Annotated in this window: 55 protein-coding genes and 1 pseudogene (2 of these 56 only partly in view); 19 read left to right on the plus strand and 37 right to left on the minus strand. The window is 47.6% G+C overall.

All coding sequences use genetic code 11. From position 1 onward, the window contains the following. Both EDM21_RS14010 and EDM21_RS14015 read right to left on the minus strand, forming a co-directional pair. Positions 1-785 carry the 5' portion of an MFS transporter gene (locus tag EDM21_RS14010; protein WP_157336330.1) on the minus strand. It extends 454 nt beyond the left edge of the window, so the window shows 785 of its 1239 coding nt (coding positions 1-785); the start codon lies at positions 783-785; its stop codon lies beyond the left edge, outside the window. A 29-nt stretch (positions 786-814) separates the two neighbouring features. Then, positions 815-1270 (minus strand): CBS domain-containing protein, encoded by a 456-nt coding sequence (locus EDM21_RS14015; RefSeq protein ID WP_157336331.1) that lies wholly within the window; start codon positions 1268-1270, stop codon positions 815-817. A gap of 138 nt (positions 1271-1408) precedes the next feature. Between EDM21_RS14015 and EDM21_RS14020 the strand changes: the two genes are divergently transcribed. Then, complete coding sequence (locus EDM21_RS14020; RefSeq protein WP_338043987.1) at positions 1409-1876, plus strand: MarR family winged helix-turn-helix transcriptional regulator; 468 nt, start codon at positions 1409-1411, stop codon at positions 1874-1876. A 156-nt stretch (positions 1877-2032) separates the two neighbouring features. Here the strand turns inward: EDM21_RS14020 and EDM21_RS14025 are convergent, their stop codons facing one another. The 10 genes from EDM21_RS14025 to EDM21_RS14070 all read right to left on the minus strand — a co-directional run bounded on the left by EDM21_RS14025 (position 2033) and on the right by EDM21_RS14070 (position 11017). Beyond that, positions 2033-2389 (minus strand): nucleotide excision repair endonuclease, encoded by a 357-nt coding sequence (locus EDM21_RS14025; protein WP_068776596.1) that lies wholly within the window; start codon positions 2387-2389, stop codon positions 2033-2035. Positions 2390-2483: 94 nt separating this feature from the next. Beyond that, positions 2484-3161 carry an N-acetylmannosamine-6-phosphate 2-epimerase gene (locus EDM21_RS14030; RefSeq protein ID WP_157336332.1) on the minus strand — a complete coding sequence of 226 codons (678 nt, stop codon included), beginning with the start codon at positions 3159-3161 and terminating at the stop codon, positions 2484-2486. Then, entirely contained in the window at positions 3161-4096 is a 936-nt protein-coding gene (locus tag EDM21_RS14035) for a dihydrodipicolinate synthase family protein (RefSeq protein WP_166542007.1), read from the minus strand. Before EDM21_RS14035 ends, EDM21_RS14030 begins: the two co-directional genes overlap by 1 nt. Next, positions 4083-4988 (minus strand): ROK family protein, encoded by a 906-nt coding sequence (locus EDM21_RS14040; RefSeq protein WP_157336333.1) that lies wholly within the window; start codon positions 4986-4988, stop codon positions 4083-4085. The genes EDM21_RS14035 and EDM21_RS14040 overlap by 14 nt, the downstream gene beginning before the upstream one ends. Positions 4989-5134: 146 nt before the next feature. Beyond that, positions 5135-5575 carry a NanQ anomerase/TabA/YiaL family protein gene (locus EDM21_RS14045; protein ID WP_157336334.1) on the minus strand — a complete coding sequence of 147 codons (441 nt, stop codon included), beginning with the start codon at positions 5573-5575 and terminating at the stop codon, positions 5135-5137. Then, positions 5572-6696 (minus strand): Gfo/Idh/MocA family protein, encoded by a 1125-nt coding sequence (locus EDM21_RS14050; RefSeq protein WP_157336335.1) that lies wholly within the window; start codon positions 6694-6696, stop codon positions 5572-5574. Before EDM21_RS14050 ends, EDM21_RS14045 begins: the two co-directional genes overlap by 4 nt. A 28-nt stretch (positions 6697-6724) precedes the next feature. Then, the gene (locus EDM21_RS14055) at positions 6725-7561 is read right to left on the minus strand and encodes a carbohydrate ABC transporter permease (protein WP_157336336.1); all 837 of its coding nucleotides are present in this window, start codon (positions 7559-7561) and stop codon (positions 6725-6727) included. Beyond that, positions 7561-8460, minus strand: coding sequence for an ABC transporter permease subunit (locus EDM21_RS14060; RefSeq protein WP_201280795.1), 900 nt, complete (start codon positions 8458-8460; stop codon positions 7561-7563). Before EDM21_RS14060 ends, EDM21_RS14055 begins: the two co-directional genes overlap by 1 nt. A gap of 96 nt (positions 8461-8556) precedes the next feature. Continuing rightward, the gene (locus EDM21_RS14065; RefSeq protein WP_157336337.1) at positions 8557-9888 is read right to left on the minus strand and encodes an ABC transporter substrate-binding protein; all 1332 of its coding nucleotides are present in this window, start codon (positions 9886-9888) and stop codon (positions 8557-8559) included. A gap of 292 nt (positions 9889-10180) precedes the next feature. Beyond that, positions 10181-11017 carry an AraC family transcriptional regulator gene (locus EDM21_RS14070; protein WP_157336339.1) on the minus strand — a complete coding sequence of 279 codons (837 nt, stop codon included), beginning with the start codon at positions 11015-11017 and terminating at the stop codon, positions 10181-10183. A gap of 327 nt (positions 11018-11344) precedes the next feature. Between EDM21_RS14070 and EDM21_RS14075 the strand changes: the two genes are divergently transcribed. Continuing rightward, complete coding sequence (locus tag EDM21_RS14075; RefSeq protein ID WP_157336340.1) at positions 11345-11674, plus strand: thioredoxin family protein; 330 nt, start codon at positions 11345-11347, stop codon at positions 11672-11674. Between the two features lie 236 nt (positions 11675-11910). On the opposite strand, the gene EDM21_RS14080 is transcribed toward EDM21_RS14075, so the two are convergent. Next, positions 11911-12783: a LysR family transcriptional regulator gene (locus EDM21_RS14080; protein WP_157336341.1), complete on the minus strand. Its 873-nt coding sequence runs from the start codon at positions 12781-12783 to the stop codon at positions 11911-11913. Between the two features lie 161 nt (positions 12784-12944). On the opposite strand from EDM21_RS14080, the gene EDM21_RS14085 reads away from it, so the two are divergent. The 3 genes from EDM21_RS14085 (at position 12945) to EDM21_RS14095 (ending at position 15562) form a co-directional block, all read left to right on the plus strand. Continuing rightward, positions 12945-13934 (plus strand): DMT family transporter, encoded by a 990-nt coding sequence (locus EDM21_RS14085; protein ID WP_157336342.1) that lies wholly within the window; start codon positions 12945-12947, stop codon positions 13932-13934. Between the two features lie 69 nt (positions 13935-14003). Then, positions 14004-14684 (plus strand): helix-turn-helix domain-containing protein, encoded by a 681-nt coding sequence (locus EDM21_RS14090; protein ID WP_157336343.1) that lies wholly within the window; start codon positions 14004-14006, stop codon positions 14682-14684. Positions 14685-14704: 20 nt separating this feature from the next. Continuing rightward, positions 14705-15562 carry an IS3 family transposase gene (locus EDM21_RS14095; protein WP_166542008.1) on the plus strand — a complete coding sequence of 286 codons (858 nt, stop codon included), beginning with the start codon at positions 14705-14707 and terminating at the stop codon, positions 15560-15562. Between the two features lie 132 nt (positions 15563-15694). Here the strand turns inward: EDM21_RS14095 and EDM21_RS14100 are convergent, their stop codons facing one another. Next, positions 15695-16768, minus strand: coding sequence for an LLM class flavin-dependent oxidoreductase (locus EDM21_RS14100; protein ID WP_157336344.1), 1074 nt, complete (start codon positions 16766-16768; stop codon positions 15695-15697). 240 nt (positions 16769-17008) lie between these two features. Then, positions 17009-19405, minus strand: coding sequence for a bifunctional diguanylate cyclase/phosphodiesterase (locus EDM21_RS14105; protein WP_157336346.1), 2397 nt, complete (start codon positions 19403-19405; stop codon positions 17009-17011). 344 nt (positions 19406-19749) lie between these two features. Here EDM21_RS14105 and EDM21_RS14110 point away from each other — a divergent pair, with 344 nt between their 5' ends. Beyond that, complete coding sequence (locus EDM21_RS14110; protein ID WP_157336347.1) at positions 19750-20403, plus strand: hypothetical protein; 654 nt, start codon at positions 19750-19752, stop codon at positions 20401-20403. A gap of 144 nt (positions 20404-20547) precedes the next feature. Here the strand turns inward: EDM21_RS14110 and EDM21_RS14115 are convergent, their stop codons facing one another. The 5 genes from EDM21_RS14115 to EDM21_RS14135 form a co-directional block, all read right to left on the minus strand. Next, positions 20548-20889 (minus strand): zinc ribbon domain-containing protein YjdM, encoded by a 342-nt coding sequence (locus tag EDM21_RS14115; protein ID WP_157336348.1) that lies wholly within the window; start codon positions 20887-20889, stop codon positions 20548-20550. A gap of 64 nt (positions 20890-20953) precedes the next feature. Further along, on the minus strand, positions 20954-21286 hold the full coding sequence (locus EDM21_RS14120) for an ArsR/SmtB family transcription factor (RefSeq protein WP_157336349.1): 333 nt from the start codon (positions 21284-21286) through the stop codon (positions 20954-20956). A 5-nt stretch (positions 21287-21291) separates the two neighbouring features. Then, positions 21292-21714 (minus strand): SRPBCC family protein, encoded by a 423-nt coding sequence (locus EDM21_RS14125; protein ID WP_157336350.1) that lies wholly within the window; start codon positions 21712-21714, stop codon positions 21292-21294. Between the two features lie 266 nt (positions 21715-21980). After that, positions 21981-27854: an S-layer homology domain-containing protein gene (locus tag EDM21_RS14130; RefSeq protein WP_157336352.1), complete on the minus strand. Its 5874-nt coding sequence runs from the start codon at positions 27852-27854 to the stop codon at positions 21981-21983. Between the two features lie 15 nt (positions 27855-27869). Next, a complete protein-coding gene (locus tag EDM21_RS14135; RefSeq protein ID WP_166542009.1) occupies positions 27870-31043 on the minus strand; it encodes an S-layer homology domain-containing protein in 3174 nt (1057 codons plus the stop codon). A 269-nt stretch (positions 31044-31312) separates the two neighbouring features. Here EDM21_RS14135 and EDM21_RS14140 point away from each other — a divergent pair, with 269 nt between their 5' ends. Further along, positions 31313-32272 (plus strand): catalase family peroxidase, encoded by a 960-nt coding sequence (locus EDM21_RS14140; protein ID WP_157336354.1) that lies wholly within the window; start codon positions 31313-31315, stop codon positions 32270-32272. A gap of 247 nt (positions 32273-32519) precedes the next feature. On the opposite strand, the gene EDM21_RS14145 is transcribed toward EDM21_RS14140, so the two are convergent. Next, the gene (locus EDM21_RS14145) at positions 32520-33356 is read right to left on the minus strand and encodes a YitT family protein (RefSeq protein WP_157336355.1); all 837 of its coding nucleotides are present in this window, start codon (positions 33354-33356) and stop codon (positions 32520-32522) included. A gap of 126 nt (positions 33357-33482) precedes the next feature. Continuing rightward, positions 33483-34025, minus strand: a complete 543-nt coding sequence (locus tag EDM21_RS14150) for a hypothetical protein (RefSeq protein WP_157336357.1) — start codon at positions 34023-34025, stop codon at positions 33483-33485. 96 nt (positions 34026-34121) lie between these two features. Between EDM21_RS14150 and EDM21_RS14155 the strand changes: the two genes are divergently transcribed. From EDM21_RS14155 to EDM21_RS14175, 5 genes are all read left to right on the plus strand, one after another. Further along, positions 34122-35036 carry a phosphatidate cytidylyltransferase gene (locus tag EDM21_RS14155; RefSeq protein WP_166542020.1) on the plus strand — a complete coding sequence of 305 codons (915 nt, stop codon included), beginning with the start codon at positions 34122-34124 and terminating at the stop codon, positions 35034-35036. Between the two features lie 118 nt (positions 35037-35154). Next, positions 35155-35730, plus strand: coding sequence for a TetR/AcrR family transcriptional regulator (locus tag EDM21_RS14160; RefSeq protein WP_157336359.1), 576 nt, complete (start codon positions 35155-35157; stop codon positions 35728-35730). Positions 35731-35901: 171 nt separating this feature from the next. Continuing rightward, positions 35902-36117 carry a DUF2798 domain-containing protein gene (locus EDM21_RS14165; RefSeq protein ID WP_157336361.1) on the plus strand — a complete coding sequence of 72 codons (216 nt, stop codon included), beginning with the start codon at positions 35902-35904 and terminating at the stop codon, positions 36115-36117. A 19-nt stretch (positions 36118-36136) separates the two neighbouring features. Continuing rightward, complete coding sequence (locus tag EDM21_RS14170; protein WP_157336362.1) at positions 36137-36523, plus strand: cytochrome-c oxidase; 387 nt, start codon at positions 36137-36139, stop codon at positions 36521-36523. Between the two features lie 92 nt (positions 36524-36615). Then, positions 36616-37506 carry a diacylglycerol/lipid kinase family protein gene (locus tag EDM21_RS14175; protein ID WP_157336364.1) on the plus strand — a complete coding sequence of 297 codons (891 nt, stop codon included), beginning with the start codon at positions 36616-36618 and terminating at the stop codon, positions 37504-37506. Positions 37507-37584: 78 nt separating this feature from the next. On the opposite strand, the gene EDM21_RS14180 is transcribed toward EDM21_RS14175, so the two are convergent. After that, entirely contained in the window at positions 37585-38172 is a 588-nt protein-coding gene (locus EDM21_RS14180) for an NAD(P)H-dependent oxidoreductase (RefSeq protein ID WP_157336366.1), read from the minus strand. A gap of 120 nt (positions 38173-38292) precedes the next feature. Between EDM21_RS14180 and EDM21_RS14185 the strand changes: the two genes are divergently transcribed. Continuing rightward, positions 38293-38727, plus strand: a complete 435-nt coding sequence (locus EDM21_RS14185) for a MarR family winged helix-turn-helix transcriptional regulator (protein ID WP_338043990.1) — start codon at positions 38293-38295, stop codon at positions 38725-38727. A gap of 93 nt (positions 38728-38820) precedes the next feature. Here EDM21_RS14185 and EDM21_RS14190 read toward each other — a convergent pair whose 3' ends face one another. Beyond that, positions 38821-39312 (minus strand): pyridoxamine 5'-phosphate oxidase family protein, encoded by a 492-nt coding sequence (locus tag EDM21_RS14190; RefSeq protein ID WP_157336367.1) that lies wholly within the window; start codon positions 39310-39312, stop codon positions 38821-38823. Positions 39313-39738: 426 nt separating this feature from the next. Here EDM21_RS14190 and EDM21_RS14195 point away from each other — a divergent pair, with 426 nt between their 5' ends. Then, positions 39739-40134, plus strand: coding sequence for a CatB-related O-acetyltransferase (locus EDM21_RS14195; protein WP_157336368.1), 396 nt, complete (start codon positions 39739-39741; stop codon positions 40132-40134). Positions 40135-40195: 61 nt separating this feature from the next. On the opposite strand, the gene EDM21_RS14200 is transcribed toward EDM21_RS14195, so the two are convergent. Next, positions 40196-40948, minus strand: a complete 753-nt coding sequence (locus tag EDM21_RS14200) for a hypothetical protein (protein ID WP_157336369.1) — start codon at positions 40946-40948, stop codon at positions 40196-40198. A 272-nt stretch (positions 40949-41220) separates the two neighbouring features. Between EDM21_RS14200 and EDM21_RS14205 the strand changes: the two genes are divergently transcribed. The 3 genes from EDM21_RS14205 to EDM21_RS14215 are packed head-to-tail and all read left to right on the plus strand — an operon-like array spanning position 41221 to position 42656. Further along, positions 41221-41859, plus strand: coding sequence for a nitroreductase family protein (locus EDM21_RS14205; protein ID WP_157336370.1), 639 nt, complete (start codon positions 41221-41223; stop codon positions 41857-41859). Positions 41860-41903: 44 nt separating this feature from the next. After that, a complete protein-coding gene (locus tag EDM21_RS14210; protein ID WP_157336562.1) occupies positions 41904-42332 on the plus strand; it encodes a MarR family winged helix-turn-helix transcriptional regulator in 429 nt (142 codons plus the stop codon). 27 nt (positions 42333-42359) lie between these two features. Then, a complete protein-coding gene (locus EDM21_RS14215; RefSeq protein WP_157336371.1) occupies positions 42360-42656 on the plus strand; it encodes a putative quinol monooxygenase in 297 nt (98 codons plus the stop codon). Between the two features lie 106 nt (positions 42657-42762). On the opposite strand, the gene EDM21_RS14220 is transcribed toward EDM21_RS14215, so the two are convergent. From EDM21_RS14220 to EDM21_RS14245, 6 genes are all read right to left on the minus strand, one after another. Beyond that, positions 42763-44238, minus strand: a complete 1476-nt coding sequence (locus EDM21_RS14220) for a protein adenylyltransferase SelO (RefSeq protein ID WP_157336373.1) — start codon at positions 44236-44238, stop codon at positions 42763-42765. Positions 44239-44674: 436 nt separating this feature from the next. Next, positions 44675-45772 carry a DegT/DnrJ/EryC1/StrS family aminotransferase gene (locus EDM21_RS14225; RefSeq protein ID WP_157336374.1) on the minus strand — a complete coding sequence of 366 codons (1098 nt, stop codon included), beginning with the start codon at positions 45770-45772 and terminating at the stop codon, positions 44675-44677. Between the two features lie 36 nt (positions 45773-45808). After that, complete coding sequence (locus EDM21_RS24725; protein WP_201280796.1) at positions 45809-46807, minus strand: TylF/MycF/NovP-related O-methyltransferase; 999 nt, start codon at positions 46805-46807, stop codon at positions 45809-45811. Between the two features lie 11 nt (positions 46808-46818). Next, positions 46819-47262 (minus strand): GNAT family N-acetyltransferase, encoded by a 444-nt coding sequence (locus EDM21_RS25015; RefSeq protein WP_157336375.1) that lies wholly within the window; start codon positions 47260-47262, stop codon positions 46819-46821. After that, positions 47259-47957, minus strand: a complete 699-nt coding sequence (locus EDM21_RS14240; RefSeq protein WP_157336376.1) for a WbqC family protein — start codon at positions 47955-47957, stop codon at positions 47259-47261. Before EDM21_RS14240 ends, EDM21_RS25015 begins: the two co-directional genes overlap by 4 nt. Before the next feature lie 14 nt (positions 47958-47971). Next, positions 47972-50071, minus strand: coding sequence for a glycosyltransferase (locus EDM21_RS14245; protein ID WP_157336377.1), 2100 nt, complete (start codon positions 50069-50071; stop codon positions 47972-47974). A gap of 415 nt (positions 50072-50486) precedes the next feature. Here EDM21_RS14245 and EDM21_RS14250 point away from each other — a divergent pair. Then, positions 50487-50795 (plus strand): annotated as a pseudogene (locus tag EDM21_RS14250) (DUF4386 domain-containing protein); the annotation flags it as partial. Between the two features lie 279 nt (positions 50796-51074). Here the strand turns inward: EDM21_RS14250 and EDM21_RS14255 are convergent. The 4 genes from EDM21_RS14255 to EDM21_RS14270 all read right to left on the minus strand — a co-directional run bounded on the left by EDM21_RS14255 (position 51075) and on the right by EDM21_RS14270 (position 54363). Then, positions 51075-51494, minus strand: coding sequence for a MarR family transcriptional regulator (locus tag EDM21_RS14255; RefSeq protein ID WP_166542010.1), 420 nt, complete (start codon positions 51492-51494; stop codon positions 51075-51077). Positions 51495-51572: 78 nt separating this feature from the next. Beyond that, positions 51573-52307 carry an SDR family NAD(P)-dependent oxidoreductase gene (locus EDM21_RS14260; RefSeq protein WP_157336379.1) on the minus strand — a complete coding sequence of 245 codons (735 nt, stop codon included), beginning with the start codon at positions 52305-52307 and terminating at the stop codon, positions 51573-51575. 11 nt (positions 52308-52318) lie between these two features. After that, positions 52319-53068 (minus strand): SDR family NAD(P)-dependent oxidoreductase, encoded by a 750-nt coding sequence (locus EDM21_RS14265; RefSeq protein WP_157336380.1) that lies wholly within the window; start codon positions 53066-53068, stop codon positions 52319-52321. Between the two features lie 29 nt (positions 53069-53097). Further along, positions 53098-54363: an MFS transporter gene (locus tag EDM21_RS14270; protein ID WP_157336381.1), complete on the minus strand. Its 1266-nt coding sequence runs from the start codon at positions 54361-54363 to the stop codon at positions 53098-53100. A gap of 634 nt (positions 54364-54997) precedes the next feature. On the opposite strand from EDM21_RS14270, the gene EDM21_RS14275 reads away from it, so the two are divergent. Continuing rightward, a complete protein-coding gene (locus tag EDM21_RS14275) occupies positions 54998-55867 on the plus strand; it encodes a helix-turn-helix transcriptional regulator (protein WP_157336382.1) in 870 nt (289 codons plus the stop codon). An 81-nt stretch (positions 55868-55948) separates the two neighbouring features. Here the strand turns inward: EDM21_RS14275 and EDM21_RS14280 are convergent, their stop codons facing one another. Both EDM21_RS14280 and EDM21_RS14285 read right to left on the minus strand, forming a co-directional pair. Continuing rightward, the gene (locus tag EDM21_RS14280; protein WP_166542011.1) at positions 55949-56605 is read right to left on the minus strand and encodes a hypothetical protein; all 657 of its coding nucleotides are present in this window, start codon (positions 56603-56605) and stop codon (positions 55949-55951) included. 285 nt (positions 56606-56890) lie between these two features. Continuing rightward, positions 56891-57671, minus strand: partial view of a MerR family transcriptional regulator gene (locus EDM21_RS14285; RefSeq protein ID WP_157336384.1) — the 3' portion only. Its footprint extends 101 nt past the window's final position; the window shows 781 of its 882 coding nt (coding positions 102-882); its start codon lies off the right edge, out of view; the stop codon is at positions 56891-56893.

The raw sequence follows: 57671 nt of genomic DNA on the forward strand, positions 1-57671 counted from the left end.
TAGCCTAGTCCCTTAGGGTGAAGTCCCATTACGAATGGCGCATACGCCATAATGGTAAAGAAGCCGACGTTATATAAGGCGGCTACGATGCCAAGAACCAGCAGGGAACGGTGCTTCATGGCCCGGAATGGAGCCAGTAAAGAGATTGTCGATTTCCCGGCAGACTGTGACTTCGTAGAAGATTTAGGCATTAATAACGACAGAACGATGAAACCGGCGATCATTAATACGGCCACGCCAATGGAAGGAGCTCTCCAGGAGATGGATCCCAGCGTGCCGCCGAGCAGAGGGCCCACCGATATGCCGAGACCGACGGCCGCTTCGTACAGAATGATCGCTTTGGCTGTTCCGCTGCTCGACAGGGACACGATCGCGGCCAGCGCTGTAGCGACAAAGAGCGCATTGCCCAGGCCCCATCCGCCGCGCAGACCGACAAGCGTCCATATGTTGCCCGCGAGTCCTCCGAATGCCGCAACAACGGCAATAATTCCAATGCCCAGAAGCAGGGTCCCTTTGCTGCCGAGTCTGGATGACACCGATCCTGTAATGAGCATCGCCACGGCCATGACTGCATTATAGCTTGTGAATAGTAAGGTAACTTCACTAGGCGAAGCCTGTAGCTGCTTAGCAAGGGTAGGCAGAATCGGATTAACCAGCCCCATTCCCATAAAAGCGATGATACTGGCAAAAAAGACTGCCCATACAGCCAGCGGCTGCCGGAACAAGCCTCCGGCTTCCTGCGGATCTATACGGACAGTTGCTGATGATGATGTTCGTGATGACATACTAACTTCTCCCTTGTAGACCTGTCACTTTACAGCAGGGATTTGAAGGAATGCCGGATGACATCACCACGGCTGATAATTCCAACCAAGACCCCATCCTTTTCGACAGGCAGTTTTTTAATGCGTTTATTTCCCAGAACCGCTGCGATATTCTCCGCCTCTTCATCCCATGCCACTTTGATGACTTTCTTCCTGGCGATAGACATGACATTCAAATCCAACGCTTTCTGGGTTCTCTGTTCAAATTCATCATCGTCCCCTTTGATCACATTCACATAATAGAACGTGTCTATGATGATGTCCTTGTGCTTGCCGATAAAACGCATAATATCGCCGTCACTTATATAAGCAACCAGTTGGTTCTTGTCATTCACCACAGGAAGCCCGCTAATCTGATGCTCAATGAATTTTCCGATGACCGAACGAATACTCTCTTGTTCCGTTACTTTGATGACATCTGTTTTCATAATCTCATGTGCCTGCATACGGATTCTCCTAATTGGTTAATTTTAAATAAGTTTGTATCATGCAACTATTTAATTGTATAATACAACTAAAGGGTGTGTCAATATGATTTCCGCCTCCCTCGTTCGTAAATTGACAAAAGGTCGGGGTAGGTTATCATGTTACATAGAGAAAGACTTTATGGGGTGATGAAGGATATGAAAGAAGACTCCGTGGAAACCATAGAACTCCAAATGGCGCTTCTGGTTCGCCGGGTAACATCCGTGACTCCGAATCGAAAAAGCGGCAGTCTGGACAGATCCGCTTATCTTCTGCTGCATCAAATCTCGTCACAAGGATTGGCCGGAGTAAAAGCGTTAGCCGAGGAATTTCAGCTCGATATCTCTACGGCAAGCAGACAAGCCGGAGCTTTAGAGCTCAAAGGATATGTAAGGAAAGTGCCGGACCCGCAAGACGGGCGGTCTTATTTTTATCAAATCACAGATTCAGGCACGCAGGAATTAACGGCTTACAAACAAATCAGATTAGACCATATAACCCGGTTAGTGAGTGATTGGGCCGAAGAGGACCGCCAGAAATTCGGCGATCTGCTGTTGAAGTTTAACCACAGCTTAATGAAGAGATAAACCGGAGAGAAGGCTTATATTTGCAGTATGCCGGCGGATATCCCCTGCCGGAGGATGCGCGGCCTTCTAAGCATTCATGTTGATTCGGCAAAGAAAGAGCGATAAGAACAGTCCCGCCGGGCTGTACGTATCGCTCCTTCTTTGCTGCTCTTACTTTTACTTGTACAGAACTTTCTCTACATTGTATTTCGCCCGCAGCTTGTTAAGGATGTAGGTTTCATAGATTTCTCTGTCTACCGCATCTTCAACCAGGCATACCTCAATGGTCGTTACTTCATCCCGGTGCATCTTGATCGGAGATACCGAGTCTTCAAAATGCTTCTTGATCCGGGGTCTGAGCTTGCGCGCTTTGCCTACGAACAAAAGTTCATCCTGATCGTTGTAGAACATGAAAATTCCGCCCTGATCTCTCGAAATCAGGTGAAAATCCGTAAATCCGTAAATATTGCTCAGCTCGGGAGCATCCTGCTTCGTTATCGTAATATCCGGTGTCGGGATGGTGATGTTAATCATAGGGCTCACTTCCTCTTTCGATCTAGGTGTAAATACTACCACAAATTTCGAAAGAAGACCATGTTCGACCGTATGCCGCGGCGGTACAGGCGGGTTAGGCGAGTGCGTGCACAAACCGGGCCGTGATGTCTTTGGGCCTTGTTATGGCCCCGCCCACTACAACGGAAGCCGCGCCCAGCTCCAGGCAGCGCCTGAACATCTGTGGCGTAAGCACATTCCCCTCTGCGATGACAGGAACGGCTGCCCGGCTGACGACCTTTTGCAGAAAAGCAAAATCATCGTCGTATAATTTAGAGCCCGCCGTGTCCGGGGTATACCCGTATAAAGTCGTCGAGATGCAGTCGAAGCCTAATCTCTCCGCCAAGACGGCTTCTTCCACCGTGGAAATGTCGGCCATTAGTAAGATAGACGGATCGCGTCTTCTGCAATAGCCCACTAGTTCCGCGAGCTGCTCTCCATGTGGACGCTGCCTCACGGTGCTGTCCATCGCGATCATTTCGCAGCCGCTTTCAAGCAGCTCCTCTATTTCCTTGGTTGTCGCGGTAATAAATACTTCACTATCTTCGTAATCCCTCTTCACGATGCCGATGACAGGTAAATCAACCTCGTTCTTAATGGCCAGAATGTCCGCCTTCGTGTTGGCCCTTATTCCAGCAGCCCCGCCTTCTTGAGCCGCCAAGGCCAGCTTGGACATAATAAAAGAACTGTGCAGCGGCTCATTCTCCAGTGCCTGGCAGGACACGATTAATCCGCCTCTCACCTGATTGAGCATCAGCTCTTCTCTCCATATGATCCGGCATACTGCGCGGTCAGTTCCTCTATCTCGCTGTTTAGCGTAACCAGCGAATCGTGATGAGAAGACTGGACCGGCAGCAGCGGCAGACGCGGCTGCCCGGTCTCGATCCCCCTGAGACTCAGCAGATACTTGCATGCTCCGTACAAGGAGGGATAGCTCAGCAGGTTTTTAATAATCCGGTTGATCTTAACCTGAAGCGCCTGGGCCTCTTCCCTCTGGCCCTGCTCATAAAGCCGGTTCAGAGCGCAGAACAACTCCGGCATGACACCGTAAGTCCCCCCGATACCGCCGTCGGCGCCCATGATCCGCCCCGCCAGAAACTGCTCGTCCGGGCCGTTGAATACGAGGAAGTCCGGGCCGCCGATCTCTTTGAACTGCTGCAGCTCGAATGTGCTTTCTCCCGACATCTTGACACCGATTACCTTCTCCTGCCCGGCCATTCTGCCCAGCAGAGCAGCGGATAACTGGAATCCCGTTGTTTGCGGGATGTGATATATGATGAACGGCAGCCAGGTACTGTCGATCATATGCTGCCAGTGGGTCTCTACGGCGCTTTCCGGCAGCCGGTAATAGATAGACGGCACGGCTGAGATCGCATCCGCCCCATGCTGCTCCGCATGCCGGGCAAGCTCTACGCTCTCCGTCGTGGAATTGGCTCCGACATGAACGATAACGGTTAATTCGCCCTTCACTTCTTCCAGAACGGCTTCCACTACCCGCTTGCGTTCTTCCGCATTCTGCAGAATCCCTTCGCCGGAGCTGCCGCCTACATAGAGGCCTTTTACGCCTGTGTTTACGTAAGATCTCGCCAGTTTTCTTACTCTGGCCTGATCCACTTTGCCCCCTTCGTCATAGGCTGAATACATCGCCACATAGACTCCTGCGAATTTAGAAAGGTTATTCTCTGCCACTTTCTTCACACTCCCTGTCAGGTTCAAAAAACGGGTAAACCGCGCCCAGTAAGGCTGCCTTATTGCCCAGAAGGGCGGTCCGAATCTCTGTCTTGGAAAAATTGCCGGGTAAATAAGCGTTAAGATGCGGTCTGATTCTGCCGGTCAGAAACTCCTTCTGTTCGGAGACTCCGCCGCCAATGATGATGAGGCCCGGGTCGGTGATCAGAATGATCTCAGCCAACCCCCGCGCAATCTCTTCGGCCCACCCCTCAATGATTTCATTGCATAAGCCGCTTCCCATCCTCGCTTCATCGAACAGCTCTCGCGGTGTCCCCGGGAATCCGGACTCCCGCGCCCTTGTGAGGAGAGCGGTCATAGAAGCCCTTTGTTCATACGTGGTCCGGGTGCCTTTATCGAATAAAGAATGGCCGATTTCGCCCGCCCTGTCATGCTGCCCGGTAACAAGCTTGCCCCCGCAGTGGAGCGCTCCGCCGATTCCGGTTCCGATTGTGAGGCAGAAGAAGTGATCATAGCTGCGGGCTGCGCCCTTCCACTTCTCCCCTATGGCTGCTGCATTCACATCGTTAGCTACGCGGGTCGGCAGACCATATGCCTGCTCCATGCAGGTCTTCAGATTCGTACCCAGGTACCCGGGCATCGTACCGCCGGCGTAAATAATCTCGCCTGTCTGCGAATCGACGACTCCGGCCGTACTGATTCCAATCCCTTGCACGGCTCCATACTTCTCCAGAAGAACCCGCATGATCTTCAGCAGTTCTTCCGGTATCCGCTGCTTACAGTCGGCCCGGGGCGTGGGTGCAGAGTCATGATACAAGATCTCCCCGGCATCATTAATGACTGCGTACTTCATATCCGTACCGCCGACATCTATGGCTGCATAAAGTTTCATACATCATCCCTTCATTCTCCAACGGCTGACGATTTATATCCTTGTATATAGATGAAAATACTTGGTTTATAAGGTATGCACACCCGCTTGACGCCCCTAGTGCGCCGCTTGTTAGTGATTTTAGCCGATACAGCTGCCTGCACCTCTTAAACCTCGATTTTATAGATGATTTTGGTTACTTCTTGTTCCAGCTCTTCGTGCGCCCCTACCAGATGAGTATCCTCCGGAAAACAAATCAGAAAGTAACCCGGCTCTAAATACCCGCTTAACCGTTGTCCGGCTGCTACATCACCGAAATAGATATCCCGCTCCCGGTCGTATTCACTCCGGCTTGTCAGACACTCCACATTGCTGACTTCCACATACTCTCTTCCTTCGAGGACAATATGGATGTCGATAAACCTGTTGTGCGCTTCGTATCTTTTTTCGCTTTTCGGAGTCGTAGTAAACGAAATACGGTTTTTACGGAAATCAGCCGTTCCATGAGTCTCTCCGAGCAGATTGGTCCGGATATCTTGAATGCAGCTCATCATTCTCGGATTCTCAAAAGCATACTGCCCCAGATTAGCGATTTTATCGTAAATCATGCCTTAACGGCCTCTCTCCCGGTAATTTCGTGCACGCTGACTTTTCTGTCTTCTTCGATGGATAAAGTGAGGGCATCCGCTGTTGCAATCGAAGCCCGGGCCGCTGTTCCATCCAGCAGGGGCTTGAATTCTTCCTCTACCGGAGCTCCCTGCATAATGCTGTGGAAGTAGTTCATTTCCTTGCTCATGATGCTGTGAAGCCACATCGGAGGCGTCATATTCGGTCTGCCGTACATAATGGCACCGTCGATCTCCAGGCCCTTGTAGATGCGGGTACGGTCGTCGTCTTCTTCCCGGCTTTCGTGAAGCAGGAACTGCTCCTCTCCGTCCGGCGTTTTCAAGACTACTCGGACGTCCTGCATATCAATGAGAATGGCGCCCTTCGTGCCTTGGATTTTGACATAATGCTCACTCCATCTAAAAGCGGAACCGTATTGAAGAGTGGCGAAACGGTTGCCCGCGAATTCCAGCGTAATAAACAGCATGTCGTCCTCATCGCCGAATTGTTCGCCTTGATGGGCCACGTTGCCGCCTACCATACACACTCTTTCGGCCGGTCCCATCAAGAACTGGATGAAATCAAGCTCATGGATATGGTGATAGAGATGCCCGCCTGAAATCTCCCGCTTCTTCTTCCAGCTAACCTCTTGCTGAGGCTCCTCCCAGCCGTTGCGTTCTGCATGACAGAAAAGCAGATCGCCGATCTTGCCCTCATTAATGAGCTGCTTCGCCTTCCGAACCCCGTTCATGAAGTTCATTACATGACCGGCCATGAAGATAAGGCCCTTATCCTTCGTTGTCTTAATCATCTCGTTGCAGTCTTCATACGATAATGCAATGGGTTTCTCGCAGAATATGTGTTTCCCGTGAGCCGCCGCACGCAGCACCGGCTCTTTGTGGTATCCGTTCGGAGAAGCGACCAGAACCGCTGTAACATCGGGTCTCTTGCAGAGCGATTCAATGCTCGGCTCCACGTCACAGTTTAATTCCTTCGCTACGGACTCCGCATTGACGGGGTCATAGACCGCGACGACCTTAGCCCCATCCAGCGCATCGATTAATCTGGCTAATCCTGCTCCGAAGTACCCCGCACCTACTACTGCATAATTCACTGTCTTCATCTTATTAACCCCTTTCTTATTTGTACCATTATTTGACGGACCCATCGGATAAACCGCCGGCAATTTTATTTTGAATCAGCATGAAGAAGAGCACCGAAGGCAGAATGATAATAACGGATGCTGCCATCATTTCTCCCCAATCCAGAATCTCGGACCCCGTTAAGGAATAGAGAGCGACGGAAATCGGCATTTTGCCCGAGCTGTTGATCAATAAGAGAGCAAACAAGAATTCGTTCCAGGTGTTAATGAACGTATAGATGGCCGTAGCCACGACCCCCGGTGAGACCACCGGCAGCACGACTTGAATAAAGACCCTCAATTTGCCCGCCCCGTCCACTCGGGCCGCCTCTTCGATTTCAACGGGAACGGTCTGGAAGAAACCGATCAGCATCCAGATCGCATAAGGGATAGAGAAGGACAAGTACGTAATGACCAAACCGGTCCACGTGTTGACCAGGCCCATTTTAATAATAATGATGGAGTATGGGACGGCCAGCAGAATAGGCGGGAACATATACGTGGTAATGAGCAGCTTGGTCATTTTTTTACCGGCTTTAGGGAAGAACCGTACGATGCCGTAGGCTGCCAGGGCCGACACGACGATCGTAATCAAGGTGGCCGATAAAGAGACAAGCAGACTGTTTTTTATATTCGTCGTAAAGTTCAGATCGTTCAAAACCCTCGAGTAATACTCCATCGTAAAGGTTTTAGGGAAAAAGGCTAAGGGATGGTTGGCCATTTCACCGGATGTCTTGAAGGAAGACAAGATAATCCAGACCAAAGGGAAGGCTGCGACAATAGCCAAGATACTGAGAAATAGATACAAGAAAACAATCGTTATCTTACTTCCGCCAACTTGCTTCATTATCGATCCTCCCTTTCCCATTTGTTTAGGAGCCTGAAGTACAGCAAGCAAATGCTTAACAAGAAGAGCAGGAGAATGACCGTAATGGCCGATGCGATTCCCAACTGTTTAAGACCCCAGCCTGCTTTAAAAGCAAAAATAGGCAAGGTCGTGGTTAAATCGGATGGTCCGCCGCCTGTCATCAGGTAGAGAAGATCGAAATTGTTGAAAATCCAGATCGTTCTCAGCACCAGCAGCAGTCCGATGACCGAACGGATATGACGGACTGTAATCGCCCAGAACGACTGCCAAGGGGTAGCTCCATCCATAACGGCCGCTTCATACTGGTCTCCCGGTATGGTCTTGAGCGCCGACAAAATGTTGACCATAAAAAGTGGAGCGCCGAACCAGATATTGATAAAGACGACCGACCCGAAAACGAAGCTTGAATCGGCAAAAAAGTTAATGTTCTGTTCCGTAATTCCCAGCGTTGTTAATAGATTTGGAAAAAAACCGTATACATCGTTGAATATCCATTTCCATGAGAACGCAATGACAATGGCCGGGAACGTCCAGGGAATAATAAGCATCGTACGGAAGAAGCCCGAGAATCTTGGAATCTTGTTCAGCGCCAGTGCCGCCGCAAATCCTATAAGCAGCTGCCCCGCTATGGAGAAGACCGTCCACTTGATCGAATTGTAGAAAGCGACATAGAAGTCGGGATTGGTGAGGACAAAGATGAAATTATCCAGTCCGACCCAAGAATACGTTGCTCTAACCAGATGCCTGGAAGTAAAACTGAAATAAATGCTTGAGAATATGGGGTAAATCAACAATAGAATAACGATTAATACAGCAGGCAGGATAAATAATAAACCTGTTGTATTCATGCTCTTGATCTTGCCGCTAATGGATCTCACCCGCTTCACTCCACTTCTGAAAGTTAGTACAAACAATCTCTCCTCTCTCGAGCATCGCCTATCTCCGGTTAAGGGTTCCAATGCCCCTAATTTTCTTCATTTGGCCATTCTAAATAAACTATTCAGCTCTTTTTCAGCTTTCTTAGCCGCTTTATCCACCGGTTCATTCTTCAGCAGAATGTCAGCGAACATTCTCTCAATGACACCTTGGCCTGTGAGAAGCCCGGATTCCAAGGTGGGTTCATATTCCATTCCTATCGCCGTTCCCTTGTTGACCGCATCGCTGATCACCCCGACCGCACCGCTGAACTTTTGAATAGTAGGCTCATTAAGGAAGTCGGGATCAGTTGTGATATCTTTCATCGCAGGGAGCATGCCGACAGGAACAGAGTGCAGGAATTTAATGTACCTTTCTTTCTCGTACAAGCTTTCTATGAAAGCTTTGGCAATCTCCGGGTGCTTGCTGTTCTTCCAGACGACCATCGGAATGTTGGAGGTCTCAATACCGTTCGACGGATCAGCAGCATTGATCTTAGGAATTGGAGCAGCGTCGATCTGATCGATTAAAGCAGGTGAGTTGGAGGCTACGCCGCCGATCTGAAAGCCGCTGTTGAAATCAAAAGCTGTCTTCCCCTGATAGAACAGCGTAGCCTGATCCAGCACTTTAAAGTTAACGGAGCCGGACGGAGACGTGTTCTTATACATCTTCACCCAGTAATTAATTCCGTCTATAGCCGCCTTGCTGGTTAGATTGGCCTTACCCTCGGGTGTAATCAGGGCCTCGCCCGCCGAGCGGACATACAGGTTCAAGAATCTCGTAGCCATCATATCGCCCGATCCCATCGGAACGGATAAGCCGTTGACCGCAGGCGGATTATTGATTTTCTTAGCGGCATCGAATAATTCATCCCACGTTTCGGGGACTTTCAGCTGAGCCTTCTGCAGCAGATCCTTCCGGTACCACATGACTTGAGCATGAGAATACAAAGGAATGGAATAGTTGCTCCCGTCCACGGTCCCTTCTTTGATCGGAGCTTCGTAGAACCGTTCGCGCCCGATATTATCAATGACATCATTAATCGGTATAATCGCATCGGCATCGATCATTTCGACCACATGGTTGGGCAAGGCCGTACTGACATCGGGTACTTGTCCGGCTTGTACGCCTGTTGTCCACTTGGTGTAAAATTCAGGCCAGGCGAATGTCTCGATCCGGATCTTCACTCCGGGATGCTCTTTCATGAATGAGCTGGCCGCATCTTTCATAAATTCGTTCCTTGCCCCTTGGGTGAAGGAATGCCACAGAACGATCTCACCGTGTAAGTTCCCGTCCTGATCAACTGTCGGCGGCAATGCTTCCTCTTTACTGCAGGCGGATGTAAACAACATCACGGAAGCGACTATACAGGGCAGCCACTTGTTCTTCATACACCTCGACCCCTTCCCGGATGAATTGAATGAGTGAATGTTAAGCCGAATTTGTACTTTAGCCATAAAATGCTACTGCCGGAGAGCACGCGTCTCCGTAAGTCCCCCAGCCAAATCTATTCGGTCACTCCACCTCCACTTTAGAATGCGTTTTCAATTGTTCTTTCATATGATTTATTGAATTCAGTTGAAATGTTCTATGCCTATAAGGATACCCAAAATCAAACCGTACTTGAATATATCAAACCAATCAAAACTAGCACAAATCGCTTAATATCCGGTCCGATTCCCACTATTTTCTTGCCAGCTGCCGGTATGAATAGGGGGTCACTCCATAGTGCTTTTTGAAAATTCTAGAGAAATAATTCGGATCTTCAATTCCGACCTGATAGGCAATATCCGAGATTCTTTCATCCGATTCCAGAATTTTTTTGGCCGCAACGACCATTTTGAGCTCGATAATAAATTCACTTGGCGATTTCCCCGTGTGCTGCTTAAATAAGCGGCGCAGAGAAGAAGAACTGATCTGTACCCTTTTGCCCAAATCTTCGATGCGGATATTCTTATCAAAATGATTCATGATATAATCCATCACAATTTCGACCCGGTTATCCGGATTATTGTCTGCCTTGATTGTCCTTGTCGTATTCGGTCTCTCCAAGAAAGCCTCCGAGGAATCAAGCAGGTAGCCGACGATCAGCTCCAGATAGCCTCTTAGCATGAAATATTTGCCTCTGCTCACGGATCCCTTCTCTCGTATAATGCAATTGAAATAATATTTGACCTGCACGTCATGACACTTCACTTTGGCATCAAATCCGAGGATTTCCGACCAAATCTCCCGATCCGTGAGCGGAAAAGCCGCTGTAAAACGGATACTGATAAAAGTAAAATCATCCGTTGACGCTTCGCAAGACAGCGCACTTCCCTGGGGGATATACACAATATCATCTTCCTCCAGTTCGTACAGCGTCTCATCGATTTGGAATCGTCCCCGCCCTTTCTGGATAAAACGGATCATGGAATAGGGGATCGAAGCCTCGTAATAACTCCAGGTATTCGGAAAAGAGTACTTCTCCGCATACACAAAATTTAACCGGAATGCCTGCAGCAGATTATTAACGGACAAGATTGCTCACTCCTCTATAGGTGCATACTTATTGGGGCCCAGCTAAACTAACTTGATAACTCCCCGTGTATAAAAAACAGCCGCCGGGCATTCCGGCAGCCTGATCCATCACGAATTCAGAAATCTTCCTGCGTTAAATCGGATTGAACACCTGTGGCAGTTCCTATTCTCCTATCGAAGATTCGAGATGTCTGTGATTGTAACAGCAATGGAAGCGAGATTCAATTCTGTACCGGGAGCTGAGGTTTGTCTTTCCTGAAGGTATTACAGGTATACTATAAATAGGATATAAAAAAGAGATGGATACATTCATTCGGAGGATATAGCATGCAAAAATTAATGAGTTTAAACGAAGTGAAGCAGGTGGTCAGGGAAAAGCCGCTGGTTCTTATGGTCATCAAAACCGGCCAATGCGGAGTGTGTGAATCCGTCCAGGCGAAAGTAGCCGTCATGCTGGAATCCCACGCGGACATCATGGGCATCTATGTCTATATGGAGGACGCGCCGGATGCCGCTTCCGAATACCTGGCCCTTGCCGCGCCCACCGTCCTACTTTTCTACGAAGGAAAAGAAGTCTACCGCGCCGCCCGCTTTGTGCGCTTTGACGAGCTGGAGTATGTGCTGGCCCAGTATGAGGAAGCCTTAGGGGAAGGTTGAACGTACAAGCTGCCCTGGTACGGATCCGATTTCTTTCATCGCGTACCTGTCCTAATAGAAAAGAATGTCCCGGCAAGCCATTGGGAGTTTGGACAAATAGTCTCGATAAATCTCTTCTTGAAAAACCGCATGTCCTTTGACGTTATCCTTGTGCAGCTAGGAGGATCCGTTAAAGGTGCTGGGTAGAATCAACCGGTGGTGCAGGCCGGATGGCACAAGGCAGAAACTTACCGTATCTAATGCGGGGTCTCAACAGCACTGGTGCGAGCCACTATTTCATCGATAAAGCGCTGCAGGGTGCTCGTTAAATACGAATCTTTACGCCGGATAAAGATGGTCGTGATCTCGCGGTAAGGCTCCGGTACGTTATGAGAATACACGGTACCGCTGGCAACCAGATCCTTGATAGCGGATTCCGGAATAATCGTCATTCCGACTCCGGCAGCTACACTCCCGATGATCGTCCCGAACGTCCCGAACTCCATAATCTGCTTCGGGACGATTCCCTCGACTTTCAGCCAGCTTTCGAGCCTTCCGCGGTACCCGCAGCCTTTATTGTAGAGCAGCAGGGGCTTGGTTGTGATATCCTCCACAGCGAAGGTATCCGCCTTGCTAACCAGAACCAGCCTCTCCTGGATCACCTCGACCTGCTCGATTAACGGATGCCGGATGGGTCCTGTAACGAAGGCTCCATCCAGCTTCATATCAATGACCTCCTGCAGCAGCAGATCGGTCACCCCGGCCTTCAAAGATATTTCCACATTCGGGTACTTACGATAATAGGACGACAGGATATATGGAAGAGCTGCTACAGTCTCTACAATGCCAATCTCAAGCACACCGGAAGGATTCAATTTGTCTTGAAAGGTTTGCTTCATTTCATCCACTTTGGATAGGATTTCTCTTGAATATTCCAGCAGCCGCTTTCCTTCTGTGTTTAGAATCATCCCTCTTTTGTGCCGGTAAAATAAGGGCGTCTGGAGCTCTTTCTCCAGCAGCTTAATCCGGGCCGTCACATTCGACTGAACATAGCTGAGCTCCAAAGCGGCTTTACTGACACTGCCATGTGCCGCTACGGCCTGAAAGATTCTTAAGTCGTTTAACTCCAAGGTGCTCCCTCCTCTGTTTCAAATGCTTATCTCTTCATTCTGGTATCATTATAAATGATGATAACCTTTATTTATAATCATTTTACTAGAGACTTGCATCTCCCCTATGATGATTGGTGTACATCAAGCCGGCATCTACATACTAGGGAGAGAGACAACACATGCTAAACAAACAAGTCATCATAGGTTCCATTCTGTGCCTGATTGCGAGTATGTCCTGGGGAGCTATGTTTCCCGTTGCACATGTAGCCTTGCAGCAAATTGATCCGTTCTATTTCTCGTTTATCCGCTATTTAATCGTGGGCGTTATTCTCACCTTGCTTCTCTGGATGAAAGAGGGCCGGTCTTCTTTTCGTTTGGAGGGAAGAGGCAAAGCCTTGCTGTTCTTCGGAACGATGGCATTTACCGTCTATAACATGTTCGTCTTCTTCGGACAATCTCTCATGGGGGAGCCGGGTACTGTAGCCGCTTCGATAATGGAAGTACTCATGCCGATGATCTCCATTATGGTCCTATGGATTACGACCAGAAAAGCACCCCAACCATACATGCTTACGAGTGTAGCTATCGCCCTTATCGGCGCCTTACTTGTGATCACCAAAGGAGAGCTGGCTTTTTTCATGACAGCCGGGCAAAATCTTCTTCCGCTGCTGCTGATTTTTATCGGCGTTGTGGGATGGGTCGTGTATTCGATGGGGGGAAGCCAGTTCAGGGATTGGTCGATCCTGCGTTATTCTACTCTAACCTGCTTGCTGGGAAGCGCCGTGTCCTTTGTAATCGTTACACTCGCCTCCGTCTTCGGCGTGCTTCCGGTGCCTGCCTGGGACACTCTGCTCTCGATCAAATATGAAATGTCCTTTATGATCTTGCTGCCGGGACTAGCCGCCTTACTATGCTGGAATTCAGGACTCAAATTGTTATCCCCGCTTAACGGAATCTTATTTATCAATTTTGTTCCGATCACCACCTTCGTTATTATGGCTTTCCAAGGCTACCAGATCAGCATGTATGAGATCTACGGCACCCTGCTCATTATCTTTGCCCTGCTGAGGCACAATGTGCAGCAGAGAAAAGCCGAACGCCAGATACAGCCCAGACCGTATATGGCTGCTCCTGAGCCCAAAGTTGACATGATTAAGACTGCCCCGTAAGTTGATATGCTCCCCTTTAAGTAGACAGGTTTAATAAATAAACCAGCTACTTGGAGGGGGTATTTCTTTTTGGCAAACATACATGAATATAATGGGAACGAGAAAATGGCGATCATAGAGGAGCTTCAAGCAGGTGAAGCCACTCGGAAGGAGATCGCCCACAAATACAACATCAGCGTAGGTACACTCGTGAAATGGCGGCATCGGTATGAGTTATACGGGATTGACGGATTGGAAATACGGGTCCGCAATCGCAAGTATTCACCAGAACTAAAGCTTCAAGCGGTACAGGACTATCTTTCAGGTAAGTATTCGCAATATGAACTCATCGATACATATAAAATTGCAAGCCGAACCCAACTCCAAAAATGGATCAACAAGTATAATAGTCATAACAGCTTCAAATCCGTTAACGAAGGAGCAAGGGCTATGACAAAGGGTCGGTCTACCACTTGGCAGGAACGAATCGATATCGCGCTCCACTGCATTGCACAAGAGCGCGACTACGGAAAGACAGCAACACAGTTTAAGGTTTCCTACAATCAGGTGTATCAGTGGGTCAAGAAGTACGAGAATGGCGGAGAAGATGCGCTTCAGGACGGTCGTGGACGGAACAAGGCGTCTGTGGAGTTGACCGAGGCCGAGCGTCACAAGTTGGAACTTAAGAAGCTGGCGTATGAAAATGAACGGCTCAGAGCGGAGATCGCGTTCCTAAAAAAGTTGAAGGAACTGAAAAGGAGGCGAAGTTAAGCCGGCATCAGAAAATCCATGTGTATCGGGCCATACAAGCGGTACATGACGAACAAGGGTTTAGCGTGAAGCTGCTGGGTATGGTTGCCGGGATTGAGCGCTCCAGTTACTACAAGTGGGTAAACCACAAACCCGGCCCACAGGAACGCGAAAACGAGCAGCTAACGCAAAATATGCTGGCCCTTCATGCACAAGTGCAAGGGATTTACGGCTACCGAAGGCACACCGTGAAGCTTAGCCAAGATACGGACAAGCCCATTAACCACAAACGGATCCAGCGGCTCATGAAGATCGCAGGGATCCAGTCAGTCATCCGCAAGAAGAAAAAGCGATATCCGCGTTCCACACCACAGCACATTGCCGAGAACGTGCTGAATCGCAAGTTCCAGACGGATGTGCCAAATGAGAAGTGGCTGACAGACGTAACGGAATTTAAGTACGGACACGGGCAGAAGGCTTATCTCAGCGCCATCCTGGACCTCCATAGCAACACCATTGTTTCCAGCGTGCTGGGGCATTCGAACAACAACAAACTCGTATTTGAAACGCTGGACCAAGCGCTTAAGGTTGCGCCGGGCGCCACCCCCATGCTTCACAGCGATCGGGGGTTCCAATACACCTCAAAGAAGTTTAAGCGGAAGCTGGATAAAGCAGAAATGACCCAAAGCATGTCACGTGTCGGTCGGTGTATTGACAATGGACCCATGGAAGCCTTCTGGGGAATCTTGAAATGTGAGATGTATTACTTGAATACATACAGCACGTTTGAAAAGCTCAAGAAGGACATTGAAGCCTACATCTACTTTTACAACAACGAACGTTTACAGGCAAAATTAAACGGCCTCAGTCCTATGGAATTCAGGACTAAGGCCGCCTAGTGTCTTTTACTTATTTATAGTGTCTACTTGACGGGGTGCAGTTCAAGTTAGCGGGCAGTCTTTTTTTGTTTGTGAACATTGAAATGTATATTCATACACGATAGAGCACAATTGCTCAGGGACACGCCCGTTTTATGACTTCGCTTCGTTCCCGGTTTCGTTCTCGGCTTCCCACTTGGCAATCTCATCCCGAACCATCGGCGCCACCTCTGTACCCAGCAGCTCAATGGCTCTCATGACATCTTCATGAGGCATCGTGCCCAGCGGTACATGCAGCATAAAGCGGGTGATGCCTACGTGTTTGCGGAGGTGAATGATCTTCTGGGCCACGGTCTGCGGATCGCCAACGTACAGCGCCCCTTCAAAGCTCCGCGCGGCATCGTAACTGGAGCGGTCATAATGCCCCCAGCCCCGCTCGCGCCCGATCATATTCATACTTGCCTGGGTGGGGAGGAAGAACTTCTCCGCCGCAGTCTGAGCATCCTCGGCAATAAAACCGTGCGAGTGGGACGCTACCGGCAGCTTGGAAGCGTCATGGCCTGCATGAGCGGCCGCTCTCTTGTACAGCTGTACCAGCGGCGCAAACTGCAGCGGGCTTCCTCCGATAATCGCCAGCACGAGCGGCAGTCCGAGCAGGCCTGCGCGGATGACCGATTCCTGATTCCCCCCGCTGCCAATCCACACGGGTAACGGGCTCTGCACCGGACGCGGATACACGCCTAATTGATGAATTGCAGGCCGATGACCGCCCTCCCAGGTTACCTTCTCCGATTCCCGGATTTTCAGCAGCAATTCCAGCTTCTCATCGAACAGCTCATCGTAGTCATTCAAATCATAGCCAAACAGCGGGAATGATTCGATAAAAGAACCACGGCCCGCCATAATCTCAGCCCGTCCATTCGAAATTCCGTCGAGTGTAGCGAAATCCTGGAACACCCGCACCGGATCGGCAGAAGAAAGCACCGTAACCGCACTCGTCAGCCGTATCCGCTGCGTCCGGGATGCAGCCGCGGCCAGTACGACTGCAGGTGAGGACGCCGCATAATCTTTGCGGTGATGCTCACCTACGCCATATACATCCAAACCTACCCGGTCGGCAAGGACAATTTCCTCCACCACTTCGCGCAGCCGCTGTGCATGGCTCATTACCTCACCGGTATGAACATCCGGCGAAGTTTCTACAAATGTACTTATTCCTATCTCCATATATCGTCACCCCTACTTCTAATAGTCTGTTCCTGACTGCCGTTTAGTACACAGATCTTATTCAAACGGATGTCTATATTTTGACCCTTTCGCTTATTTTTTTCAAGTACCTTTAATATTCGTAACAAAAAACAGCATCCTTTAGTCCGGATACTGTTCATCTGCTCATTTGTATATAGTCTCTGCGGTAGATCACATAGCTGTGTCTCATGATCCTGCCCTGCAAACATCAAGCGCAGATTATACGGGAATTCTTTGCGGGACAAAGAAGCTCTCTTCGACCTCGTTTGCCGGAAGGGGCTTACTGAAGTAATACCCCTGAATTTCACGGCATTCCTTCTCCGTTAGAATATCCAGTTGATCCTTCGTCTCAATGCCTTCGGCAATGACATCCAGCTTGAGATGGTTCGCCATGGAGATAATGGTGGCTACAATCGCCTGGTCACTGGGGTTATTTGTAATATCCGTAATGAAAGAACGGTCGATTTTGAGCTTATGGATAGGAAATTGCTTGAGATAACTGAGCGAGCTGTACCCGGTTCCGAAGTCATCCAGACTGATGCGGACCCCCAGTTCCGATATTTCCTGTAAAATAGCGCTGGAAACCGCATGATCCATCATCATGCCCTCGGTAATCTCCAGCTCTAGATATTGCGGCTGAAGACCTGTCTCCAGCAAAATGCTTTTAACGGCGTCCACGAGGTTGGAATGATGAAACTGCTGCGCGGATAAATTGACAGAGACCGGAATCAGCGGCCCTCCTGCTTGATGCCACCGGCTCATTTGCAGGCAAGCCTCGCGCAGGACCCATGTGCCGATCTCCAGAATCATGCCGGACTCTTCGGCAATCGGCACAAAGACCACGGGAGAGATCATCCCTCTTACCGGGTGCTTCCAGCGCACCAGCGCCTCGACTCCAATCATCCGGCTGTTCTTGGTGCTGATCTGCGGCTGGTAATGGAGAACCAGTTCTTGCCTCTGAACCGCTTTACGCAGGTCATTTTCCAGCTCTAACCTCTCCAATATCCGTTTATCCAGTTCATTGGAAAAAAGGAGATGGCCGTTCTTTTCCCTCTTCTTGACTTCATACATAGCGGTGTCCGCATTTTTAAGAAGCTGCACAGGGTCCTTGCCGTGCTCGGGATAAAGAGCGATTCCTATACTTGCCGTGACGTAGAAGTCATTATCTTTTAACCGGTAAGGGGCTTGAAGGGACTGGATAATCTGCCCGATCAGCTCGGCAGGTTCTTCCCCGGGGGTGCGGATTGGACTTATAAAAGTAAACTCATCCCCGCCCATCCGGGCCAGGAACACCCCACTGCCTTCGATGCTCCGCCGCATCCGCTCACTTACCATCTGCAGGAACAGATCCCCGTAGGTGTGGCCCAGGCTGTCATTAATGAATTTGAACCTGTCGATGTCCACCATCAGGACGGCAAACGGCTCCGCCTCCGAATCCGGCAGGGAGATTCTTTGTACAAGCTTGTCGTTAAAGTGACGCCGGTTGGGCAGTCCGGTCAATTCATCATGATAAGCCAGATGGCGGATCCGTTCTTTGGAACGCTTCTCCTCGGTAATATCTTTGGCTATGATATGATTGCCGACCCGTTTCCCCTCAATTTCTACAGGGACATTTAAGATCGCCAGCTCGATCTTCTCACCGGAAGCCCGTACCAGCGCGGTCTCATGTCTGGTGTGCCCCTTCTCCTCCTCCGGTAAGCTTAACCCGAGTGCGGAGATATGCCCTTGCATGTAATCCGATTCGTTAAGCCCCGTCATTTGCGTAACGGCCGGATTAAAACCGATTATCCGGCCCCCGGTATCGACCGAAATAATCCCATCGGAATTATTCTCATACAAGGACCGGTACCATCTTTCGTGCTCCTGCAAAGCCAGGTCCTTTTGCGACAGCCGCTTGTTCACCAAAATCCCGAGCAGCGTCATGCCAAGCAGAACCAGCGTCCCCGCTGCAATCGCGTAAGCGAGCACTTTTGAATCGAACAGCAGGTCCTGTGAAACCTGTGTAAGATCTTGGGGATAGAAGCGCGCCGCTGCCATACCGGTATAGTGCATGCCCGCAATAGCTGCGCCCATAATGAGTCCGCTGCACAATTTATACAGCACAACATGCCCCGTATGTTTCTTCCGGAAATAGAACAACAGCCAGAGTGCCGCGAAAGATGCCGCTGCCGCAATGAGCACAGATAGCAGAACCACCCTCGGATTATATTGAATGTTCACCACCATAGCGGCCATACCGATATAATGCATCCCGCTGATCCCCGCGGCCATCAAGGTTCCACCGATGAGCAGGTGCTTTACTCCCATCTCGCTTTGCCCAACGACATACAAGGCGATTGCGGAGACGGAGACGGCCAGCAGAATCGAGAGCAGCACATAATCGATTTCATAGGAGACTTCCAGGGGCAGAGAATACGCAAGCATGCCGACAAAGTGCATCGACCATATACCCAGACCCATCGATATCGCGCCGCACAGTAACCAGACCGGGCGGGCGCGGCCTTTTGCTGTGCTGACTCTTTCTGCCAGATCAAGAGCCGAGTAAGCGGCAGTCACCGCAATCAGAAACGACAATCCTACAAGCCAACTGTTATAGGTTCCGTGCAAATGTTCCATGATTAATCTCCCTGGTGATTGTGGTCATAAGTCTCAGACGGCGAACCAATTATGAACCTGTTAAGACTCTATTGGATTCGCCGCCGCTGCTCTTTCATCCTGCCAAAAGTGTGCTCATAAAGGCACAAATCATACTCTTGCAGGAATAACTGCGGGCATGCAAAAAAAACGGCCCTCCCCGTACCCAGTACGGTGCGCCGTTGCCTCCTTAGGCTTAGTTTGCTTCAATTCATTGGGCGACTAACACTGCAGCTTCCACTATTCAAATTTTATATTCATGCCGATATCATTTATAAGAAACAAGGACGCACAGAACAATTTAATCAGAATAAGGAGACATAAAAATGCGTATAGGTGCACACACAAACGAGCGATTTAACCTGCAACATGTTAATCAGAGTCCTAACTACAATAACGGTATATCGGCGGCTGGAAATCAGAAAGAAAAAAAAGACTCCGTCTCCATAAGTCCATTTGGCAGAGCTGTTGATTCTTTGATGAAACAGAAACAAAAGATTATCGATATTAGGACCAAGCTTATAGGAAGCACTCTTGAAAAAGGCGGAACCTTGGAGAGCATCAAGTCACAGCTCGAATCCTATGAAGTACAGCTTCAAAGTATTGATGAGCAGATCTCTAAAACGCTGCTGGAACGGAGTAAATTAAATGACTCCAAAGCTAAAAAGGATGACACCTCTCCAAAATCCGAAGAGGAGGTACAGTCTGAACGACTTCATTCGGTTGTCTCTTTAGACAATAATTTGACCCAAATAAAGACATCTTCTTCAATTAAAGCTCACATGGAGAGACAGACAGAAGTGCTGGAATCTGAAATAAAAATAGATGAGAACCGTGGCGGGGCTTCCAAATTCAAACGCACGGAACTTGCAGAGCTAAAAAATAGAATCCGTAATTTAAATGAATCTATCGGAGAATCTATCGGGGAATCCATTCGTGAATTAAATGATGAGTCAGAGGAAAAAAAGGTGGAGGATTAAGTTTTCACCGTAAGATTCCTTGGATTTACATACGTAATATGAAAGAAGCCATTCCTTAATGAAGGAGTGGCTTCCATTTTGCCCCTTATTCAATCATCTGCGATGTGTATGCACTGATAACATCTAGCTCCATTCGCCCTCGGTTTAAACCTTCTTAACAAACTCCGACTTTAACTTCATAGCTCCAAACCCATCGATTTTACAATCAATGTCATGGTCTCCCTCAACTAACCGGATGTTCTTCACCTTGGTTCCAATTTTCAGGACGGATGAGCTTCCTTTTACTTTAAGGTCTTTGATAATGCTTACAGAGTCGCCGTCGTTCAGAATATTCCCATTCGCATCCTTGATGACTTTGTCACTATCATTATGTTCAGTTTCCGAAGCCGGATTCCATTCATGCGCACATTCCGGGCACACTAGCAGACTTCCATCCTCGTAAGTATACGTTGAATTACATTCGGGGCAATTTGGTAAAGTAGACATGTTTTCATGTCCTCCAATCATTAAGTTTCAAAAAAATCGAACCGTTCAACCGGCTGCTCCCGAACTATTCGTTATCCGCCTCTACAAATTCTTTAAGAGTAAGCAGCTTGTTTTCCCAGTACGGTTCGAAGAAAGAAAGCCATTGCTTTAGCTCGGCCAGGGGTGTGGGCTGAAACTTGTACCGGGTTTCCCGCCCGACTCGGCGGCTGCTGACAAGACCCGCCTCTGACAGGACATGCAGGTGCTTGTTTACAGCTGTCCGGCTTATAGTGAAGTACTCGGTAATCTCGGCAATCGGCATTTCCTTGTCAGCATCTGCGAGTAACCGTAAAAGCCTGCGGCGGCTGGAATCGGAGATTGCCTGGAATATATCATGCTTGATTTTATGAACAGGCATGGATTTTAAGCCTCCAAGTAAGAAGGCAGCCTCTTTTTGACGATTTTCTCCCAACCGCCGTCCATAAAACCGCGAACAACCGTATGAGGTTGGCCGAACTCTGTTACTTTATCCGCGTCCCAGCCCGAATGAATCAGGGTGACCTCCGTTCCTCCGTCTAAGCTTTTCAACTCAAAAGTAAGGTGCCAGTCCTTTCCCCAGTTAAAACCGACGCGGTTTAGAAGATTGAGTTCCGTTACTTGGCAAGACGAGTCGCCGTATTGTTCTGCATGAAGGATAAACTCATGGCCTACAATAGGCTCAAACGTATTCGCCATCCACCACCCGGCTATGCCCTCCGATGTGGAAACAGCTTTCCATACTTTTTCAATCGGAGCCTGGATGACAATGGTCTTACGAATTTCCGGCAATTCTCCTTGTGTTGGCATATATACACCTCCAGAATTTTTATAACACCATAGGGTTTCACGAATAATCATAACATTTCTCGGTTGTTCGAGTGCTGTTTTTATCCTGTCATTTTCCCCATAAAAAGGTTGGTCATTCACAAAGCCGGCTAAAAGCTTATTGCACTTTCTATACACATTTCATTCGTTATATAGCAAGTTCTCTCCGCATTCAATAAAAAAGCTCCTGAAAGGAGCCGGGCCATTGGACCCAGACTGCCGTTCAGGAGCTGAAGCTCTGTTCATTCTTACTTCGTATGGCTTCCTAAGTATTGATAAGATCCCTTCGAATGGGTGTTCCATTCCCCATACTGGGAAAATGCGGCCGAGCCGGTGTAAATGCCTGATTTGCGTACCAGCGTTCCGCCGCTTGGCATAAACTGAGCCGTAGAATTCGGATCGCCCAGTACATCCACGACCTGCCCGTTTCTTTTCAGCACTAAGGCTACGGTGTTAAACTCGCTCGGATTGTACATGGAGAGCTCATCGTTATAATACGTAATTTTCGTGAGATCAAACGCATCATAAAAGATAGTATCAATAAAAATATAGGGATCAACGTAATTCTCAAAAAGAGCCTTTGAGTACACTTTTTTCTGTTGAGTCTTCTTCATGTACTGATGGACCTCGATTGTATAGCCTTTCATCGCTGCGGTCGGGTCGCCCGTTCCGGAATAGCTGATCTCCAGAGCAATTCTTCCATCCCCGCCGTCCATGTATTCGGAGAAGAAGCGCTCAGGTGCCCCCTGCGTTTTGGAAGTGAACTGAAAAACAGCCGCACGGCCATCGGCACCTACAACCCAAGTATACAAACCGATATTCGGGTTTAGCAGCGTCAAAATTGTGCCGTTAAGTTGAGTCGGACCCGTAAATGTGGAGTCCGGCGTCCCTTCGTAGATTTTGAAGCTGGTTTGATTCGGGAACAGTGCAGACAGATCGTAGGTGACAGCCTCCTTGACACCCTGCTTTGTTGTCACGTTGATCTGCCCATTCGCCATTAGCGGAGCGGTCCGGACCGTTAACTCGTAAGTTCCCGTTCCTCCATTGCCATCGTCAGCGGTTATCGTGACCTTCGTACTGCCGCTTCCTGTGCCTGGTGTCAGTGTCAGCATACTGCCGGCTACGGATACATCCGCTGCCGCCCCGGAAGCAGAGACCGCCGTGAACGTGAGCGGATCACCGTCCGGGTCGCTGAACAACTGACTCAAGTCATACGTACGGGCGTTAGTGACTCCCGGTGTGAGCACCTGCTCATAAATCATGCTTACGGCCGACGGTACTCCGTTAACCTTAGCCGGGTTGACCGTAATCGCCACATTGGCTGCCGCCGTGCCGCCACGGCCATCGCTTACAGTGAGCTGCACAGACGTCTTGCCTGTCGATACAGGGACGATGGTCAACGTCTTGCCGGTTATACTCACACTGGCTACGCTTTGATCCGGCTGTGCCGAGATAGAAACCGTCAAGCTTTGTGCATCCTCCGGATCCGGATCTGTCAGATAGGAAGACAAGTCGACGTTCTGGATATCGCCCACTTTCACAACCTGCTCCGGGATTGCCGTAATCTGCGGAGGCTGATTCTGCTTGATTGTGACGGTCAGACTAGCGGTCGCTTTGCCGCCCCGTCCGTCGTTCACCGTAAGCTCGATCTGCGCGGTTCCCGGCGCCTCCGGCTTGATGGTCAGCTTCTTGCCGGCTACTAGAACCGAAGCCTTGTCGGCAGCAGAGGAGATTGCGGAAATGGACAGATTCGGAATGTCCCCCGCATCCGGATCGGATATAAAGCCGCTCAGATCGAGTTCCTGATCCCCTTCATGCATCCAGATAACGGGACTTGCAATCGGACTGATGACCGGAGGCTCGTTAACGGTCACCTTCCATATCGAAGTGACTTCCCCGCCTTCGCCGTCACTGGCTTTAAGCACGATATCCGCATTGCCTGAAGCAACTGCCTGTACAGTCACCCCATTGCCTGCAACAACTGCCGTGGCGACCGACGGATCGCTTGAGCTGACTTCGTACGTCAGCGTACTGTCCAGATCGGGATCGGAGAAAATCGCGTCCAGATTCAAGATGCTGTCAGGCTGGCCTACCGTTAGAACCGTAGGAGCCATCGGCTGTTGAACGACCGGACTCTGATTCGGAAGCGTCACTTTCAAGCGGAAAGAAGATTGAGTAGTACCTCCACGGCTGTCATAGACAGACATGGTCACAGTCGTTTCGCCCAGACTAAGTGGAGTCATAGTCAGCAGCAGATCATTGATTGAAAGCGATGCGATAGTCTGGTCATACGTGATATCTGTCACGGTAAGCGTATCCTGCTCCTTATCGGACAAATAACTTGATAGATCAAAGATTCGCGCACTTCCCGGCAGAGCCAGCTTTTGTAAAGGAATCGTAGTAACGGCCGGCGCCTCATTTACTACCACTGTGAACGATGAATCCGTATGTCCTCCGCGTCCATCTGAAGCTGTGACACTTATCGTTGCCGTTCCGGATGCGACAGCATGCGTTCTCAGGATTCCTCCGGATTCCTGAACCGTTACAATAGACGGATCGGATGACACGGCGCTGTAAGTCAGCGGGTCCACATCCGGATCCGAGAAAATAACCGACAGATCCGTTATGCCGTCCTGCTGGCCTACCGTCAGAACCTGCTGCCCAGGCTGCTGGGTCACTGAGGGTGCCGAGTTAACTCTCACTACAAAGCTAGCCTTGGATTGTCCGCCACGGCTGTCCGTAACGACTATGTTAATTTGGGCAAGCCCGGCATTAACAGGGGAGATCGTCAGCTTGAGGCCGTCCACTTGAACGGATGCAAGGGTCGTATTGTTCGAAACCGCCTGCAAGGTTACAGCATCATGCTCAAGATCCTGGATATAGGGCAGCAAATCAAGCTCCAGCGGCGATCCGGCCAGTTGAATCAACTGCTCCGGTATGCTTGATATCGCGGGTGCTGCATTCACCTCGACGCCGAAGCTCATGCTCGTCTCGCCGCCTCTTCCATCTTTGGCTTTAACTGTAATCGTAGCCATACCCGGAGCCAAGCCCTTGACCGACAGCAGGCCGCCGGCTTCACTTCCTACAGCCAGGGCAGGGTGGGAAGATATCACCTCGTAAGTTAAAGTATCCTGATCGGCATCTGTAAACGCAGGAGCAAGATCCACAACGCCAGGCGTCTGACCGGCTGTTACCACTAAATTGGAAATTTGCTGTGCGACTACCGGCGCTGTATTGACTTCTACGTAGACAATGCCTTGCGTTATACCGCCACGGCTATCATGGAAAGAAAGCCTCACTTCCGACTTTCCTGCCGCCACCGGTGTCAGCAGCAGCTTCGATCCGGCTTGGCTGCTTACGCTGATAATGGGGTCTGACAATGAATCTACCGTAAAGCTCCAAGCGTCATTTTCCGGGTCCTGTACATACGGACTCAGATCCAGTTCCTGTACGGGCGCTCCAAGCTGCAAATACTGCACCGGTATGGTGAAGAGCAAGGGGGCTTCATTTACAATGACTTGAAAACTAGAAACGGTCTCTCCGTTCTTACCGTCTTTGGCCTTTACAGTTATCGTAGCGGTACCCGATGCCAACGCATGCACCTTCAACTGCCCCCCAGTCTCTGCAGCCGTTGCCACGGAAGGATTACTCGAGCTTACTTCGTAAGTGAAACTATCCTGATCCTCGTCTTTAAACACAGTAGACAGGTCCGTAGTCCCATCCGGGTCCCCGACCGTCAATTGAAGGTCCGTAAGCGGGTTCTGCACAACTGGAAGCCTATTGACCGTAACTGTGATGTCCCTTGCGGTAATTCCTCCACGCTGATCCGTGACGGTTACCCTGATCTTCGCCTGTCCCGCCTTAACCGGGGCGAGAGTCAGCCTGCTGCCGCTCAAGCTCACGGCCGCCACCTCTGGCGAGTCCGATTCAGCGGTAACGATAAACAGATCATTCTCCAAATCATTGATATAGGAGGCAAGGTCCAGCTCCTGAGCTCCGCCGCCAAGCTGTATAAACTGCTCCGGTACCTCAAGCAGCGTCGGTGCCTGGTTTACCGCCACATTAAAGGTAGTCGATGCTTTCCAACTGCTGCCGTCTGAGGCTGAGAGCTGAATAATTGTACTGCCCGAAGAAACGGCTTTGACCGTTAACTGACCGGCGCTTTCGCTGGCGATGGCAATAGAAGGATCAGCAGACTGCACCTCATAGGTCAGGTTATCCTGATCTGCATCGGCAAAGACGGTAGCAAGATCGAGTGTTCCATCTGCCTGATTCATCGTTAACAGCATGGGCAAAGGAACATTGCTGACCTTGGGCGGATCGTTAACTGTCACGACCATATCCGCATTGATGTTGCCGCCGTTCAAATCATTCGCACCCATTTTAATCGTTGCGGTTCCTCTGGCGACAGGCGTAAGAGTCAAGATGTTGCCCGACATCGAAGCTTTCATCACCGCGCTTTTTAAAGAAACGGCCGTAAATTTCAAACTCGTTTGTTCCGAGTCCTTGAAATGCGCAGACAGGTCAATCGTGACCGCTGGATCGCCAACAGATAGCTTGGGATCTGCGATGGGGATCTCATACCTCGGCGGGCTATTGGTAGAGCCGGAGGTCGAAGAGGCAGGTGGCATGTTCTTAACCGAAGAAGCTGATGCTCCATTCGTTACAGCTACTGTCGTAACTTTAGAGTCCGACCCGACGATTACTGTTGCATCCGCGTTGTTAAGCTGCAATTGTGTCACGGTTCCGGTACCATTCAGCGTCAGCTCAACAGGGCTGTTCACCGCTAACTGACCGATGTTGGAGCCGCCGCCCAAAACAACCGGTTGTGAAGCTGTCACGGTGACCTGGGGAAGAGTGCCTTGCAGTTCCACCGCCCGGGCTCCATTTGCTAGTGTCACTTGGTTCAAGGCAGAACCATCCGCCGTAATGGATGCATTCGAATTCACATTCATCGTTTGAACAGTCGTGCCCTGTTTGGTAACAACATGAACATCTTGTTTATTTACATCAACCGATTGGAGACTTGATTCTTCAAAAACAACGGTATTCCGGTCCCCGCCATCTATGATTGTGTTGCCTTGCACGATTAGTCTGGCGGCCAGGAAATCATTCTGCAATTCCTTGCTGATGTGCAGGCTGCCTTTTACCGTTAGATCTGAAATAGATGTGTAGTCTCCTGAAACCGTTAAATTACCGTCCAGTACCGCCCCGTGGCCATTAAGCACCAAGTTGCGGCTGAACTCCTCTTCCCCATCGCGGGCAGCATTTCCTTTGGCAGACAGCTGCAGATCCGTAAGAGTCTCCAGAGTCCTCCCTTTAAAACGGAATTTCAGCTTGGCCCCTTGCAGTACCTCGCGGTTGCTCTCTTGCAGAATGCCCTTCACATGCTCGGAAAGGCCGTAGGTAACGCCATTGATGCGTACATGATTCCCTTGTATATCCTGGAGTACAGATGCCTTTTCTGTAGGAAAAAATGCTGAGATCAGCATTTCCGCCACATCCGCCCGAAGAACATGTTCTTGAGGTGCGAATTTGCCCTGCTCGGGTGACATAATATCCTCTTCCAGAGCAGTCCTTACAAAAGCTTGAGCCCAGGAGCTGACACCCTTCCAATCCGAGATGGAACTAGGAACCGACTCCAGTTCAAGCGCGATTTGGGAAGCTCTTACGAGAGTAACGGCAATCTCTTCGCGGGTAATGACATCATAAGGGCGAGACTTCCCCAGGTCATCCCCTTCCATAATTCCGGCCGCTTTAACCGCAGCTATGTAGGGGCTGCTCCACAATTGGGACTGCACATCTTTAAACGAATCTCGGTTGTCAGGAACAGACAACTGAAGCGCCCTGGTTAGCAGGGCAGCCAGCTCCTGGCGTGTAAGCAGGTCATCAGGTCTGAATTGGCCTTCACCGTCTCCTTCCAATAGCCCCAGAGCCAGAGCTCTGCGGATGGATTGTAGACGATCGCCCGACACTGTTGTGAGATCCAGGAATGCCTCCGGCTGAATTCCCTGTTCTAAAGACTTAGCCGGAGAAGCGGCGCTGCTTACTCCGGACGGAGCAAGCAGTGCCGTGACGAGAAGCCCGGCGAGCATACTGTTTTTTAATGAGGATGATTTCATAGTGTTCTCCTAGCTTTATTTGTTAAATTCCCCGATGTCATCTATAAAGTCTTTTCCTTTGCCAACCCATTCGGTACCATCGTAAGCCGTGTTGTTTCCTTTAGTGATGGTTCCTTTTCTTACAAACGTTTGATGAGGATAGATATAAGCGATATCCAATAGCTGATCGTTATAATAAAGGGAAAGCTGGACGGGTGTTGATTCATCCAAATAAAACATCATCGGCCATGGAAAATCAGATTGTACAGGCCCGCCATAAAAAGATTCCATAATTACAAAGGTTGAGTTCGCCCGTAATGTTTGGCTATTTAAAACAATATCCTCTTCGCCGTCTGAACGGACGATTTTAACTTTGTTCCCATCGATCTCCTCATTCGTCGGGTTATAAAGTTCTATGGCCTGCAGTCCAAAATCGATAACATCGCTCGCATAAAGCGTCTCGGAAATGAAAAGTCCTGTCGGAACAGCAGCCGTGATAGTCACGGTGAACGTCAGGGACTTTGTGCCGCCCTTGCCGTCGTCTGCCGTTACCGTGATCGTGGACGTTCCCGCATTCACTGGCGTGATCGTCAGATCCGTACCGTTGACCGATGCGGTCGCGACTGCCGTATCCGATGAGACCGCCGTGTGCGTCAGCGCATCGCCGTCCGCATCATAGAATACACGTGCCAGACTTACCGTCTGGTTGCCTGCCGCCACGCTTTCCGTGATGTTCGAAATCGGATTCGTGATCACGGGCGCTTCGTTCACCGGCGAAGGAGGCTGGAAGGTCACGGTGAACGTCAGGGACTTCGTGCCGCCCTTGCCGTCGTCTGCCGTTACCGTGATCGTGGACGTTCCCGCATTCACTGGCGTGATCGTCAGATCCGTACCGTTGACTGATGCGGTCGCGACTGCCGTATCCGATGAGACCGCCGTATGCGTAAGCGCATCGCCGTCCGCATCATAGAATACACGCGCCAGACTTACCGTCTGGTTACCTGCCGCCACGCTTTCCGTGATGTTCGAAATCGGATTCGAGATCACGGGCGCTTCGTTCACCGGCGCAGGAGCCTGGAAGGTCACGGTGAACGTCAAGGACTTCGTGCCGCCCTTGCCGTCGTCTGCCGTTACCGTGATCGTGGACGTTCCCGCATTCACCGGCGTGATCGTCAGATCCGTTCCGTTGACCGATGCGGTCGCGACTGCCGTATCCGATGAGACCGCCGTATGCGTAAGCGCATCGCCGTCCGCATCATAGAATGCACGCGCCAGACTTACCGTCCGGACGCCTGCCGCCACGCTTTCCGTGATGTTCGAAATCGGATTCGTGATCACGGGCGCCTGGTTCACTGGCGCCGGGGCCTGGAAGGTCACGGTGAACGTCAAGGACTTCGTGCCGCCCTTGCCGTCGTCTGCCGTTACCGTGATCGTGGACGTTCCCGCATTCACTGGCGTGATCGTCAGATCCGTTCCGTTGACCGATGCGGTCGCGACTGCCGTATCCGATGAGACCGCCGTGTGCGTCAGCGCATCGCCGTCCGCATCATAGAATACACGTGCCAGACTTACCGTTTGGACGCCTGCCACCACGCTTTCCGTGATGTTCGAAATCGGATTCGTGATCATGGGCGCTTCGTTCACTGGCGCAAGAGGCTGGAAGGTCACGGTGAACGTCAGGGACTTCGTGCCGCCCTTGCCGTCGTCTGCCGTTACGGTGATCGTGGACGTTCCCGCATTCACTGGCGTGATCGTCAGATCCGTACCGTTGACCGATGCGGTCGCGACTGCCGTATCCGATGAGACCGCCGTGTGCGTAAGCGCATCGCCGTCCGCATCCGCAAACACTCCGGCCAAGCTTAACGTCTTCGGACCGTCATCCACTGCATGTGTCAGTGGTTCGAGGGCATTCACAACCACCGGGTTACGGTTGCTGTTAGAAGGAGAATCCGATGAGCCTGATGAACCAGATGAACCCGAAGATCCCGGCGTTGTCGTCGTCCCGCCAGAGGCAACCCCGCCTGCAATCTGTTTTTTAACCTCATCATAATTAGCAATCAGCTTATCAGCCGATACTCCTTCAGGTTCCTGCAGCTTGTCTATGGTCAGATTCGGGCCCAGCTTGATATTGGCATCCGGATTAGCGATTTTAAGTTCTCCCCACGTCCCGTTTCCTTCAATCTTCAATGGGCTGTCGGTATCCACCAAGACTTGAGCAACCTTTGCATTTAGCACTAGTGTCCCTGCTCCCGGCTTTAAGACAACCTGGGTAAGAGAGTCCCCGTCTACTGCAATATGGTCCGCAGCAATAGCTAATTCTCCTTTGAAAGGTGTACCTTTTAAATCCAGCTTAGCAGGTTTTCCCGCAGTTCCGCCTTGTGTAAGTTCGATCCGCAACAGATCATTTACGTTATGATTGACCGATTTGTATTTGAGAACCGCGCCCACCAGGGCGTCTTGATTCCGTTCACCCAGCAGGTCTTTCAATGCGCCGCTAATCAAGTACGGTTTACCGTCAATGATGACCATATCTCCATCGATCCGGTTAATCGCAGCCGACCGCTCCTGTGTTTGAAAAATATCCAGTAAATAAGCGGCGATATCCTGCCTTTCCACATTTCCACGGGGATTAAATGCATTACCGTCCGCATTCATCAGACCCAGATGCAAGGCCAAGCTTACTGCTTTATCCGCCCACGGGCTAATCTTGCTGCCATCGGCGAGTACCACTTCACTCCCGCCTCTGGCATCTACCCCGTTAATCGCCCGGACGAAAACAGCTGCCAATTCTTCGCGAGTTACGGGTTCTGAGGGTCTATATCGGCTCGATTCATCCCCATTAATCAAACCCGCTTCGACTAGTGCTTCGACATACGGGATTGCCCAGCCGTCCTTCAAATCGGCAAAAGACGAGGATGCCCCCTGTTTAGGCTCCATGTGCAAAGCTTTGACCAACAAGACGGCAAGTTCCTGCCTCGTTAAAAGCTGATTCGGACGAAAAGAAGCATCCGGATAGCCGGACAGCAAACCCTGCTTTACAGCCTCCTCCACCGCAGCACGTTTGGCCGGGGATATGGACCCTTGATCGCTGAACCCTATCGCGCTTTGTATGGTACGTTCCGCAGTACCGGCAGCACCAACCGGTGCAGAGCCTATTGTCATACTCAAAATTGCAGTGGCCAAAAGCCATTTATTCCATTCCGGATTCATTATCTTGACCTCCCTATGATTGGATGGAGAGCATGTCCTCATCCTTGTCTCGAAGTTTACCCTTAAGTATAAACCGCGCCTCTGAACGGCTTCTGAACAATGGATGGGGACGCAGGCAACCAACTAATCCGGCAAAAAATCCCGCAAAAAAAGACCCTTGAGGTTATTTATAAATCCTCCTGAGGTTTAAAGGCAAAAGCCCGGTGGTATTATAACAAAAAGCTTGCCACGAATAACGTATAGTCCAGTGAGAAAAGGAGGAAACCGCTATGACCCCGCTCGACCCGAGCAATGATCATTCGGCAGTAAACTTGGAACACAACGATCTCGCAGGACAAGCCGTCGATGCGATCGAAGACTTATCCGGCGCTCATCCCGGTTACCGCCGTGCGCATGCCAAGGGAATCTGCTGCCGCGCCGTATTCCGCCCGAGTGGTCTTGCTACCGCGCTCACTACCGCCCCCCATCTCCAGGAGCAGGAGATCGAAGCGGTCGTACGCTTCTCGGGCAGCTCCACCGATCCCGCACTTGCCGATGCTCTATCGCCGGCTAAAGGGATGGCCGTTCAATTCACTCTGCCGGACGGCGGCATTACGAATTTGGTCGGGGTAACGGTGCCGGTCTTTTTCGCGCGCACTCCAGAATCGTTCCTGGATATCATCCGGACCGCGCACCGGGCGCAAGAAGGTAATCTGGGCCCGATAGACCTGATCAAAGAAATCACGACCCATTTCTCCGAAAGTAAAGAAAGTTTCTTGGCGGTAAAACATCTGAAACCTCCCGCCAGCTACGCCGCTTGCCATTATTACTGTATTCATGCTTATTTTTTGATGGACCGTCAAGGAACCTCTCGTCCTGTAAAGTTCGAGTGGATACCAGGTGATGGCGTCCACACTATATCCGTTACGGATGCGGCCAAGCAGCCGGATGATTATTTGGAAGATGAGCTGCGGCTTCGCTTGGACAAGGCGCCTGCCGTATTCCAGCTCACCGCAATTCTCGGCGAAGACGGCGATCCCACGGATGATCCCACCCGCGCCTGGCCGGACGACCGCGAGCGGATTAACCTTGGCCGCTTGTACATCACCGAGTACATAGAAGAGCCGGAGGGACTAGTCATGGACCCGACTGCCGTAACGGACGGAATGGCTCTATCGGATGATCCGATTCTTCAGTTCCGCCATGCCGCCTATGCCGATTCCAGTAACAGACGGCGTGAAGGCCGTTGATCCGGTGTACATACACGTTACATGCGAAAGAACGGAAGCTGTTGCATACTCCGGCTATCGCTACCTTATTAGCCCCGCCGATTCGCAGAGAAGAACCAAAAAAAGCTGACGCCGATCTCATCGGCGTCAGCTTTTACTCTTGCTTCTTCATTCTGTGTACAACTAAACCATGAGCCACGATAACCGGATTGTTGCCGGAAGACGGGCCCTCTCTAACACAGCGGTCAGGTCTGTCCAAACCATCTGCTCACTTCGCAATATCCACGAATCCTTCTCCGAATACATCACGTACATCATGAATGGTGATGAATGCCTCTTTATCGATTGATTTAACGATTTTCTTGAGCGTGCTTACTTCCGGTTTACTGATCACAATATATAAGATTTCTTTTGGCGCTTTGGTGTAATGCCCCTGTCCGTACAAAACTGTAACCCCCCGGTCCATGACTACATTCACTTGCTCCGCAATTTTATTCTGCTCTTTGGATATAATCGTGACTGCTTTTTTAGAACTGATTCCCTCAATAATGAAATCCATCACCTTAGTCCCGATATACAGCATCACAATGGTAAACATCAGGCTTTGAGCACCGATAATAAAATAGGAGGAGAACGCAACGATCAAATCAAAAAATAAGAGTGCGTAGCTGATATTCCAGTCCATGTACTTATTCATCATTCGCGCCAGAATCGTCGTCCCTGCCGTAGTTCCGCCAACCCGTATAACCAAACCGATCCCTACGCCCGCAAATATTCCTCCAAAAATAGCATTGATCATGGGCTCGTCGGACGCAATACGCCAATCTTCGGTCAGATACAAGAACACCGAGTTGAACAAGACCGCGATAATCGTATACACCGTCGTGGTCCTATCCAGAAATTTATGGCCGATCGCCAATAGAACGGAGTTGAAGACCAGACTCACCAGTCCGGGCGACCATCCGAAAAGATAGTAGAGAATGATGGTGATCCCTGTTACCCCGCCTTCACCGAACTCATTAGGAATCACAAATAAATTGATGGCTAAGGCAAAAATCAGCGCTCCTGCCATAATAATCAGGATATCTATACTTCGTTTTTTCATAAGAATGTCCTTTCTTGTTCCCCGATTATATACTTCCCTTATGCTAGAAAACTTACCAACAAAAATTAAGCCATCCAAGATTGGACGGCCCTGCGTACAACGAACTAGTAATTTCGCGCATCCTCCTCAAGTTCGAGGGGCATACTCGCTCAACTTCCCTTCATACATCAACCGCAGCCGGTCGCTTTGCCGAAAGTCATCCGGTGTGACGAGCGCGGGGAGCTTATTCCATATCTTGATGCCCGACCGCTGAAGAATTTCCGCGACAAACTGCGAGCAAAAGTAAGAGTTGCTGAATTCAACCGGTTCTTTTACGGTGATGCCGATTACGCCTAGAATGTTGTAGAAGTACTTCCTATCCCTGCGTATAAAGATCTGCAGGACCCGCTTCATTTTCTCCACTTCGCGTTCCGATACTTGAAGCTCGTAAATGACACACGTCGTATCCGGATATTTGCTGAACGTGCCTGTCCGGATATCTTCTTTGACAAAGCCGCCATTCAGCGGGTTGTTAGGATGCTTGCGCCCGAAGCTGTACAGCTCCGAAAGTTCCCGGTTAAAGGATATGGAGGCATGATTATAAGGAGCCTTCGTGTAACTCTGGATAACTTTTGTAAAAAGCGTTCCGGTATTCGTAAGCAAGATAAAGACCGATCGATCAGCTGCCATTTACGGATGTTCCCCTTAATAAGTTTCAACTATTGCTTTATAATAACATATAATGCCTTTACTAGATCGTAACTCACAATAAGTTGGTGATTAACCATAGAAAGCTCGCTGTTCACATTAGTTCTTATTTTCATCGTTTTATCCGTAGTTCATTGTATGTATTATGTAATGAGCAGGAAGGAATCGCATAAAGACTATTCGGGTATCGGACTCCGCATCAAGACTTGGTGGGGCATGTTCTTCATCTTCTGTTTGGCAACCCTGTTTAACCCGGTCGTTTCCCTGCTTTCCCTGATGGTGCTCACCTTCTTCGCTCTGAAAGAGTATTTCTCTATGATCCGGACGAGAAAAGCCGACCGCAGATTGTTTCTGTGGGCGTACTTGTCGATTCCCGTGCAGTTTTATTGGATTTATATCGAGTGGTACGGAATGTTCATTGTGTTTATTCCTATCTATATCTTCTTATTCCTGCCGATTCCGCGCTTAATTAGCAAAGGAACGGTCGGTTTTCTGCGCAACGTCAGCTCCACCCAGTGGGGACTCATGCTGATGGTGTTCGGGCTTAGTCACCTGGCTTATTTTCAATTTGCAACGCCGCAGTACGGGGCGGGACTCGTGCTCTTCCTGGTCGTGCTGACACAGCTCAACGATGTCATACACTACTTGGCGTCAATCTATTTCGGCAAGCGAAAAGTGGTTCCGACCTCCAATCCCAATTTGACTTGGGAAGGCTTCGCATCCGCGTTTCTCGTCACAACCGGGGTTTCGTATCTGATCTATCCTTACCTGACACCGTTTGGTCCGGCTTTCGGAATCCTGTCCGGCATGCTAATCAGCTTGAGCGGCTTCTTCGGCAGCTTGACCGTGTCCGTGCTGAAGCGAGATTTGCTGATCGGCGACGGCGAGAAGTTCGATGCTTTAAAACAAAGCTACCTAAGCCGGGTCGATAGCTTGACCTACACCTCTCCCGTATTTTTTCATGTGATCCGCTATTTTTTCGATTTCATGTAGGAGAGCCAGGTTAACAGCTCCCCGATGCTAGAGCCGAGAATTAGTGAATTGACACAAGGGAAGCTTTCATGCTATTACATATATAGACCGAACGTTATAATGACTGCGAGTGATAAAGATGGCTACCAAACCCAGCTCTTATGAAAACATAGTGAATACGGCTGCTCGTCTTTTCATTGTTCAAGGGTATCATGCAACCGGTTTAAACCAGATTATTTCAGAGAGCGGTTCTCCTAAAGGCTCGCTTTATTATTATTTTCCGAACGGTAAAGAAGAGCTCGCACTGGAATGCATCAAGCGGGCCAATCTATTCGTTCAGGATCAGCTGAGGGATTCCTTTGCTCCAATAGCCGATCCCGTTCTTGCCGTACAATCGCTTCTCCGAAGACTTGCAGAAGAAGCTGCAGATTGTAAGTACAAAGAACCTATGCCCATCGGGTATTGGGCGTCGGCTGAGACTGCGGCTGTAAGCGAAGCATTGCGGATGGCCAGTCAAACCGCTTTTGAAGACTGGCAGAACATCTATGCCGAGAAGCTGCTCGCGGCGGGATTCAACAAGAGCAAAGCAGCGGAACTCGGCCTTTTACTCGTCTCGATGATCGAAGGCGCCATGCTGCTGATGATTACACTAAGAGACAATAAACCTCTGCTCACCTTGTCGGCACATATACCGGTTTTACTGAGGAAAGAGTGAGGGTGGACAGTAGGATCGTGACCGCTGTTCGCAGACGTAGGTGCCGCATGGAGTGCTGCTTTCAAAGTAACTGTCGGATTATGGACGAAATCATCCAAGACGTAATCCGATATTATTTTTGTTTGTTTTATGTAGACCAGTTTATATAGTATAGGAATGGAGCTGAAGGATTTGAAGAAAATTGAACCTGTTTTATTTTCCGTCTTAATGTCTATCTTCATGAGCGTTCCGATGTCATTCGTTATGACCGCAGTAAACGTCGGCTTTACCGAAATTTTCATGAAAGCCTTTCTGATGAGTGCGCTAATCGGCACCTGCGTTTCGATACCGGTCGCATTCTTAGCCTTTCCGCTGGCCACCCGAATTGTACGTCTAATCGTAAAATAAGAGAGGATCGTGATTTCAAATGGGCATTCGGTTTATTAAAATTGCCAGCCTTTATTTTGTTGGCGGCGTTATTCTAGGGATAGTCATGGGAATGACGGACTCTTTCCGTTACACGTCCACGCATGCACATATCAACCTGCTCGGCTGGGTATCAATGGCTTTGTTCGGCTTGATTTATCACGTGTTTCCCCGGTCCGCAATAGGAAAGCTGGCCACTGCTCACTTTTGGCTCCACAACATAGGCCTGCCGCTTATGCTGCTTGGCATGATTGCCTTCGCTGCCGGTAATGAAGGTTTGGGTGTTCCGTTTATGAGTGCGGGCGGAACGATTGTAGTGTTGGCAACCGTGATTTTTGCGATTAACATGTTCGTAAACTTGAATAAAGCGCAGAAGGAAGCTCGTTAGATTTCTCTGCAAGCCAAGGTGCAAGACTGTCTTTTCGGGTAATAGTAAGTACATTAAGCTGCTTCTACTCCCCAATAGAGAGGACGATGTGTATGAAACAAGCCATGATCATTATGAATCCCTCATCGGGTAAAGAAAATGCGCTGAAACATGTCAGCAGCGTGAAAGATATTCTGCTGGACCAAGGATACGAGGTTACGGTCAAGGAGACGGAAAAAGAACGGGATGCAACCAATTTTTGTGTAACGGCCTGTGAGCAAAGCTGTGATTTGGTCGTTTCCATCGGAGGCGATGGGACGCTCCACGAAACGATCAATGGATTCATCGATCAGGACCACCGTCCGAAACTCGGTATCGTCCCTCTTGGGACCGTCAATGATTTCGCACGCGCCTTACAAATTCCGCTCCAGCCCGAGAAAGCAATCCAGACACTCACTTCTTCCCGGGTGCAAACGGTAGACATGGGGCGACTGAACGATCAGCTATTCGTCAATGTCGTCGCCGCGGGCTCCATCGCGGAGTCGCTTTCTTCCGTAACGTCAGAGGATAAATCCAAACTGGGCGCCTTCGCCTACTTGAAGGAAGGCATTAAAGAACTCATGAGCAGCCACGCCCATCCTCTGCACATTCGTTATGATGGCCAGACATGGGAAGGAGAATCGCCGCTATTTCTAGCCGCTCTGACCAACTCGGTTGGGGGATTTGAGAAGCTCGCGCCGGATGCCGCTGTGGATGATGGGCTGCTTCACTGTTTCATTATAAAAGATCTTCATTTATTCAATACCCTTACAGCCAGCCTGTCTCTACTGTTTGGCAGCCTGAAGAATCATAAAGACGTTATTTACTTTACGGCTAAGCATGTAAGTGTGAGCTCGGCGGAAGCCGTCAGGACCAATGTAGACGGCGAAGAGGGGCCACCTTTACCGATCAACCTCAGCACTATGCCGCGACATATCGAGGTCATTGTGCCGGAAGAAGACTAGGTATCCTCCTGCCTTCAACTACCTTTATAATCATCCATACCGGGACCGTGCAGCAGCATAGGTCCTCTTCTAAATTTACTAAGGGCGGACGGTCTTAAAATAACGGTAGATCTTGTTCAGTTTAATTGTATGCCGGCCCCGCGGACTCTCCATGCTGCCAAATTCAAAGAACTTCACTTTCTTGATCCCTACATAATTAAACAGCGCTTTGCGCATTAAAGCTTTATGTGCGTTGTTCAGCCATACCAACGGATAATGAGCCGGCCCCTTCATAGTGGAAATGCAAACCACCGATTTCCCCTTCAGAAGTCCTTGCGGCAGAAGGCCGCCCGTATCCTTATACGCAAATCCCGAAGCAAACATCTGATCGATATACCCCATAAGCATAGCCGGAGGACGCCCCCACCAAATCGGGTATACGAGAACAATTTTGTCGGCCCACCTAAGCTGATCCCTGTATTTAGCGAGATCCGGGTCTTTATGCATATCCCGCCGGCGTTTCTTCTCATTAAAAACCAAGATTGGATTGAATCCTTCCTCATACAAATCCAATACTTGTATCTCCTCTATACCCGAGTTCTCCTTGCTTCCCAGAATAACTTCATTTAAAAAGGCATAGCTTAAACTTTGATGATTCGGATGTGTATAAATGATCAGCATGTTCATCTTTGACAGCCCCTTTACTTATCATTTGATAAGCAAATCGTAGCACGTTCCTTATTTTGTTGTCAAATGATAATTGTTTTCGGATAATAAATTTGCTATCGTTTCCCTAGAGGTGATCCTGTGAATAAGAACACGAACGCCATATTCCAGAAATTTGTGGCCTTTACGGCGGCCGTGCATCAGATAACGAATGATATGACCAAAGATGCGAAATCCGGATCAATTACGCCTGTTCAATATAAGATTCTGGAATACCTGGCCGTCAGCCAGCCTGTAACACTAAGCGAAATTAGTGAATGCATGCATATGTCCATGCCGAATACAAGCCGCGAGCTGAGAAAACTAACCGAGAAACAACTGTGTGAGAAAGTTACCGATGACGAAGACCGGCGCAAGCAATTGATCCGGCTTTCCGGTAAGGGGACTGCACTGATGAACGACAGTTTTCGGCACATTGAGTCCCGATTTGTTGAACGGCTCGGGCATGTTTCCGAGAAAGAGTTGCAAGAAATAGAGCGTGCGCTTGACCTTCTTCACCGCAAGGTGTTTTATTGACAGATACGGAATCTTGATCTCGCAGAAAAGCCTAGTCCCCGTGGACTAGGCTGTTTGGCTTCTATAGGAAGGGTACTTAATTGCCGTGCATGCTTAACCCAATTCGACTGTTTTGTTCAAACCCACGTCATCTGAGTCATTTCCCGTGATTTTTTTCCACAGTTTCTTGACTATCTTCGTTTTGTTACCCGCTTCCCAATACTCTGCCGTTTCGGCTTTGATTTTGATTAGAACCAGACTCGGATCATCGGAAGTAGTATCGAAAAACATCTCGTAAGAACGATTCCAGAATTCCTCCACTTTCGTTCTATCCTCCACCAATTCAGCCTCACCGCGTATGGATACATACGATTTATCTACATATGCTACATTCACTTTCGAATTTTGAAGAAGTTCCTGATAGACACTCTTGTCTTTTTTAGTGATAAACCACAGATCCCCGTCGAATTCGACTTCTTGGGTGCTCATAGGCCGCGAAACCAATCCTTGATCATTTATCGTAGTGAGCATGGCGACGTCGATTCCTTTGATTAAATCTCTGACCGTTTCAATAGCTTCATGGTTTGGCTCATGCGTATTAGACATATCATCACCTCATTGGTTTTTTGGGCCGATCTTCATTGCTTAATCGCTTTATAAGAATCTGGTGCGCTTAGCTTCGAGTGCTTCATCTTCTATTAAACGCAATAGAGAAGCGGCAAACTTGCAAGGTACCAGCCGGATAAAGGACGCTCTATATTCGGAATCAGTTTGAGTGGCTGAGTTGGCTGATTTTATTTGTCTGCATACGATATACGGGGCTGGAAGGGACATAAAACTATTCTCAAGGAGGAGAAGTAATCGTTGGCCATACACAGGCTGCACCAAGAATTACCAGAAAGGAGAAGCCCGGATGGAAAAACATTCATTGGCTCCTTCACATATGGAAATACCGAAGTAAGATCATGAGGAGAAAACACGGTTCTAACTATAGGTAAGTTTTGCTCGATCTCTGATAAAGTGACCATCTTCTTGGGAGGCGAACACCGCAGTGATTGGGTTACAACGTATCCTTTTAACGTTTTGCTAAACGAATATTCTGGTATTCAAGGACACCCCAAGAGCAAAGGGAATGTAACGATTGGAAATGATGTATGGATCGATTCGGGGGTAACGATATTATCCGGCGTGGAGATAGGAGATGGAGCCGTAATAGGAGCACATTCTTTAGTCAGCAAAGATGTCCCGCCCTATGCAATTGCAGCCGGTAACCCGGCAAAAATCATTAAATACAGGTTTGAGCAACCATTTATACATCGTTTGCTGGAAATAAAATGGTGGGACTGGAAACTAAGCGAGATCGAGAAGGCTATACCGCTCTTATTAAATCAGGATATAGAAGAATTTCTAAATTACGCAGAAAAATAAAAGACAGATACGGTCCGTTATAAATACAAAAGGCATTCGCCGCTAGCGAGTGCCTCCTTCGTTAACCAGTGAATAATGCAATGGACAGGACTACTAACCAAATAAAAAAAGTGGCTCCGCAAACGATGATTTCGGCAAAGTGAATCTGAATCACCTTATATTCGCCCTGCTCAGCTTGGTGAATCCCGAAGAAATTACAATGCTGAATGATATACATAAATGCGCAGGCAAAAACTAATCCCGCTGTAATCCAGGCACTCGTTGGCAAACTCATCACATACCTGGGATTGCCGCTTGTTTCCAGACTCAGCATCAATCCGAAGTGCTTGGACAGCAAAAATGTCATAACAATGATAATAAACAGGAGCAGCGGTATACTAAAAGGATGCTCTCTGTAATCGATCAGTCGCAGGAAATAGCGAATTGCCCGCTTTCGGGGCTGGAGATTTGTCTCTTTCATATCCTCGTCTTCGCTGCGCATAATATGCAGAAACGAATAGCCGATCATTCCCGTCAATATAAGGGGCTGGATCAGACTAAGCGCTCTGCCAAAATCAAAAATAGAAAGGACGGCCAGCATAATAAAAAGAAATACGACCAGTCTGTCTCCTATTTTCTCCCGTTGATCCCACATCTTATTGATAAAAATCCGATTATCCTTGTCTTTCCCGGACTCGTTGTTATTCTTTATTTGCGCTTCCTGCTTCCTTCCGCTCTGAATAATCAAATAAGCAGCAAACGTCAGGCCTATTCCGATCATCAAATAGATGAAGGCTTCTTTCGGATAGGTAATCGTCCGATTATAGGTATCCACGACCCAGAGACCATCTGACACAATAATAATAATTCCGAGTATTAAAATATAAGGAGCCGTTTTATAAATAATTATTTCTTTCTCCCCCTTTTATTTTATATTATCAGAATTATTTAATAATTAAACAGGAGCTGTCTTCTTTCAGCGAATAACGCTCCGAAGCGGTAAATAATTCCGGGTGATTGCGCCAGAACTCCGCTTGTATTATATTTGATATGTCAACTATTGATACATCAAGTATATGAATAATAAGAAAGGTAGGAACAACATTTATGGGTAACTTTCAAAAAACAAATGATTTCAACGAGATTGTATATGGACGCCGGTCCATTAAAAATTATGATCCAAGCATAAAAATTAGCCGTGAGGAAATGACGGAGATACTAGCGGAGGCCACCCGTGCACCGTCTTCAATCAACTTGCAGCCTTGGCGCTTTGTAGTCATTGACAGCGATGAAGGAAAAAAAACGCTTGGCGATCTTGCTAAATTTAATAAAGATAAAGTGTTAAGTTCGTCCGCGGTAATTGCTGTCTTTGCGGATAAGAACAGCTTCGACTATGCCGAAGAGATTTATGGGAAATCCGTTGAGCTGGGATACATGCCTGCCGAAATAAAAGAGATGCAGTTGAATGCATTTAAACCCCTTTATGCAGCTATGCCCGAGGCAAATCTAAGAGAATCCATCATACTTGACGCCGGCCTCGTCTCGATGCAGCTCATGCTTGTTGCACGTGCACACGGCTATGATACGAACCCCATCGGCGGCTATGAGAAGGGTCAAATAGCGAACGCATTCGGCCTTGATGATAATCGCTATATCCCTGTTATGCTGATTTCAATCGGTAAAGCAGCGAGTGAAGGATTCCAAACTTACCGGTTGCCTGTTGAAACCGTAACGACGTGGAAATAATAACGGATCGGGTGCAAACCCACTAAGACACTTCGGAGGCCATGATGACATGTTTATTTTCGGATCAAGAAAAGATCTTACATCTGCTTAAGGGACTTAGTAACCAAATCAATCCTAAATTCGAACGCTGCACAGGCATTAGTTCATCACGTTATGAACTGCTTTACCATCTTTATCAAGCCGATGAAGTGAATCAGACCACCTTGCAGAAAGCCGTAAACATCGATAGCGCAGCCATTACCCGTCATTTAAAACAGCTTGAATCCGATGGGATGGTGACAAGAAGCAAAATCGCTTCGGATAACCGTGTTACCCTGGTCCGTTTAACCGAGGAAGGCCGCAACCGGCTGCTGGGCTACAAGGAAGAAAAAACGAGCTTCGTCAATAAAATGTTAACGGATTTCAGCAAAGAGGAGCTTGATCTGCTGACGACTATGCTCAGCAGGATGCAGAACAATATTAGTGAATTTTAAAAATACATGATAAAGGAATGATCACCCATGATTATAATTCATGCCCACCTTCAAGTGAAACCCGAACAAGAACAGGCATTTCTCGAGGAAATGAAAAATCTGCTTCCTCTGACAAGAGCAGAAGAAGGCAATATCAGCTATGATCTCATGAAAGATACGGAGAAAGAACATCACTATACGATGGTCGAGCTGTGGAAAGATGTCGAGGCGACGGCTTCACATAACACAAGTGCTCATTTTACAGCTTTTGTTCAGAAAGCTCCCGCTTTCATGGCTGCACCTATGGATCTTAAAGTATTCAGCGGCGAGGCTGTAAATCATTAAATGTAGCTGTAAGTCAAAAAGGCACCGCCGATGGCGGATGCCTTTTTGACTGTACATTGAAACTGCTGTTCATCCCTTGTTGCTGTCCGGCAACTGGGCTTCTTGATCAGGTTCCGCAATAGGTTTGATAAGGGCGAAGCGATTCCGGAGGCAGTGCGGCGTAATCCCCCTGTTCGGGAGAGTGCGCATAGGGACTCGAAAGCACATTCAAAAGCCGGTTCATCACGCTATAATCTTCGCGGCTTACCGCGGCTTCCAGCGCTTCTTCTACCCGGTGGTTACGGGGGATCACCGCCGGGTTGCTGCTTCGCATCAACTGCCGCGAAGAGGCCGGGGCTTCCTGCTGCCTGCCCAGTCTCGCCTGCCACAACTCTTGCCACCGGGCAAATTCCGGCGTGCCAAACAAGTTCTCATCCTCCAGCTTATCAAAAGTCAAAGCCCGGAACGTGTTCGTGTAATCGGCACCATACTTTTGCATCATACCAAGCAATTCTTCTATAAGGGTTTGATCCTCTTGCTCCTCGCCAAAAATCCCCAGTTTTGCTCTCATTCCCGCAAGCCAGTTGCGGTTGTACAGCTCAAAATAACCTGCTATCGCACCTTCGGCCTGTTTGATTGCTTGCTCTTCATCAGGATGCAGCAGGGGCAGCAGACTTTCAGCGAGTCTTGCGAGATTCCATGCGGCAATATTCGGCTGATTGCCGTAAGCGTAGCGCCCGCTGCTGTCAATGGAGCTGAACACTGTGGCCGGATCATAGGCATCCATAAAAGCGCACGGGCCGTAATCAATGGTTTCTCCGCTCAGAGTCATATTATCCGTATTCATGACGCCATGGATAAAGCCAACGAGCTGCCATTTGGCAATCAGCGCGGCCTGACGTTGGATTACTCCTTGTAATAAAGCAAGATAGCGGTTCTCTTCAGCACCAATTTCCGGAAAATGTCTTTGCAAGGTGTAGTCGGCTAAAGCCCGGAGATCGTCCAGGCTGCCCCATCTGGCCGCATACTGGAAAGTACCGACCCGCAGATGACTGGCAGCCACACGGGTCAGTACCGCGCCGGGCTGCTCTTCTTCGCGAATGACCGCCTGCCCGGTCGTCACCACCGCCAAGCTGCGCGTGGTAGGAATACGTAACCCGTGCATGGCTTCACTAATGATGTATTCCCGCAGCATAGGCCCCAGCCCCGCACGACCGTCGCCGCGGCGGGAATAGGGAGTTCTGCCCGGACCCTTGAGCTGAATATCAACCCGCTCGCCGCGAGGGGTGATCTGTTCGCCCAGCAGGATAGCTCGGCCGTCCCCCAGCATGTTAAAATAACCGAATTGATGCCCCGCGTAAGCTTGGGCAAGCGGCAAAGCACCCTCCGGGACCCGGTTGCCTGCCAGCACTTCTACCCCTTCTTCACTCCCCAGCACCTGGTTATTCAGCCCCAGAGATTCTGCCAGTCCCTCATTAAGAATAGCCATTTGCGGCGAAGCTACAGGGGTCGGGTTAAGCCGGGTAAAAAAAGTTTCCGGCAAACGGGCGTAACTATTATCAAAGTTCCAACCTGTCACTGTTTCTGCATGTTTGTCTGTCATTTTGTTCCCTCCTGTCCTGGGTATTTTACATTTATATCACCTATAAACTCCTAGGCTATATCACGTTTGTAGGTATCTGCTTCCCCACTTCGTGCCTGCAGCTTTTCTAAGCAAAAATTTTGCCTTTCTATAGGGTATAATACCCTTTCCAGGCACAAATCACACGCAGCTGCAGGTAAACGCAACAAACCTACGCTATGTATCCTACAGACTTGTAAGGACCGGACTCGTATCCCCCCATGCACTAAACAGTGTAAAGAGCCTATTAACTTACATACATTAATAAGCTCTGTCCATTTGTGCAGGTTTGTACTCTCGTTTGGATACTAAAAAAACCTCTTCTCGAAGAGAAAAGGTTTTTAGACAAAATCGTGAGACCATTCCTGTCATCATGCACTAAAAGCACTAGCGCTTGGATCCGACTGGAGAATCTCTCCTATTGTCCCAATACGATATCGCAGATCCGATCAATATCTTGTGGAGCAAGTTCTGCATACAAGGGTAAAGTAAGGACTCTTTCCGCAATATATCGGGCTACAGGTGTTGTATTTGAGTCAAATCTTCCGCTGTAGCATTCATAATCATTGGTTAGCGGATAAAAATATTTTCGCGCCATTATATTTTGTTGGGCAAGCGCCATACTAACCTCATCCCGGGTTCTCTTGAGAATGTTTTCATCGAAGATCACGGGGAAATAGGCATAGTTTGAAGAGACACCATCTTGTTCTTGCAGTAATCTCAGGCCCTTAACTCCTTGTAGCCGTTCTTTGTAACGCTCGACAACTGCCTTACGACTTTTAATATTCTGATCAATATAACGTATATTACAAATTCCCATAGCTGCTGAGAATTCATTCATTTTGCCATTGCCACCGGCATAGACTACAGCTTCAGGAGAAACAATCCCAAAGTTTTTTATTTGATAAAATTTATTTTTGTATGCTTCATCCGAAAAGGTTAATGCTCCACCTTCAATAGAGTTAAAAACCTTTGTAGCATGAAAACTGAACATGGAAATATCCCCGAAATTCCCAATGCCCTGCCCATTTACTGTAACACCAAAAGCATGAGCGGCATCATAAATAACTTTTAAGTTATGCTTATTAGCAATTCTATTAATCTCTTGAATATTACATACGTTTCCATATACATGGACAGCAATAATAGCCGATGTTTTTTCCGTTATTAGAGATTCGATCTTATCGACATCCAACGTATAATCGTCTGGTCTAATATCACAAAATACCGGAGTCAATCCATTTCTGGTAATCGCGTGGGTCGTTGAAGCAAATGTAAAAGGAGTTGTAATAACTTCTCCCGTTAACTCAAGCGCCTCTATAGCCGTTTCAAGCGCCAAATGGCCATTCGTAAAAAGAGAAATAAAAGGAACTTCCAAATAAGCCTCCAGTTCTTGCTCCAACTGAAAATGTTTCTCACCCATATTGGTAAGCCATTTTGTTCCCCATATAGATCGGATCTCGTCTATATATTCTTCAAAGGGCGGTAGTGAGGACTGTGTCACATGGATTTGCATAATTCACCTCAATAAAGAATAATTAAATTCCTGCTTTTATTTAGAAATAATAACGGTCCCCTGGTTATCACTAATCGGAACATAGGGTATATTTTGTTCAGAGCAGAACTGTCTTACGGCCTCTCTAGCCCCTTTGAAAATGAAATTGTTATAGTCATGTATGAATATATACCCACGTTTCGTCAGCCTCGGATAAAAAAACGTTAATCCATCATAGATCGGCTTATATAAATCCGTGTCAATACTGACGAAAGCAAACTTATCTTCTATACCAATAGACGTTTGAGGAAAATAGCCTTTCCTTAGGATCACGTTCTCTGAGTACGGCATTTTATTTAAGACTGACTCGACCTCTGTGTCGGCAAATTGGTTGGTTTGAATAGAAAACTGATTGGCAAGATCAATACTTACGTCCCTGGTATCAAACCCTGCAAAAGTATCGAACAGATACAATTTTCTATCGGGAAAAGCAGCATTAATATGTTTAGAAAATTCCCCTTTATATACTCCAAGTTCCGCTACATTGCCCGAAACTTGATTGGCGTATATTTCCTCCGCAATAAGTTCAAGAGAGGACAATCTTATATAGTCCACACTCTTATCATGGAATGAGATTCTTCGATTCCTTCCTAGCAGATTCATGTTGCATAAATGAAAGTCATCGACTTCACGTTTAGAAAACAATTCAAATAGAGAATGATTCCCTTCTCGCTTCAAATTCTCATTCACTTCACTCTGCAAAGAAGCGAAAAGTTTAGATTCATTCAGTTTAAAGGCAATTATTTTATTGTCAGGCACTTCTAAACTTTCAATTTGTGCCTTCAAGTTATCATATTGTCCACTTGCTAGAATAATAAAGTCATATTCTATCAATTTAATTTTATCCGGTGTTATAATCGGACTACCTTCGAAGGAACGGACGGCTTGATTAAGGTCGCTATTAATAAACGCAACTATTTTTGCTTTCTTAAAATCAATGTTCTCTTTGATGACACTCCACAGACCGCCGTGACCAAATATTAATAGTTTATACATAATCCTGCCCCTTAAAGTTCCTTTATCATAGTCTGTGATTCTGCAACCCCATTATGAACGGTAAAAAAGCCATGGTGTTCATAATGAGCTATCGCCTTAGTATTTGATTTATCAACCTCTAGTTTCATTTGGGTCATACCGCAGCTTCTAGAGAGTGCGCAGCATTGCTGCAATAACAAGCTGCCTACTCCTTGGTGCCGATATTCCACAGATACGGCTATAACAGTAAGATAGGCTATTTTGCTCAATAAATCATTCGCATAGAATATAACCACTCCGGAAATTAAACCGGTCGCTTTGGTTACATAAATATACGCATGTGCCGCAAGTTTCTCTGCGTATAAAACTAAGTTCCCGACCCGACTTTCAATAGAACGCGGAAAATAATCATTGAAATACTTTAGGATCTCTGTAATTTCAGCTACAGCGGTAATTCTAACTAGGTCATGATTCACCTAATCACCTCATATTGCTTCAGCATCTCGATAATGGTATTCCTATCATTAAACATCATAACATCTATTATGGAGAGCCAAGGCACAAACGCTTGATCGAATTGCTTATATTGAATTGGCTTTGACCTCACAAAGCACAACTGCACTCCATTTGCAGCAAATTCTTCTTTTGAATAAAGATCTTTTCCACCGATGGCATTAATATAGGTATGGGCGCCTAATTCTTTGCAAATCGCTAGAACTTTATCCTGTGCCTTCAAAGAATGATCCATATTAATCGAAGACGAAACAATAATTTTAGTTTCTATATTAAGCTTTTTAACAACTGTGTCTAAAGAGTGATAGATGTAGTTAAATAAATTGGTATCCTCATATAGGACTACATTCTCAAATATTTTAAATCCCTCTACGAAATTTGGAGCCTTTTTATAAGCCTCTCTGACCTTATTAAGAGACTTGCTTCTATTAAAATCTAACGCAATCCTACGATCATTAACGTTAAGATAATCCGAATCCTTTTGAACGGCGACACTAAAATAAGAATCTTTTCCGTTCTGAAGAAATCGATTCCGGTTGATCCAACCTTTTTTGGTATATTGTATATTATCGTAGACAACAAAGACATCCACCGCATGGATCAACTGAAAGTATCCGATATACGGCAAAAAATAGGGTTGCATAATGGCTACCTTCATAATTCCTCCGTTTATTAACCTTTAGCAATGAACAACAATGCATCGGATCCATATAATACCTCATGATTGCGATCTAGTTGAATATCTAGAGAAGCTGCTAATTTCTTAACTGTTTGAACGAGATTTTCACTATTTGCGGTTATACCAACTCTTTTTATATCCTTGTATCCTGCATCTACAAGTAAATTTGTGATGGCATGGCTGGATAGAATTTTCTTAAACGATTGCGTATTGAGTGAAAGTAGATCAATGATCATTTGCCCGCTGCATGGATTCTTTATCAAGAACCGGATTTCTCCTCCGTTTGATAAAAGTTTTTTTATACGCAGCAGCAAATCACTATCGTCATATTCATCAAGCGGCCTGCATAGCAAAATATGATCAAATGTCATTCCTTCATACACACATGCCAGTTCAGCTGTTGTTTGGGCTAAAGTGTAATTATCGAGAATTTTATTAGATATATCCGGAAAATTAGTTAGCGTAGAGAAGTGATGAACCGTAACAGAGGTCCCTCTACTTTCCTTATATTGATTTGCTATCTGATAAGGTATCATTCCCAGACCCGGGTCCATACATAAAACATGAATCGGTTCGCTTGTCTTCAGTTCAAGATTTTTAAGTAAATTAGCACCGAAATCTTGAGAGTCATGCCATGCATCTACTTTGTTCTTTTGCTTGAATAACGCCCTGCTTATTTGAAGTGAATCATTTTCTCGCTGTGCCTTGCCCAAGGATATGCTCCCAAAATGATGACAGAATGTATCTTTCGCAAGTATAAGTTTATACCCTTGTAAACGAAGTTGTAATGAAAAGTCATCATCAGAAAACTCGGCATATTGATATAAGCGGTCCGGACAAAGACCCTTTCCGAATACTTCCATTGGGATTACATTTAAAAATGGACAGAGCCTTTCTCGTTCAAACCATTTACTTGGGTCAGAAACATTATAGTTGCGGGAAAATTGCTGCATCTCTTCTATTGTTTGATAGGATACAGAAATATCCTGACCATTAGAAATGTTACTAGTTGTCGGTACAACTATCCCGATACTTGAATCTGAATCTAAACAAGTAAGAAGATTTTCCAGCCAATTCTCTGTGACAATCACATCATTTGAAACGGTAGCAAGGACACGGCCTTCAGCCGCACGCAATCCGATCAGGTAGGCAAGTGTCGGGCCAGTATTCTTGTATAAATTAATAACTTTTTTATTATCATGCGGGACACTTTTAAAGTACTCTTTGGTTCCATCACTAGAACCGTCATTAACTAAAATAAGTTCAAATTCTATTTCCTTGGTGTATTTTAGGATAGATTCAATGCACTGCTTGCTGTATTCCAGTTTGTTGTATGCAGGCACCAATATAGAAACCGGATATTTGAATTTGCCGGTCTGTAAAGACTGTTGCGCATATTGATTGGCATTTGCTTCCGCGAATGCTTTTTTGTAGTAGCTATCCATTTTGCCGGTGTCAGGAAAGATATATCCGAAGAAATAGATTTCTTCCCGTAATTCCTTTAACAAAGAGTACAAAGTAAACTCAACCAGTGTTGGTAAGTTCTCACCGCCATTAGGGCTAAAATCCGCCAAGCAATCTTCTAGGCAAAGTAAAACATTATCAAAAACATTTGGCATAAAACGTGAAGGCACTACGGTCTTTATTCTTGTCATTTCTTGACCATAAGCCTTCATTATATCTTGAACATTCTTGAGTATAGTCATACTGGCACTTGAATTATCCGTTTTTAGAGCTTTAATGGAAGTTTCCACTTCTATAATCACGTTATCCAATACATCAACGATTCTAATAATGAATTCTTCGTCATTCAGAGCATACAAATCCTTGTCGGCGCCATCTGACAGCAACGTTCTGGAATAAGTAAGGTTTTCTTGAGCTTCTTCGTGATTAGGATCTAACTCAACGGCTCTAGTGAAACAAGATACGGCCACAGCCATCTCAGCCGCCTTATAACAAAGGACACCTTTTAAATTCCAAAAGTCCGCATTATGCTCATAATCCTTTTCATTAGATAAAATAAGGTTTAGAGCATCCTCTATAGCATTATTTTCAATATACTTTTCAATTTGTACTAATACATTATTGTTCAATATGATATCTCCTAGTCAAAGTTCCGCCAGTTTACGTGTTTACACAGAGACCCGGAAACTTGTTATGTTAAATTTATCGGCTTTTACTCAGAACTTCTTTAATTCCATTGCTTATATCATTTCATTATGCCGAACAAATAAACTTATCTTTGACACTTTACGTTTACAAGCGTAAACCTCATGTTGACCGCGTCCTGTCATCCACTCACGGTCTGCGGCATCGGATTAAACAGGCTGACAGGGCTTGGAGGTGCTGGCTAATAACGAGCTTGAGCTTACGGACTCGGTTCTGCTTCGGGCCGGCCGGTAATACCGCTGTATTCTTACCAAGTCAGCTACTCTTGATTTAAGTCAATGAACCTTCCTAATCCACCCATTACAATAAAATCAATATCGGATACTAGGAGGTTATATGATGGCTCCTTCAGGAAATGAGCTAACGGATCGAATATCCGCTCTGACTGCCGGCCTATCACTGATCATCATGACGCTTGCAGCACTTTTTTCGTACGGTTTTGTCCATGAAACCCTTGTTGTGAAGGGGGATGCCAGCCTCACTTTTCATAACCTTGCATCATCACAAATACTTTTCAAAGCTGAAATCCTGGGTTGGATCATCATTCTGGTCTGTGACATTGTGGTCGCCTGGGCTTTCTATATCTTCCTGAAGCCTGTTAATCACAATCTTTCACTACTCGGTGCATGGCTCCGGTTGACTTATACACATTTCTTTCACAAGACAATGGGGCCATTACGACCCTGCTTGAATTTATTTTTACTGTCCCGATGGTTGCAGGAGAACTGGGCTTAGGGTTATGGTTGCTGGCAAGAGGAGGAAAAGTATCTGCGGAGGTATAGTATCTATCTAGATCTTGGGTGGACTGAAACGCTTCTTGATTCTGCTTAATGACTCGGGGGTAATGCCGAGCACGAAATAACAGGCGGCGGGAACATCTCCTTGTCTATGGAGAACTGTTCCTTTGTTACTAAATCATCTGCCGGTCTATCCTTCACTGTTCAGTTTTTTATAAAGGTTGGCTAACTCGGCTCTCTCCTGCTCGTTCAATTTCTCAAATAAATTTCTGCGCAGCCTCTGCCCCTCCAGGCTTGCTCTTTTAAGGACCTCGGCACCTTGGTCGGTAATGCCCAAATAAATAATCCGACGATCAGTCTCATCCGACATTCGGACAGCCAATTTTTTCTTTACAAGTTTTTCGGATAAATAACTGAGCGTAGGCGGGGTAAGTCCTAATATTTTCGCAATGTCCGAAGGCCGGCTTTTTCCGTTCTGCTTGAGGTGACCAAGCACAAGAACATGAGAGACGCCAAGGTCCTCATTGAAAGTTTTGTTCCACTGGACGATCAATTTATTCGTAAACTTATCCATGTTATGTATGAGTTCAAAAACAGTCTGTTCTTCCACAATATCTCAATCCTCCTTGCTCCTTAAAAATAAAACGACAGCCCCTAATTAAATTAAGGGCTGTCATAATCTTACACGCTATTGAGCTGAGAATCCACCGTCAATCACTAACTCAGATCCTGTAATATACGAAGAGTCATCCGATGCCAGGAACAGCGCCGCTTGGGCAATGTCGTTGGGCTGGCCCAGACGCTGCAGAGGAGTAGCCTGGATCAGTTGGCCCAGCAGTTCCTTCGATGTGCTTAAAGTCTGGGTCATTGGTGTTTCAATGATTCCCGGGAACAGGGCATTTACCCGAACGCCTTGACGACCGAAGTTTGTTGCAGCCGCTTTGGATAATGCACGTACCGCACCTTTGGAAGCGGAGTAGTGATTAAAGCCTTGACCGATTAAAGCAGTGTACGAAGAAATGTTAATAATGGAGCCTTGCTTGTTAGCTGCCATATAGGGAGCGACATGCTTAATGCCCGCGAAAGGACCGAAGCCGTTAATGGTGAGCATTTTCTGCCAGTCTTCTGCATTAATTTCCTTGAATGGTTTCTCGGAAGATATTCCTGCGTTATTGACCAGAATATCGATTTTGCCGAAACGTTCGTTAACTTCCTGTGCAAGCGCCGCCCAATCTTCATCAGAGGCAACATTCAGCTTCATTCCGTGTACATTCTGTTTCTGACTGGCTTTCTCAAGCGCTGCCTCATTAATATCCGCCGCAATAACGATGGCGCCTTCCTGCGCGAAGAGATCCACCATTTTTTCACCGATACCTGAAGCCCCGCCTGTAATGATCGCTACTTTATTATCTAATCTTCCCATTTTACATTCTCCTAACGTAATTTGATTGAACCGCCATCCACCATTATGGTTTGCCCAGTTATATAATTTGAATCATCGCTTGCCAAAAATAAAGCGACATGACCGATATCCTGTTCCGGATCACCTAGACGGCGAAGCGGAATTCGGCCTATCATGGCATCATATAAATCTGGAGCACTGTCCCGCCATTGTTCCACGCCCGGTGTTAATGCGATTGGTGAGATCAGGTTGACATTAATGCCATCCGGACCCCATTCATTCGCAGCAACGCGGGAAATGGCACGTATCGCTTCCTTGGCTGCCGCGTATGACGTTTGGGTAACTTGTCCTTCCAGACCGGCTCCCGATGCAAAGTTGATTACCTTACCCCGCGATTTCTTCAGTTCAGGGTAAGCCGCCTGCATAAAATGAAAGGTTGGATAGAAGCCTGTTCCGAAAGATAAATCCAACAGATCCTGCGTCGTATCCACAAAAGAAGCCTGTCTGGATGCATGTGCATTATTAACGAGAATGTCCAGCTTGCCGAATGTTTTAGTAACTTCCGCAACAATTTCATACACATTTTCTTGGACGGAGATATCTCTGATAAACAGGCTGCCCTCTGTGTATTGATTGACTTCGGCAAGTGTTTCTTTCCCTTTCTGCTCATTCACATCGACAATGGCGATATGCGCTCCCTCTTTAGCCATTGCAAGGGCAATACCACGGCCAATTCCCGAAGCGCTGCCGGTTATAATCGCAACTTTACCTTTTAATCTCATTTGCGACAGCCTCATTTCCTCGAATTTGATTAATTCCACAAACCCGCTTGTTCCAGCTTCTTCTTCCCGTTAAAGGCAATGCCTACACAAACGATATTAATGATCAGCATGACAATGATGGCATACAGCACAGGGGTATAGCTTCCTGTAATATCGAACACAAACCCGTAAGCGGGCAGAGCCACGACCGATGATATCGCCAATCCCAGGGAAGCATTCGAATAAATCTGGCTGTATTCCTTATTGCCGAACAAGCTCGATGTAAGAGCCGGCCCTAATGTTCCGATGGAGGCAGAAACAAGGCCGAACAGTCCGACAGCTACCGTGATGAGAAGCGTGCTTGATGCCGAGAACAACAACAGGCTCATCGCTACCACGCCGAGCATCATGACCAGGAACGTTGTATTCTTGGTGCCGAATTTATCGCTGGCATATCCGATCACCAAGGAGCCAATCAGCACACCGATCATATTGGTCGCCATGACATTACCTGCGAAGGATACATCGAATCCTTTGTTCATCAGATAAGTCGGGATGTGCATCGAAAAGCTCGCCGCAGATGTGATCAGGAAGAAGAAGGTAATGAGCGCATAGAAAGCGGAGGATTTTCTGGCAACAGCCAGTGCTACCCCTTTATTATCCCCTTCCTCCGTTACCGTTCCACCTTGGTCGCCTGCAGCTCCCGCTCCGTAGGGAAGCGTTTTCTTTTCTTGAGGTGACTTCCTGATCAACAACAGGATGATGGGAACGACAATTATAATTACCGTAACGCCAACAATAATATAGGAGGTTCTCCATCCTTGATTGGCGATCAGATTGCCGATAACCGGCTGGGATATGGCACCAATCGCGCCGCCTGCGGCTCCCATAATTCCAAGCGCCAGACCTTTACTCTTTTTGAACCATTGATTGACTAATACAGGACCCGCTATTACGGTAATAAACACTCCGCCCACAGCCAGTGGAATAGCAAGAACGTACCAGCCCCATACCGAACTCATCAAACCAAACAAAGCAAATGCTCCGGCTTGCAGAATGATTGCGGCGATTAGAATCAACCGGGTATCATACTTCGCCATGAGTTTTCCGCCAATCGGCAAAAAGACCATGGTAACGATGGCCGAGACACTAAAATAGAGGGATAAGCTTCCTATTCCGACCCCCAGGTCGGTTGACACTTGTTTTAGGAAAAGACCCGCAGAGTTGTTCAAACTGCCTTTTCCAAGGCCGACCATAATACACAGCCCCAGCAAAATCCACCAGGCATAGTGAATTTTCCTTTTGTTTTGGTTCATAACGTTTTTCGCTCCTCACTCTTTCATGTCCGGTGCAGATCTTAACTCTTATCGCACTGTACCAATGAATGGCCCAGTACTACCCATGCTGATCATTCTCTCCAATATTCGAGGCTCCTTTCCTGAGAAACTGAATGATACACGCAAAAAAATGTTCACATAATATTTAGATATCGAAATATTATACGTCTAAATAGTATCAAAGAATTTATTTTAGTGCAATGGAGAACATGAATTGCTAAAATTCACTCAATTCAAGTTATTGTCGTTTGTTTCCGGCACCGTAAGCGGAACGCCAAAGAAGAGGGGTGCACACTCTCCCCTCTTCTTCACATACTTATTAGCACTAGCTTTGGATGCATAACATTAAAGGAAGGTTAACTTAAGTCTACCCCTTTCCATCCTTTATAATACGGATCATCGTAACATCTGTGAGGCGAAATGAAGGCACCTTTAATGGAGTGCCTGTATGTGGTAAGTCCATGACCCGCGTCGTGGCGGTGATGTTGCAATGGATGGGAATGGAGATCGATTCCTGGTAAAGCATACAACAAGAAAATCCAGTAAAAAACTGGCTAATTACCTGTGATATACTATGTACAAAAATACTATCGACCGTGATGAAGGGGTTATTATGGACCATCATAGAATAATTGAACAAGCATTGATTCATATCGAAGAGAATTTAGAACAGTCTTTATCCGTGGCATCCGTTGCTCTTAATTTCAATATGTCTAAGTATTATTTTCACAGGCTCTTTTCCGCCATGATGGGCTGTTCTTTAAACCAGTATATTCTATCTAGAAGACTCAATGCTTCATTGTCATTTATCTACGATGATAATAGGTCGCTAACCGACATTGCCTATCAATTAAACTTTGGCACGCAAGCCTCATTCACCCGGGCTTTCAAACAACATTACGGAGTACCTCCACGTTCTCTAAGAACAGGACCCAAGATAGTCTCTCCGACTCCAATACCTACAGTAGTTAAAAGGCCATTCAAGAATATAAACGGCGATATTGTCACCGATTTTACCCTAACCGAGTTCAAGGAGACCCGAATAAGCGGGATTGCCTTTGAAGTCGATCTAGCCTCAGATGATTACAAGAAGAAAATTCGCTCTCATTCACAAATGCTATTGGATCATATTGATGAAACCATTCAAGGTACATGCTTTGTGATTTATTCAAACTGTCAACCGGATTCAACACGATTCAAGGTTCTGTTCGGAATCCCAAGTGACCTTCAAATTCATAAACCCTTTTATTTCACGGTTGATGTACCGACGATTTTTTGTGCCAAGTTTAACTATTTGGGTGACCTGCTTGATATTGGAGATGTTCTTAAAACAGATTACGCAAGATTCCTTAAGATTTCCAAGCAGGAGACCGGACAATCGGATATCGAACTTATTCAGGTTTTTGATGACGTCCACAATCTGGATTCAAGTTACCATATCTATGCACCTGTCAAGAAGCTCCCTGACGATTTGGAAATTTAACAGGATGCAGAGCAGCAAATCGCCAGAAGATCTATTCAATTCATCCATATGCGCAAGGTCTAAGACCTGTCCTGCCGAAACCTACCTGCGTTCCGACCAAAGAAAATATCCAAGCCATATGAGGGCTAATCCCATAGGTATCGCCAATGCCCGATCAATCGGGTGAGGAATGATTGCAGAAGCAAGAGTCACTACAGCAGCGAAGGCCAGAAGAATTGCCGCCAGGCGAGGCAAGACTCCGGCACGAAATGTGGCGATACCTAGCAACAGCCCTCCCAGCATATACAACACTCCTGCAATCGGCGCTAATATAGGAAAAATCCCCAGATTAACCTCGCTAACTGTACCTCCAAAGAGACCCACCATTCCCTCCACCAGCTTCGCAGCATCACTCGTCAACAGCGGCAAAACAAAAGCCTCGATGAAACTAAATACAATAGAGATTAGCCAGAACAGATTAAACAAAAGAAAGCCGACCAAGCCAAGCCACCCGGCTTCTTTCGCTTGCCTTATATAGACTCCCGTAATTCCGATCAGGCTAAAGAGCGACATAACCATAGTCAGACATGCAACCACTACCCAGAAGTCTGTGTTCACAGAAGAGATGTGGTCTATCGGGTGGATAAACTGAATGACCACATATAAAATACCTGCAATTATGGCCATAACACCCGCCCACCGGATGAGAATATTTACTGTTATTTTTGACTCACTTACCTTTTTATGCTCGATGTCCACATTGATTCCTCCATTTTTAAGAATAAATTAAATGATCGCCAAGGTTTTTCTTGTCATTACAGATTCGTGACTCCAACCATCCAGTGAGATTATTTCGAAAATCATCTTGCTCACCATACTCCTTTCTGCCTCTGTTTTGATGAGTATAACTTAACAAATATATCCTCCCATTACTTTTCAGATCTTGCTGTAACTAGCCAAGAGACCGTAAAGATCCTAAAAACAAAAAAAGGCGCCTCTTCGCAGAGGGCCTTGATCCCTTCAAAAAGGGCCAACCATTGTCACTTAATCATGTTGCCAATCTTCCCATTCGTGGACGGACAGATAACGCACATTAGCTTTAACGGCGGGCCTTGCCGCCGGGTCGTCGAAAGCGGCCCCTCCCAACAGGAATCGCAATCGGGAATTATTCCGTGCGGCTGTTTCGATCCACATCATAAGCTTGTCTACATAACGGGGGTCCGTAACAGAAACCGCGATGAACGACACCTGCTGTTTTTGTATAATCCCTTCCAGCTCCTTTAATGGAGTGTCGGGACCCGAGTACAATACATTCACGCCTCGTTTGCGTAAGAAAAGGCTGAACGACAACAGTCCCAGATGGTGACGCTCTCCTTCCGGGCAAAAAGCCAGCACAACCGGCAGGCTCGGATTGATAGGAAAAACCCGAAATAAAGCCGACAATCTCCGCATGATCGTCTCTGAAGCAAAATGCTCCTGAATTACGGTGATTTCCCCCGCTTCCCACTTCTCCCCGATCCGGTATAGAACAGGACCGAATATGCTTCGAAACGTTTCCTCCAAGTCATACAATGCAAACACGAGATCTATGGTTTGATCCGCTTGGGCAGAATTGAAATTGATTAAATCGGTGTATAGCTTCTCGATAAAAACGTCGTACGACTTACCGGTTACCGACTGTTCTGCGTCCTGTTCCGGAGGGACAGACTTTCTTTGCTGCAGCAGCAGTACCGCTTCGCTGATTTTCAAACCGTTTTCTTCAATTTGCTCTTTAAGAAAGCGGAGTCTGGCAAGATCCTCATCGCTTAACAGACGGTGTCCGCCG

Origin of the sequence: Paenibacillus lutrae, from assembly GCF_009757775.1 — a bacterium.
Taxonomy (GTDB): domain Bacteria; phylum Bacillota; class Bacilli; order Paenibacillales; family NBRC-103111; genus Paenibacillus_F; species Paenibacillus_F lutrae.

Excerpts from the sequence above, each read along its gene's own strand:
- EDM21_RS14105 (WP_157336346.1), bottom strand. The coding sequence starts at position 19,405 with ATGGAACATTTGCACGGAACCTATAACAGTTGGCTTGTAGGATTGTCG.
- EDM21_RS14030 (WP_157336332.1), bottom strand. The coding sequence starts at position 3,161 with ATGCTCAATCAGGTGAGAGGCGGATTAATCGTGTCCTGCCAGGCACTG.
- EDM21_RS14100 (WP_157336344.1), bottom strand. The coding sequence starts at position 16,768 with ATGGAGATAGGAATAAGTACATTTGTAGAAACTTCGCCGGATGTTCAT.
- EDM21_RS14045 (WP_157336334.1), bottom strand. The coding sequence starts at position 5,575 with ATGATTTACGATAAAATCGCTAATCTGGGGCAGTATGCTTTTGAGAAT.
- EDM21_RS14055 (WP_157336336.1), bottom strand. The coding sequence starts at position 7,561 with ATGAAGCAAGTTGGCGGAAGTAAGATAACGATTGTTTTCTTGTATCTA.
- EDM21_RS14160 (WP_157336359.1), top strand. The coding sequence starts at position 35,155 with ATGGCTACCAAACCCAGCTCTTATGAAAACATAGTGAATACGGCTGCT.
- EDM21_RS14240 (WP_157336376.1), bottom strand. The coding sequence starts at position 47,957 with ATGAAGGTAGCCATTATGCAACCCTATTTTTTGCCGTATATCGGATAC.
- EDM21_RS14140 (WP_157336354.1), top strand. The coding sequence starts at position 31,313 with ATGACCCCGCTCGACCCGAGCAATGATCATTCGGCAGTAAACTTGGAA.
- EDM21_RS14125 (WP_157336350.1), bottom strand. The coding sequence starts at position 21,714 with ATGCCAACACAAGGAGAATTGCCGGAAATTCGTAAGACCATTGTCATC.
- EDM21_RS14170 (WP_157336362.1), top strand. The coding sequence starts at position 36,137 with ATGGGCATTCGGTTTATTAAAATTGCCAGCCTTTATTTTGTTGGCGGC.
- EDM21_RS14220 (WP_157336373.1), bottom strand. The coding sequence starts at position 44,238 with ATGACAGACAAACATGCAGAAACAGTGACAGGTTGGAACTTTGATAAT.
- EDM21_RS14085 (WP_157336342.1), top strand. The coding sequence starts at position 12,945 with ATGCTAAACAAACAAGTCATCATAGGTTCCATTCTGTGCCTGATTGCG.
- EDM21_RS14270 (WP_157336381.1), bottom strand. The coding sequence starts at position 54,363 with ATGAACCAAAACAAAAGGAAAATTCACTATGCCTGGTGGATTTTGCTG.
- EDM21_RS14205 (WP_157336370.1), top strand. The coding sequence starts at position 41,221 with ATGGGTAACTTTCAAAAAACAAATGATTTCAACGAGATTGTATATGGA.
- EDM21_RS24725 (WP_201280796.1), bottom strand. The coding sequence starts at position 46,807 with ATGTATAAACTATTAATATTTGGTCACGGCGGTCTGTGGAGTGTCATC.
- EDM21_RS14265 (WP_157336380.1), bottom strand. The coding sequence starts at position 53,068 with ATGAGATTAAAAGGTAAAGTTGCGATTATAACCGGCAGCGCTTCGGGA.
- EDM21_RS14175 (WP_157336364.1), top strand. The coding sequence starts at position 36,616 with ATGAAACAAGCCATGATCATTATGAATCCCTCATCGGGTAAAGAAAAT.
- EDM21_RS14275 (WP_157336382.1), top strand. The coding sequence starts at position 54,998 with ATGGACCATCATAGAATAATTGAACAAGCATTGATTCATATCGAAGAG.
- EDM21_RS14040 (WP_157336333.1), bottom strand. The coding sequence starts at position 4,988 with ATGAAACTTTATGCAGCCATAGATGTCGGCGGTACGGATATGAAGTAC.
- EDM21_RS14150 (WP_157336357.1), bottom strand. The coding sequence starts at position 34,025 with ATGGCAGCTGATCGATCGGTCTTTATCTTGCTTACGAATACCGGAACG.
- EDM21_RS14075 (WP_157336340.1), top strand. The coding sequence starts at position 11,345 with ATGCAAAAATTAATGAGTTTAAACGAAGTGAAGCAGGTGGTCAGGGAA.
- EDM21_RS14145 (WP_157336355.1), bottom strand. The coding sequence starts at position 33,356 with ATGAAAAAACGAAGTATAGATATCCTGATTATTATGGCAGGAGCGCTG.
- EDM21_RS14190 (WP_157336367.1), bottom strand. The coding sequence starts at position 39,312 with ATGTCTAATACGCATGAGCCAAACCATGAAGCTATTGAAACGGTCAGA.
- EDM21_RS14120 (WP_157336349.1), bottom strand. The coding sequence starts at position 21,286 with ATGCCTGTTCATAAAATCAAGCATGATATATTCCAGGCAATCTCCGAT.
- EDM21_RS14050 (WP_157336335.1), bottom strand. The coding sequence starts at position 6,696 with ATGAAGACAGTGAATTATGCAGTAGTAGGTGCGGGGTACTTCGGAGCA.
- EDM21_RS14015 (WP_157336331.1), bottom strand. The coding sequence starts at position 1,270 with ATGCAGGCACATGAGATTATGAAAACAGATGTCATCAAAGTAACGGAA.
- EDM21_RS14025 (WP_068776596.1), bottom strand. The coding sequence starts at position 2,389 with ATGATTAACATCACCATCCCGACACCGGATATTACGATAACGAAGCAG.
- EDM21_RS14110 (WP_157336347.1), top strand. The coding sequence starts at position 19,750 with ATGCGTATAGGTGCACACACAAACGAGCGATTTAACCTGCAACATGTT.
- EDM21_RS14210 (WP_157336562.1), top strand. The coding sequence starts at position 41,904 with ATGACATGTTTATTTTCGGATCAAGAAAAGATCTTACATCTGCTTAAG.
- EDM21_RS14115 (WP_157336348.1), bottom strand. The coding sequence starts at position 20,889 with ATGTCTACTTTACCAAATTGCCCCGAATGTAATTCAACGTATACTTAC.
- EDM21_RS14020 (WP_338043987.1), top strand. The coding sequence starts at position 1,409 with ATGTTACATAGAGAAAGACTTTATGGGGTGATGAAGGATATGAAAGAA.
- EDM21_RS14180 (WP_157336366.1), bottom strand. The coding sequence starts at position 38,172 with ATGAACATGCTGATCATTTATACACATCCGAATCATCAAAGTTTAAGC.
- EDM21_RS14065 (WP_157336337.1), bottom strand. The coding sequence starts at position 9,888 with ATGAAGAACAAGTGGCTGCCCTGTATAGTCGCTTCCGTGATGTTGTTT.
- EDM21_RS14215 (WP_157336371.1), top strand. The coding sequence starts at position 42,360 with ATGATTATAATTCATGCCCACCTTCAAGTGAAACCCGAACAAGAACAG.
- EDM21_RS14130 (WP_157336352.1), bottom strand. The coding sequence starts at position 27,854 with ATGAAATCATCCTCATTAAAAAACAGTATGCTCGCCGGGCTTCTCGTC.
- EDM21_RS14135 (WP_166542009.1), bottom strand. The coding sequence starts at position 31,043 with ATGAATCCGGAATGGAATAAATGGCTTTTGGCCACTGCAATTTTGAGT.
- EDM21_RS14225 (WP_157336374.1), bottom strand. The coding sequence starts at position 45,772 with ATGCAAATCCATGTGACACAGTCCTCACTACCGCCCTTTGAAGAATAT.
- EDM21_RS14260 (WP_157336379.1), bottom strand. The coding sequence starts at position 52,307 with ATGGGAAGATTAGATAATAAAGTAGCGATCATTACAGGCGGGGCTTCA.